General features: G+C 72.8%; 45 protein-coding genes and 1 tRNA gene (1 of these 46 cut by a window edge). 17 read left to right on the forward strand and 29 right to left on the reverse strand.

Annotated elements, in window-relative coordinates:
- Positions 1 to 91: 91 nt before the first annotated feature.
- Together ACIBIW_RS21270 and ACIBIW_RS21275 are read right to left on the reverse strand one after the other, a co-directional pair.
- Positions 92 to 424 carry a hypothetical protein gene (locus tag ACIBIW_RS21270; RefSeq protein WP_399338437.1) on the reverse strand — a complete coding sequence of 111 codons (333 nt, stop codon included), beginning with the start codon at positions 422 to 424 and terminating at the stop codon, positions 92 to 94.
- Between the two features lie 41 nt (positions 425 to 465).
- On the reverse strand, positions 466 to 1476 hold the full coding sequence (locus ACIBIW_RS21275) for a beta-ketoacyl-ACP synthase 3 (protein WP_399338439.1): 1011 nt from the start codon (positions 1474 to 1476) through the stop codon (positions 466 to 468).
- A gap of 185 nt (positions 1477 to 1661) precedes the next feature.
- Between ACIBIW_RS21275 and ACIBIW_RS21280 the strand changes: the two genes are divergently transcribed.
- Complete coding sequence (locus ACIBIW_RS21280) at positions 1662 to 1925, forward strand: acyl carrier protein (protein WP_399338441.1); 264 nt, start codon at positions 1662 to 1664, stop codon at positions 1923 to 1925.
- On the opposite strand, the gene ACIBIW_RS21285 is transcribed toward ACIBIW_RS21280, so the two are convergent.
- On the reverse strand, positions 1891 to 3021 hold the full coding sequence (locus ACIBIW_RS21285; protein WP_399338443.1) for an acyltransferase domain-containing protein: 1131 nt from the start codon (positions 3019 to 3021) through the stop codon (positions 1891 to 1893). The two genes, ACIBIW_RS21280 and ACIBIW_RS21285, sit on opposite strands and share 35 nt — an antisense overlap.
- A 180-nt stretch (positions 3022 to 3201) precedes the next feature.
- Between ACIBIW_RS21285 and ACIBIW_RS21290 the strand changes: the two genes are divergently transcribed.
- From ACIBIW_RS21290 to ACIBIW_RS21300, 3 genes are all read left to right on the forward strand, one after another.
- The gene (locus tag ACIBIW_RS21290; RefSeq protein WP_399338445.1) at positions 3202 to 4470 is read left to right on the forward strand and encodes a beta-ketoacyl-[acyl-carrier-protein] synthase family protein; all 1269 of its coding nucleotides are present in this window, start codon (positions 3202 to 3204) and stop codon (positions 4468 to 4470) included.
- Positions 4467 to 5696: a ketosynthase chain-length factor gene (locus ACIBIW_RS21295; RefSeq protein ID WP_399338447.1), complete on the forward strand. Its 1230-nt coding sequence runs from the start codon at positions 4467 to 4469 to the stop codon at positions 5694 to 5696. The genes ACIBIW_RS21290 and ACIBIW_RS21295 overlap by 4 nt, the downstream gene beginning before the upstream one ends.
- A gap of 274 nt (positions 5697 to 5970) precedes the next feature.
- Positions 5971 to 7029, forward strand: coding sequence for a hydrolase (locus ACIBIW_RS21300; RefSeq protein WP_399338449.1), 1059 nt, complete (start codon positions 5971 to 5973; stop codon positions 7027 to 7029).
- Positions 7030 to 7032: 3 nt separating this feature from the next.
- Here the strand turns inward: ACIBIW_RS21300 and ACIBIW_RS21305 are convergent, their stop codons facing one another.
- From ACIBIW_RS21305 to ACIBIW_RS21315, 3 genes are all read right to left on the reverse strand, one after another.
- Positions 7033 to 7752: a siderophore-interacting protein gene (locus tag ACIBIW_RS21305; protein WP_399338451.1), complete on the reverse strand. Its 720-nt coding sequence runs from the start codon at positions 7750 to 7752 to the stop codon at positions 7033 to 7035.
- A gap of 45 nt (positions 7753 to 7797) precedes the next feature.
- Positions 7798 to 8604, reverse strand: coding sequence for a BTAD domain-containing putative transcriptional regulator (locus tag ACIBIW_RS21310; RefSeq protein WP_399338453.1), 807 nt, complete (start codon positions 8602 to 8604; stop codon positions 7798 to 7800).
- Positions 8605 to 8864: 260 nt separating this feature from the next.
- Positions 8865 to 9578, reverse strand: a complete 714-nt coding sequence (locus ACIBIW_RS21315) for a TetR/AcrR family transcriptional regulator (RefSeq protein WP_399338455.1) — start codon at positions 9576 to 9578, stop codon at positions 8865 to 8867.
- Positions 9579 to 9685: 107 nt separating this feature from the next.
- On the opposite strand from ACIBIW_RS21315, the gene ACIBIW_RS21320 reads away from it, so the two are divergent.
- From ACIBIW_RS21320 to ACIBIW_RS21330, 3 genes are all read left to right on the forward strand, one after another.
- Positions 9686 to 11125, forward strand: coding sequence for an MFS transporter (locus ACIBIW_RS21320; protein WP_399338457.1), 1440 nt, complete (start codon positions 9686 to 9688; stop codon positions 11123 to 11125).
- Between the two features lie 110 nt (positions 11126 to 11235).
- Entirely contained in the window at positions 11236 to 11934 is a 699-nt protein-coding gene (locus tag ACIBIW_RS21325; RefSeq protein WP_399338875.1) for a FadR/GntR family transcriptional regulator, read from the forward strand.
- Positions 11935 to 12039: 105 nt separating this feature from the next.
- Positions 12040 to 13308, forward strand: a complete 1269-nt coding sequence (locus ACIBIW_RS21330) for a CynX/NimT family MFS transporter (RefSeq protein ID WP_399338458.1) — start codon at positions 12040 to 12042, stop codon at positions 13306 to 13308.
- A gap of 98 nt (positions 13309 to 13406) precedes the next feature.
- On the opposite strand, the gene ACIBIW_RS21335 is transcribed toward ACIBIW_RS21330, so the two are convergent.
- The 4 genes from ACIBIW_RS21335 to sucC form a co-directional block, all read right to left on the reverse strand.
- Positions 13407 to 13491: transfer RNA gene (locus tag ACIBIW_RS21335), tRNA-Leu, on the reverse strand.
- Positions 13492 to 13618: 127 nt separating this feature from the next.
- Complete coding sequence (locus ACIBIW_RS21340) at positions 13619 to 15178, reverse strand: aldehyde dehydrogenase family protein (RefSeq protein WP_399338460.1); 1560 nt, start codon at positions 15176 to 15178, stop codon at positions 13619 to 13621.
- Between the two features lie 145 nt (positions 15179 to 15323).
- Positions 15324 to 16211 (reverse strand): succinate--CoA ligase subunit alpha, encoded by an 888-nt coding sequence (sucD, locus tag ACIBIW_RS21345; RefSeq protein ID WP_399338462.1) that lies wholly within the window; start codon positions 16209 to 16211, stop codon positions 15324 to 15326.
- Positions 16212 to 16223: 12 nt separating this feature from the next.
- Positions 16224 to 17387, reverse strand: a complete 1164-nt coding sequence (gene sucC, locus ACIBIW_RS21350; RefSeq protein WP_399338464.1) for an ADP-forming succinate--CoA ligase subunit beta — start codon at positions 17385 to 17387, stop codon at positions 16224 to 16226.
- Positions 17388 to 17652: 265 nt separating this feature from the next.
- Between sucC and ACIBIW_RS21355 the strand changes: the two genes are divergently transcribed.
- The 4 genes from ACIBIW_RS21355 to ACIBIW_RS21370 all read left to right on the forward strand — a co-directional run bounded on the left by ACIBIW_RS21355 (position 17653) and on the right by ACIBIW_RS21370 (position 24261).
- Complete coding sequence (locus ACIBIW_RS21355) at positions 17653 to 19347, forward strand: thiamine pyrophosphate-binding protein (protein WP_399338466.1); 1695 nt, start codon at positions 17653 to 17655, stop codon at positions 19345 to 19347.
- Positions 19348 to 19359: 12 nt separating this feature from the next.
- Positions 19360 to 20589, forward strand: coding sequence for a formyl-CoA transferase (gene frc, locus ACIBIW_RS21360; protein WP_399338468.1), 1230 nt, complete (start codon positions 19360 to 19362; stop codon positions 20587 to 20589).
- Positions 20590 to 20593: 4 nt separating this feature from the next.
- Positions 20594 to 22729: an acetate--CoA ligase family protein gene (locus ACIBIW_RS21365; protein ID WP_399338470.1), complete on the forward strand. Its 2136-nt coding sequence runs from the start codon at positions 20594 to 20596 to the stop codon at positions 22727 to 22729.
- A gap of 131 nt (positions 22730 to 22860) precedes the next feature.
- A complete protein-coding gene (locus ACIBIW_RS21370) occupies positions 22861 to 24261 on the forward strand; it encodes an OFA family MFS transporter (RefSeq protein ID WP_399338472.1) in 1401 nt (466 codons plus the stop codon).
- 78 nt (positions 24262 to 24339) lie between these two features.
- Here the strand turns inward: ACIBIW_RS21370 and ACIBIW_RS21375 are convergent, their stop codons facing one another.
- The 18 genes from ACIBIW_RS21375 to ACIBIW_RS21460 all read right to left on the reverse strand — a co-directional run bounded on the left by ACIBIW_RS21375 (position 24340) and on the right by ACIBIW_RS21460 (position 48419).
- Complete coding sequence (locus ACIBIW_RS21375) at positions 24340 to 25434, reverse strand: sugar phosphate isomerase/epimerase family protein (RefSeq protein WP_399338474.1); 1095 nt, start codon at positions 25432 to 25434, stop codon at positions 24340 to 24342.
- 52 nt (positions 25435 to 25486) lie between these two features.
- A complete protein-coding gene (locus tag ACIBIW_RS21380) occupies positions 25487 to 26947 on the reverse strand; it encodes a nucleotide pyrophosphatase/phosphodiesterase family protein (protein ID WP_399338476.1) in 1461 nt (486 codons plus the stop codon).
- On the reverse strand, positions 26944 to 28113 hold the full coding sequence (gene eboE / locus ACIBIW_RS21385) for a metabolite traffic protein EboE (protein ID WP_399338478.1): 1170 nt from the start codon (positions 28111 to 28113) through the stop codon (positions 26944 to 26946). Before eboE ends, ACIBIW_RS21380 begins: the two co-directional genes overlap by 4 nt.
- A gap of 3 nt (positions 28114 to 28116) precedes the next feature.
- Positions 28117 to 29019 carry a TatD family hydrolase gene (locus ACIBIW_RS21390; RefSeq protein ID WP_399338480.1) on the reverse strand — a complete coding sequence of 301 codons (903 nt, stop codon included), beginning with the start codon at positions 29017 to 29019 and terminating at the stop codon, positions 28117 to 28119.
- Entirely contained in the window at positions 29019 to 29654 is a 636-nt protein-coding gene (locus tag ACIBIW_RS21395) for an EboA domain-containing protein (RefSeq protein ID WP_399338482.1), read from the reverse strand. The genes ACIBIW_RS21390 and ACIBIW_RS21395 overlap by 1 nt, the downstream gene beginning before the upstream one ends.
- Positions 29651 to 30574 carry a sugar phosphate isomerase/epimerase family protein gene (locus ACIBIW_RS21400; protein ID WP_399338484.1) on the reverse strand — a complete coding sequence of 308 codons (924 nt, stop codon included), beginning with the start codon at positions 30572 to 30574 and terminating at the stop codon, positions 29651 to 29653. The genes ACIBIW_RS21395 and ACIBIW_RS21400 overlap by 4 nt, the downstream gene beginning before the upstream one ends.
- A complete protein-coding gene (locus ACIBIW_RS21405) occupies positions 30571 to 31683 on the reverse strand; it encodes an SCO3242 family prenyltransferase (RefSeq protein WP_399338485.1) in 1113 nt (370 codons plus the stop codon). Before ACIBIW_RS21405 ends, ACIBIW_RS21400 begins: the two co-directional genes overlap by 4 nt.
- A complete protein-coding gene (locus ACIBIW_RS21410; protein WP_399338487.1) occupies positions 31680 to 32816 on the reverse strand; it encodes an inositol-3-phosphate synthase in 1137 nt (378 codons plus the stop codon). The genes ACIBIW_RS21405 and ACIBIW_RS21410 overlap by 4 nt, the downstream gene beginning before the upstream one ends.
- A 131-nt stretch (positions 32817 to 32947) precedes the next feature.
- Positions 32948 to 36646 (reverse strand): ThuA domain-containing protein, encoded by a 3699-nt coding sequence (locus tag ACIBIW_RS21415; RefSeq protein WP_399338489.1) that lies wholly within the window; start codon positions 36644 to 36646, stop codon positions 32948 to 32950.
- A 376-nt stretch (positions 36647 to 37022) separates the two neighbouring features.
- Entirely contained in the window at positions 37023 to 38027 is a 1005-nt protein-coding gene (locus ACIBIW_RS21420) for a sugar phosphate isomerase/epimerase family protein (RefSeq protein WP_399338491.1), read from the reverse strand.
- A gap of 25 nt (positions 38028 to 38052) precedes the next feature.
- Entirely contained in the window at positions 38053 to 39267 is a 1215-nt protein-coding gene (locus ACIBIW_RS21425; protein ID WP_399338493.1) for a Gfo/Idh/MocA family protein, read from the reverse strand.
- 227 nt (positions 39268 to 39494) lie between these two features.
- Positions 39495 to 40544 carry a substrate-binding domain-containing protein gene (locus ACIBIW_RS21430; protein ID WP_399338495.1) on the reverse strand — a complete coding sequence of 350 codons (1050 nt, stop codon included), beginning with the start codon at positions 40542 to 40544 and terminating at the stop codon, positions 39495 to 39497.
- Positions 40545 to 40585: 41 nt separating this feature from the next.
- Entirely contained in the window at positions 40586 to 41647 is a 1062-nt protein-coding gene (locus ACIBIW_RS21435) for an ABC transporter permease (protein WP_399338496.1), read from the reverse strand.
- Positions 41644 to 43161 (reverse strand): sugar ABC transporter ATP-binding protein, encoded by a 1518-nt coding sequence (locus tag ACIBIW_RS21440; protein WP_399338498.1) that lies wholly within the window; start codon positions 43159 to 43161, stop codon positions 41644 to 41646. The genes ACIBIW_RS21435 and ACIBIW_RS21440 overlap by 4 nt, the downstream gene beginning before the upstream one ends.
- A 194-nt stretch (positions 43162 to 43355) precedes the next feature.
- Positions 43356 to 44537: an ROK family protein gene (locus tag ACIBIW_RS21445; protein WP_399338500.1), complete on the reverse strand. Its 1182-nt coding sequence runs from the start codon at positions 44535 to 44537 to the stop codon at positions 43356 to 43358.
- A gap of 433 nt (positions 44538 to 44970) precedes the next feature.
- Entirely contained in the window at positions 44971 to 45660 is a 690-nt protein-coding gene (locus tag ACIBIW_RS21450) for a GntR family transcriptional regulator (RefSeq protein WP_399338502.1), read from the reverse strand.
- A 102-nt stretch (positions 45661 to 45762) separates the two neighbouring features.
- A complete protein-coding gene (locus ACIBIW_RS21455) occupies positions 45763 to 46713 on the reverse strand; it encodes a beta-ketoacyl-ACP synthase III (protein ID WP_399338504.1) in 951 nt (316 codons plus the stop codon).
- Between the two features lie 263 nt (positions 46714 to 46976).
- Positions 46977 to 48419: an OFA family MFS transporter gene (locus ACIBIW_RS21460; protein ID WP_399338506.1), complete on the reverse strand. Its 1443-nt coding sequence runs from the start codon at positions 48417 to 48419 to the stop codon at positions 46977 to 46979.
- A 455-nt stretch (positions 48420 to 48874) separates the two neighbouring features.
- Between ACIBIW_RS21460 and ACIBIW_RS21465 the strand changes: the two genes are divergently transcribed.
- Genes ACIBIW_RS21465 through fdhD form a run of 5 tightly spaced genes read left to right on the forward strand, consistent with a single transcriptional unit; the run spans position 48875 to position 55416 of the window.
- A complete protein-coding gene (locus tag ACIBIW_RS21465) occupies positions 48875 to 49858 on the forward strand; it encodes a 2-dehydropantoate 2-reductase (protein WP_399338508.1) in 984 nt (327 codons plus the stop codon).
- On the forward strand, positions 49855 to 51804 hold the full coding sequence (locus ACIBIW_RS21470) for a molybdopterin oxidoreductase family protein (protein WP_399338510.1): 1950 nt from the start codon (positions 49855 to 49857) through the stop codon (positions 51802 to 51804). The genes ACIBIW_RS21465 and ACIBIW_RS21470 overlap by 4 nt, the downstream gene beginning before the upstream one ends.
- Before the next feature lie 3 nt (positions 51805 to 51807).
- Complete coding sequence (locus tag ACIBIW_RS21475; protein WP_399338512.1) at positions 51808 to 53646, forward strand: NADH-ubiquinone oxidoreductase-F iron-sulfur binding region domain-containing protein; 1839 nt, start codon at positions 51808 to 51810, stop codon at positions 53644 to 53646.
- Positions 53643 to 54551, forward strand: a complete 909-nt coding sequence (locus ACIBIW_RS21480) for a 2Fe-2S iron-sulfur cluster-binding protein (protein WP_399338514.1) — start codon at positions 53643 to 53645, stop codon at positions 54549 to 54551. The genes ACIBIW_RS21475 and ACIBIW_RS21480 overlap by 4 nt, the downstream gene beginning before the upstream one ends.
- 4 nt (positions 54552 to 54555) lie before the next feature.
- On the forward strand, positions 54556 to 55416 hold the full coding sequence (fdhD, locus tag ACIBIW_RS21485) for a formate dehydrogenase accessory sulfurtransferase FdhD (RefSeq protein WP_399338516.1): 861 nt from the start codon (positions 54556 to 54558) through the stop codon (positions 55414 to 55416).
- 84 nt (positions 55417 to 55500) lie between these two features.
- Here the strand turns inward: fdhD and ACIBIW_RS21490 are convergent, their stop codons facing one another.
- Positions 55501 to 55947 (reverse strand): MarR family winged helix-turn-helix transcriptional regulator, encoded by a 447-nt coding sequence (locus ACIBIW_RS21490; protein WP_399338518.1) that lies wholly within the window; start codon positions 55945 to 55947, stop codon positions 55501 to 55503.
- A 122-nt stretch (positions 55948 to 56069) separates the two neighbouring features.
- Between ACIBIW_RS21490 and ACIBIW_RS21495 the strand changes: the two genes are divergently transcribed.
- On the forward strand, positions 56070 to 56893 hold the 5' portion of the coding sequence (locus ACIBIW_RS21495) for a zinc-binding alcohol dehydrogenase family protein (RefSeq protein ID WP_399338520.1). It continues 94 nt past the right edge of the window; the window shows 824 of its 918 coding nt (coding positions 1–824); the start codon lies at positions 56070 to 56072; its stop codon lies beyond the right edge, outside the window.

Genomic DNA, 56893 nt, shown 5'->3' on the forward strand with positions numbered 1-56893 from the left:
GTCCTCGTACTGGGCGTACGTGGACGTTCCGACAACGCGGCGAGGTGCCGTAGCTGGCGTCGCACCCCCGCGAAGATCCGAACGACACGACCTAGGGCGCCGGGGTCAGGTCGAGCTGTTCGTGGTTGGCGTAGGCGGCCTCGAAGCCGAGGCGGGCCTTCCAGTCGGTGATGAAGTCGTAGACCGCGGGCAGCTCGCTGAACTTCGCCAGCGCCTCCAGGTCGTCGCAGGCGAACTGCACGATGTACGCCGCCGTCATTCCCCGCGCGCGCTCGTCGGCGGGCAGCAGGATGTGCGGCTTGACGTCGAACGCGGTCATCAGGCCCGTGCTCATGACGACGCGCTGGGCCGCGGCGAGGAACGCGTCGATCTCCTCCTGCCTGGTGCCGTCGGGGAACCGGTAGATCAGCGTGTGGACGACCATGTGTCCTCAACTCCTGGGCGTACGTGGGTAGTCGTGGAAAGTCACTGGGGTGCGGGGAGCAGGACCGTCTGCCCCGCGTAGCTGAGGCCCGAGCCGAAGCCCATGACCAGGGCGGGCCCGCCCCCGGGCAGGGCGCCGGAGCGCACCAGGCGGTCGAGGGCCAGGGGCACGGAGGCGGACGACGTGTTGCCCGACTCGGCGCCGTCGCGTGCGACGACGACGTGTCCCGGCAGCCCGAGGCGGTCGGCGAGCACCTCGACCATCCGCACGTTCGCCTGGTGCGGCACGAACGCGGCCAGGTCGGCGGCCTTCAGACCCGCGCGCTCCAGCGCGAGCCGCGCCGCGGGCACGACCGTCTCGACCGCCCAGCGGAAGACGCGCCTGCCGTCCATCTCCAGGACCGGGCGGCGCACCGCGGGGTCGGCCGCGTACCGGTCCCAGGTGCTGGACATCCGCAGGGCTTCGAGTCCTGAGCCGTCGGAGCCCCGCACCACGGGGCCGATGCCGGGCCGGTCGGAGGGGCCGACGAGCACCGCTCCCGCGCCGTCCCCGAAGAGGAAGGCCAGCCTGCGGTCGGCCATGTCCACCACGTCCGTCATCCGCTCGACGGCGATGACCAGGACATGGCCCGAGGCGCCCGAGGAGACCGTCTCGTCGGCGAGCGCGAGGGCGTGGCAGAAGCCGGAGCAGCCGGCCGACAGGTCGAGGCCGCCGGCCCCGGTGGCGCCGAGGTCGTGCGCGACCTCGGCCGAGAGGGGCGGGGTGTGGGCGAAGTTGGTCATCGTCGACACCACCACGCAGTCCACCGCCCCGGGGGCGAGCCCGGCGTGGTCGAGTGCCGCGCGGGCCGCCGCGACCGCCATGGCGCGCAGCGTCTCGTCGGGCGCGGCGATCCTGCGGTGGCGGATTCCGGTGCGCGACTCGATCCACTCCTCGGTGGAGTCGATCCAGGTGCACACTTCCGCGTTGTCCACCTCGCGGCGCGGTCGGTAGGAGCCCACCCCGAGGACCCGGCTGTGGCGCCGGGCGGGGATGCTGAGCTGGTCGTCCACCGGGTTCCCTTCCTGCTCGCACTGGTCCTGTACCGGTGTCGAGCATGCGTTCCGGCCGCTTGAGGACCGCCCGAGGGCCGCTCGAAGCCGCCGCGAGGCGGCGTCGACCGCGCCTCGACCGGATCTCGACCAGGACCGGCCGACAGTGGGCGGACATGGTCGCCGACAGGCCCGGGAGGCCCGTAATGAACGCGTTCACGCTGCAAGACCTCAAGCGCGTCGTCGACGCGTGCGTCGGTGCCGACGCCGTGCCCGAGTTCGACGAGGAGGCCGCCGCGACCCCGTTCGCCGACCTCGGGCTCGACTCCCTCGCGGTGTACGAGGCGGTGACACGGATTCAGGACGAGTACGGGGTGCAGGTCCCGGACGCCGACCTCGACCTGTTGAAGACGCCCGAGCAGTTGGTCGGGTTCGTCAGCGGCCGGCTCGCCGGTACGTCGGCGCGCTAGCGGCGGTCCCGGCCGGGACCGCGTCGGCGGCGCCGAGGCGCGCGAGCGCGTCGCGCCAGTGCTCCGGGGTCCCGGCCGCGCCCGGCGGCAGCGCCGCGAACACCCCGCTGTGCCCGGAGCGCACCGCGGGGTGCCGGCGCGCCAGTACGGAGAGCTGCTGCCCGGGGCCGACCTCGGCCAGGGTGTGGGCGCCCCCGGCGAGCAGCCCGTCGAGCGCGGGCCAGAACAGCACGGGCCTGGCGAGCTGGTAGGCCCAGAACCCGGGGTCGCGTGCCTCGGTGTCGGTGACCCACCGTCCGGTCCTGGTCGAGCGGATGGGGATGCGCGGCGCCCGCAGCCGCGACGCGGGCAGAGCGCGCAGGGCGCGCAGCGCCGCGGGCACGGCGGCGGGCGCGTGGTAGGGCCGTCCGGCGGGGACCGGGCGGCAGACGAGCCCCGCCGCCACGAGCCGCGCGCCCAGCGCGGAGAGGGCGGGCTCGGGTCCGGCGAGGAGGGTCTGCCGGGGCGCGTTCACGCCGCCGACCACCACACCGTCGTCCCGGCCTGGCGGCCCCAGGTACGGGGCCAGTTCCGCGGGCGCCGCGGCGACGGCGAGCATGCCCCCGTCCGGGAGTGCGGCCAGCGCGTCGGACCGCGCGGCCATGAAGCGGGCGGCGGTCGGCAGGTCGAAGACCCCGGCGAGCGCCGCCGCGGCGAGTTCGCCGACGCTGTGCCCGAGCAGCGCCGCGGGGCGCACCCCGCGCAGGAGCAGGCTGCTGCCGAGCGCGAACTCCACGGCGAACAGCAGCGGTTGGGCCCGCAGCGGGCCGTCGAGCAGGGCGGCGGGGCGGTCCGGCCCCGCGAGCCAGTCCGCGCGCATCGCGGCGCCCTGTGCGGGGCCGAGCAGGGCGAAGAACGCGTCCATGCGGTCGGTGAACACCTCGTCGCGCCCGTACAGCGCCACCGCCATACCGGGGTGCTGCGCACCCTGTCCTGGCAGCAGCAGCGCGAGGGGGCGGTCGGGTCCCGGGCCCTCGGGAGCGGGCGCCACCGGGGGTGACGGCCGCGGTGGGCGCGGGGGCGGGGGCGGTCGGTGTGCGGGGGTGTGGTCCGGCATCGGGGGGCCGCCTCTCCTTCGGTGGGAACGGGCGGCGGCCACCGTCACACACCCCGGCTCGACTCCGGCTCGATCCCCGGTCCTGAACCGCACGATCGATCCTCAAGCGGCCCGCGAGCGCCCCCCTTGCAGGATCGGAACCGTCAGTGACGCCGGATCGCCCAGCTCTGGAGGCTTGCCATGGAACGACGGGCAGTGATCACCGGGATCGGGGTGGTGGCTCCCGGCGGTCCCGGAACCAAGGGCTTCTGGGACCTGCTCACCGCGGGCCGCACCGCCACCCGGCGGATCTCCGCGTTCGACCCCGCGCCGTTCCGCTCGCAGATCGCGGCCGAGTGCGACTTCGACGCGGTTGCCGCGGGCTTCACCCCGCGCGAGATCCGCCGCCTCGACCGCGCGGCGCTGTTCGCGGTGGCGTGCGCCCGGACCTGCGTGCAGGACAGCGGGCTCGCCTTCGCCGACGTGGACCCGGGAAGGGTGGGCACCAGCGTCGGCAGCGCGGTCGGCGCGACCACCAGCCTGGAGCGCGAGTACCTGGTGCTCTCCGACTCGGGGCGCGAGTGGCTGGTGGACCCCGCCTACGCCTCGCCGCATCTGTACGACTACTTCACCCCGGGGTCGATCGCCGCCGAGGTGGCTCGCGACGCAGGCGCGGAGGGACCCGCGACGATCGTGTCCTCCGGCTGCACCTCGGGGCTCGACTCGGTGGGGTACGCCGCGGGGCTCATCGCCGAGGGCAGCGCGGACGTGATGCTCACCGGGGCCACCGACGCCCCCATCTCACCCATCGCGGTGGCCTGCTTCGACGCCATCAAGGCGACGACGCCGCAGAACGACGAGCCGGGCTCCGCGTCGCGGCCCTTCGACCTGACGCGCGCCGGGTTCGTCATCGGCGAGGGCGCCGCCATGTTCGTACTGGAGGAGTACGCGCACGCCAGGGCGCGGGACGCGCACATCTACGCCGAGGTCACCGGCTATGCCACGCGCTGCAACGGCTACCACATGACCGGGCTCAAGGCCGACGGCCGGGAGATGGCGGAGGCCATCACCAGGGCCCTGGACGCCTCCCGGATCGCGCCGACGGCGGTGGACTACGTGAACGCGCACGGCTCGGGGACCCGGCAGAACGACCGGCACGAGACGGCCGCGTTCAAACGCGCGCTGGGGCCGCACGCCCACGCCACGCCCATCAGCTCCATCAAGTCCATGGTGGGGCACTCGCTGGGGGCGATCGGCTCGATAGAGATAGCGGCGTGCGCGCTCGCCATCGAGCACGGTGTCGTACCGCCCACGGCCAATCTGCACGTGCCCGACCCCGAGTGCGACCTGGACTACGTGCCGCTGGTCGCGCGTGAGCAGCGGGTGGACACCGTGCTGACGGTCGGCAGCGGCTTCGGCGGCTTCCAGAGCGCGATGGTGCTGCGCGGCCCCCGGGCGGTGGCGTCGTGAGCGCCGAGGCGCGCGCCGTCGTGACCGGTCTCGGCGCGCTCGCGCCCAACGGCAGCGGCACCGAGGAGTTCTGGAAGGCGACCCTCTCGGGACGCTGCGGCATCACCCCGCTGCACCGCTACGACGCCGCCCGCTACCCGGTGCGGCTCGCGGGCCAGATCCTGGACTTCGACGCCGAGGCGCATGTGCCGGGCCGGCTGCTGCCGCAGACCGACCGGGTGACGCGCCTGGCGCTGCTGGCCGCGGAGCGCGCGCTCGACGACGCGGGCGCGGAGCCCGGCGCCAGGGCCGACTACGACATGGGCGTCATCACCTCCAACACCGCGGGCGGCTTCGAGTTCACCCACCGGGAGGTGCGCAAGCTCTGGACCAAGGGCCCGCGGCACGTCAGCGTCTACGAGTCCTTCGCCTGGTTCTACGCGGTGAACACCGGCCAGATCTCCATCCGGCACGGGATGCGCGGCCCCGGCGGTGTGCTCGTCGGGGAGCAGGCGGCGGGCCTCGACGCCCTCGGGCACGCCAGGCGCACGGTGCGCGGGGGTGTGCCGCTGGTCGTCTCCGGGGGCATGGAGTCGGCGCTCGACCCCTGGGCCTGGCTGAACCACCTCAGCTCGGGGCGCGTCTCCGCGGCGCACGAACCCGAGCGTGCCTACCGGCCCTTCGACGCGGACGCGGACGGCTGTGTGCCGGGCGAGGGCGGCGCGATCCTCGTCGTCGAGGACGAGGCGGCCGCGCGGGCGCGGGGCGCGGGCACCCTCTACGGCCATGTCGCGGGCTACGCCGCCACGTTCGACCCGCCTCCCGGCTCCGCGCGGCCGAGCGGCCTCGGGCGGGCCGCCCGGCTGGCGCTCGACGACGCGGGGGTGGGTCCCGGCGATGTCGACGTGGTGTTCGCGGACGCGGCGGGTGTGCCGGGACTCGACCGGGAGGAGGCGGCGGTGCTGCGCGGGGTGTTCGGCCCCTGCGGTGTGCCGGTGACGGCGCCCAAGAGCCTCATCGGGCGGCTGGCCTCCGGCGGGCCGCCGCTGGACGTCGTCGCCGCGCTGCTCTCGATCCGCGACAGTGTCATCCCGCCGACCGCGCACACCCGCGCGGTGCCGCCCGAGTACGGCCTCGACCTCGTGCTGGACGCGCCGCGCGGCGCCGACGTCCGCACGGCGCTGGTCCTGGCCAGGGGCTTCGGCGGGTTCAATGCGGCGGTCGTGCTGCGAAAGGTCACCCCCTAGGACGACTGCCGCCGCGCCCCGTGGCCGCGGGGCGCACCCCGGTGCGGTGGGCGCGGGCCACCCCCGCGGCCCACCGCACCGGTCCCCCGTGACTGGAACGACAGACAGAGGAACCGAACGGACGGGGTGTGGACAGATGAGCCAGCAGAACCCGGCAGCGTGGAGGGGCCCCGAGGGGCCGGCGCGCCACGAGGACGGAAAGGACCCGGGGGCGCGGGCCCGCGCGGGCGGTCCGGCGAAGCCGGCGACGGCCTCCGCGGATCTCGTGGCCCTGGTGGCCAAGCACGCGCCGGCCGCCGACGGCGACCGGCAGCTCTCGCCGGAGGTGGTGGCGGCGCTGCGGGAGGCCGGGTTCGCGCGGCACTTCGTGCCGGGCCGCAGGTCGGGCGCGGCGGGGCGGTTCGTGCCGCTCGGCAGGGCCCTTGAGCGGGTGGCCGAGGGCTGCCTCAGCGCCGCCTGGTGCGCGATGATCTACGCGACGTCGGGGCGGATGGCGGCGTACCTGCCCGAGGAGGGCCGCGCGGAGCTGTGGGACGACGGGCCCGACACGCTGATCGCGGCGGGGCTCGTCCCGGCCCGCGGCACCCGGGCGGCGCCCGGCGGCTGGCGGCTGACCGGCGAGTGGCGCCCGGTCAGCGGGGTGCGGGGCGCCGAGTGGCTGCTGCTGTGCGCCGTGGCACCGGCGGCGGACGAGAGCCCGAAGCTGCGGTTCTTCGCCGTTCCCGCGGACCGGGCCCGGGTCGTCGACACCTGGGACACGGTCGGCATGCGGGGCACCGGCAGCCACACCGTCGTCCTGGACGACGAGTTCGTGCCGCGGCACAGGACCTTCTCGCACGCGGCGCTGTTCGCGGGGGCCGTCGGCCATGACGAGGCCGACCCGTGCCACGGGGTGCCGATGCTCGGTGCCGCGCCGCCGCTGTTCGCCGCCCCGGCCGTGGGCGCCGCGCGCGGGGCGCTGCGCGAGTGGTCGCGTGGGCGGCGTGGCGGCCCCGACGCGTATGCGCGGACCGCGGAGGCGCTGACGTTCGCCCGCGCCGCGGGGGACACGGACGCCGCGGCGCTGCTGCTCGCGCGCGGGCTCGGGGCGCTGGACCGGGCCCCGGTCGCCGAGCCGGTCGCGGCGCGTACGGCGCGGGACGCGACCCTGGCAGCCGAGGGCGCGGTACGCGTCGTCGACCTGCTCTTCGGGGCGTCGGGCAGCGGGGCCAGGGACACGGCGGCCCCGCTGCAACGGATCTGGCGCGACGTGCACTGCGCGACGACCCACGCCGCCCTGCGCTTCGAACGCACCGGGGCGGCGTGGGCACGGCTCACTGCCGAGTCCGGGTGAACCTCAGTCCATGCCGCGCTTGCCGGGTGTCCAGAACGGCTTGGTGAGGACGGAGCGCCTCGGCCAGCCCCGTTCGCGTACCAGGTGGTCGCGTACGGCCTGTACGGTCAGGGCCTCCCCGGCGACATAGGCGGCGCGGTCGCCTTCGCCGGGGAGGTCGAGGCGGCGTACCGCCTCGACCAGCGAGGTGGAGCGGGCGGCGGAGGCGCCGTCCCGATGGCACCAGGTGACCCCCTCGGGCAGGGGGATCTGGTCGTCGGGGGTGTCGACCTCGACGACGGCGTCGAAGCCGGCCCCCTCCGGCAGTGCGCGCAGCATGGGCCCGAACGGCACGGCCGCGGTCTCGTCGCCGACGAACAGGTGGTGGCCCGCGTCCGGCCGCAGCACGAAGGAGCCCTCCGGCTTGGTCAGCCACACCTCCTGCCCGGCTTTGGCCTCTCTGGCCCACTGCTCCCCCGGGCCGTCGCCGCCGTGGGTGAGGACGCAGAGGTCGAGCGCCTCGCCGTCGTAGGCCCACACCGAGTACGTGCGCAGCAGGCCCTTGCGCCAGGTGAGCGGCGCGAAGAGGTCGTTGACGTGCAGGCGGATGTGCTGGCCCGGGATGTAGTCGAGCCCCTTCAGGGCAGGTCCTGTCAGCCGGATGCGGCGCATCCGTTTCGCCAGTGGCTGTATGAACTCGACTTCACCGCGCTCGAAGATCAGGTTGAGTACACGGCCCTTCACGGCAACACTCCTTGTCTCCCGGTGTCCGCGGCCTGTCCGGCCGCGTCAGTGGCTGACGAGCCGGTAGTCCCCGTTATCCAGTGCGGGGTCGGTGTCGAGGATCATCTGCTGGAGGCGGTGCAGCCACGGCGAGGGCTCCAGGCCGAGTTCGTCGAGGAGCGACGACCGCAGCCGCTGGAAGACCTGGAGCGCGTGGGTCCTGCGGCCGCAACGGTACAGCGCCAGCATGAGCTGTCCGTGCAGTCCCTCGTGGGTGCGGTCGCGTACGGCGAGCGCCGACAGCTCGTCCACGACCGAGTTGTGCCTGCCGAGGGAGAGATCGATCTCCACCCGGCTCTCGACGACTATCCTGCGGCGCTCCTTGAGGCGCAGTATTTCCGTTTCCAGTACGGGTCCCGCCTGGACGTCCACTAATACCTCGCCGTGCCACACGTCCGCCGCGCGCCGCAGCAGCTCCGAGGCGAAAAGGCGATCACCCTTCTCGGCCGTCCGCATTCCCTCGCTGGCCAACCGATCGAATTCCGCCACATCGCACTCGCCGCCCTCGCTGTCCAGGAGGTAGCCGTTGCCGCATGTGGCCAGAACGCGCTTGGCCCTTCCGATGTCGGGTGCGTGGGCCGGCGTCTCCCGCGCGATGCCGCGCCTGAGTTGGAGTACGTATGTCTGGAGCGTGGTGGACGCGCTCTTCGGTGGGGTCGCGCCCCAGAGTTCGTCGGTGATGGTGTGTGAGGTGACGACGCGGTCCGCGTTGAGCGCCAGCAGTGCGAGCAGGGCGCGCGGCTTGGGCGCGGTCGGCACTATCGACAGGCCGTTAATACTGATCTGTAGCGATCCCAGAACCCCGATTTTCAACTAATCCCCCTATTCCCCCTGTGTGTCGAACGCATATTCGCAGGGTCCCCGTCAGACCGCGTGCGTCCGGCGTCTGGCATATTACTAGATCGCTAATGCGATTCAACTTCAACACCTTAAAGAGTAGGTAAATACAAGAGTGGCAAATTTCGATCTTGGCGAAATTGATCGCCCGGTCGGCACGCCGAATCAGAAATCCCTGAATCCCTGAATACTTGAATCCTTGAATTTCCTTTTCCGGGAAACCGGGGCTCCGGCCGTCAGGTGCGCTTCAAGAGACCGTCCGTCAGTACGTCGAGGGCGAAGCCGAACCGCTCCTGTGCCGTCCCCCTGGCCAGGTACCCGGACAGGATCGTCAGGGCGGGGAAGCGGTCGGCGGGCAGGTCGCGCAGGACACCGACGACCCCGGAGGTCCTGCGGCGCTCGGCCTGGGCGTCTTCGAGGGCGCCAGAGGAGCGGCCGCCGCCCGCCTCCTCGTCCGCCTGCCGCTGGCTCACTTCGAGCGCGACCGCGGAGACGTAGAGGCCGAGCAGGTCGCACGCCCAGGCGGCCGCCTGCTTGGGTATGCCGGCCGCGAGCAGCAGGGCGGCGATGTGCTCGTTGAGCGCCAGGGCCGCGGGTCCCGTGGGGATGCGCCCGATGGAGACCTGGGCGATGCCCGGGTACTCGTTCATCGCGTCGAGCGTCGCCCGCAGCAGGGTCTCCAACTGGGCGCGCCACCGCGCCGGGTCGACAGGTTCGAGCGGCACCGTGCCGAGGACGGCGTCGAGGGCCTGGCGGAGCAGTTCGTCACGGTTGCGGACGTAGGCGTACAGCGACGCCGGGCCGGTGTCGAGCTGTGAGGCGACCCCGCGCATGGTCACCGCGTGCAGCCCTTCGGCCTGGAGGAGGTGCAGCGCGGCCCCCACGACGGCGTCCTGGCTCAGCGGAGCCTTGGCGGGGCGGGAGCGAGTGCTACGGGTTTCGGTGGCCATGGGGGGATTGTAGCAGTTGACGCGAACGCCGTTCGTAACAGACTATGTTCGCGAACAATGTTCGTGACGAACTATGTTCCAGGCCGCTCTAGTGGAAGGCGTACTCCATGAAGTCCGAGATCGTGGGCGTGCCGCCCGACGAGGAGGCCGTCCCGGCGCCGTACGCGGCGCGCTGGATGGTCCTCGCCGTGGTGCTCGTCGCCGAGGTGATGGACCTGCTCGACGCGACGGTCACCAGCGTCGCCGCCCCGTCGGTGCGTGCGGACATCGGGGGCGGCGAGACCACGTTGCAGTGGCTGGGCGCCGCCTACACGCTGCCGTTCGCGGTACTGCTGATCACCGCGGGGCGCCTCGGCGACCTCTGGGGCAGGCGGCGGCTGTTCCTGATCGGCGCCGCGGGCTTCACCGTGGCGTCCGTGGCCTGCGCGGCGGCGACCTCGCCGGGGATGCTGCTGACCACCAGGGCCCTCCAGGGCGCCCTCGGGGCGCTGCTGATCCCGCAGGGCTTCGGTCTGCTCAAGGAGGTCTTCCCGGCGAAGGAACTCGGCAAGGCGTTCGGCCTGTTCGGGCCGGTGATGGGCCTGTCCGCGGTCGGCGGGCCGATCATCGGGGGCGCGCTGGTGGACGGCGACCTGTTCGGCACCGGCTGGCGGATGATCTTCCTGATCAACCTGCCGCTCGGCATCCTCGCGATCATCGGCGCGCTGCGCTACATGCCCAAGGGCGCCTGGCTGCCGGGCGTCAAGCTGGACATCGGCGGGATGGTCCTGGTCAGCCTGTCGTCCGTCGCGGTGGTCTACCCGCTCGTGCAGGGGCGCGAACTGGACTGGCCGCTGTGGACGTTCGGGCTGCTGGCGCTCGGCGTGGCTGGCTTCGTCCTCTTCGTCGTCCACCAGCGGCGGCACCGGGGGCAGCCGCTGGTCGAGCCGAGCCTGCTGTCGAACCGCGCCTACCGGGGCGGCATCCTGGTGGCGCTCACCTTCTTCGCCGCCTTCACCGGGCTGCTCCTCGTACTGTCGCTCTTCTTCCAGGCGGGCCTCGGCTTCTCGCCGATGCGCGCGGGGCTGACGCTGGCGCCGCTGGCGCTGGGTGTCGCGGCCACCTCCCCCCTGTCGACCTCGCTCGCGCCCCGCTTCGGGCGGACCGTGATCCAGGCCGGTGTCGCGGCCACCGCGGCGGGGCTCGGCGTGCTCGCCGCCATCGTCTCCGCGGTCGGGGACGACGCGACCAGTTGGAAGCTGGCCCCCGGCATCTTCCTGGTCGGCCTCGGCATGGGCTTCGTCTTCGCCCCGCTGTTCGACGTCATCCTCGCGGGCGTGAGCGACCAGGAGGTGGGTTCCGCGTCCGGGGTGCTCAACGCCGTACAGCAGTTGGCCAACGCGGTCGGGGTGGCCGTCGTCGCCACGTTCTTCTTCTCGTTCACGGACCACGGGTACTCGCCGTCCGAGGCGATGACCCGCACCGCGGTCGCCACGGTCGGCCTGCTGCTGCTGGCCTTCCTGTCCGGCTTCGCACTCCCCCGCACGGCACGGACGGAGGGCCACTGAGACGAGGGGCAGACGCCCCCGGCCGCCTTGCGCGGCCGGGGGCGATCGCGTGCGGTCAAACATGGGATGTTAGGATGACCGCACCGTTGATCGAGGCCGCCGAGGACGCCATGCCGCTGCACAGCACCCCGCGTACGAATCTCGTGGACACCGTGATCGAGCAGATCGAGGAGCTGATCAGGCAGGGCGAGTGGCCGGTCGGCTCGAAGATCCCGGCGGAACCGGTCCTGGTGGAACAGCTCGGGGTGGGACGCAACACCGTCAGGGAGGCGGTGCGCGCCCTCGCCCACACCGGGCTCCTCGGCCCCCGGCCGGGCGACGGCACCTATGTGCTGGCCCGCGACGGCCTGGGGGCCGCCGTCCGGCGCCGGCTGCGCTACAGCGACGCCCTGGAGGCGTACGAGGTCCGCGCCAGCCTGGAGCGCGACGCCGCGCGGTACGCGGCGCTGCGCCGCACGGACGAGGACGTCGCGCGCATCCGCAGGGCGCTGGCCGGGCGGGAGGACGCGTGGGGGCGGGGCGACGACGCGTCCGCGTTCGTGGAGGCCGACCTCGCCTTCCACCGCGCGGTGGCCGCCGCGGCGGGCAACTCGGTGCTGGCCGAGCTGTACGACCAGTTCGGCGACTCCCTGCGGCTGACGCTCCACTCGGTCGTGGGGGCGCCGCTGCCCGAGGCGGTACGCCGCCAGGTGGCCGAGCACACCGCCATCACCGACGCCATCGAACGGGGCGACCCCCGGGCCGCGGAGGAGGCGGCGCTGCACCATCTCGCGGCCGCCGCGGACGCGCTCCGGGGCCTCTCCCACTGACAGAGACCGGCCACCGTGAGGAAACGGTCCTCCCCCGCACACCCCGCGCACGCCCTACGCGTACGCCCCTGAGCACGCCCCCTGAGAGCAAGGACAGATCACACCATGACACCGAAGACGACGGCGGACGGCGCGGCGAGCGCGCGGGCCGTCGGCCTGCCGGGAGCGCGCGGCGCCGGCCCGGGGCGCGCCCTGTGGACGACGGTCGCGGGCATCGTGCTCCTCGCCCTCAACCTGCGCCCTGCGCTCGTCGCGGTCTCGCCGCTGACTCCGGTCATCGGGCGGGACGCGGGCCTCAGTTCCGCCGCCATCAGCCTGCTGACCTCGCTGCCCCTGCTCTGCTTCGGCCTGCTCGCCCCGGTGTCGCCGCGGCTCGGGCGCCGCCTCGGCATGGAGCGCGCGCTGCTGGTCGCCATGGTGCTGGTCGTCGCGGGGACCCTGGTGCGGCTGCTGCCGAACATGGTGGCCCTCTTCGGCGGCACCGTGGTCATCGGCGCGGGCATCGCCATCGGCAACGTACTGCTGCCGGGGCTCATCAAGCGGGACTTCCCGCACCGGGTGGGCCCGATGATGGGCGTGTACTCGATGACGCTGTTCGCGGGGGCGGCGGCCGCGGCGGGATTCACCGTGCCGCTCCAGCACCTCTCCGGCCTCGGCTGGCGGGCGATACTGACCTGCTGGGGGGCGCTCGCCGTGCTGGCGCTCGTCGTCTGGCTGCCGCAGTTGCGCACCCGCCACCGCGTTCCCTCCGGCGCGGCGGCGAGGGCCGCCCACCCGGTCAGGGGCCTGTGGCGGCAGCCCCTCGCCTGGCACGTGGCCGCCTTCATGGGCGTGCAGTCCCTCACCTACTACGCGGCGACGGCGTGGATTCCGACCCTGCTGGAGAACGCGGGCCTCGGCCAGGGCGCCGCCGGATGGATGCTGTCGTTCTCCTCGCTGCTGGGCATCGCGGGCTCCTTCCTGGCCCCGGTGATCGCCGAGCGCCGGATACCGGCGGGGGCGGTCGCGGTCGTCTCCGTCCTGCTGGGCGCGGCCGGGATCACGGGGCTGCTCGCGGCGCCCACCGGCGCCACGTACGTGTGGATGACCCTGCTCGGCTTCGGCCAGGGCGGCGCGATCAGCCTCGCCATGCTCTTCATCGTGCAGCGCGCCCCCGACACCCGGCACGTCGCCCAACTCTCCAGCATGGCGCAGTGCTTCGGCTACATCCTGGCCGCCTGCGGCCCGCTGGCCCTGGGCGCCCTGCACGACGCCACGGGCGACTGGACCACTCCCCTGCTGGCCCTCCTTGTCCTGCTCGCCGCACAGGCCGTGTTCGGCGCCCTGGCCGGCCGCAACCGCCACGTACGGGAGGACGGACCGGCACAGGCGTGAGGCCCGCGGTGCCGGTCGCACACGAGGGAGTCGGCCGCACACACGAGAATGCCGACCGGGACGACTCCCGGTCGGCATTCTCGTGTGCTCTTCTGCTGTGTCCGAGGGGGGACTTGAACCCCCACGCCCGTTAAAGGGCACTAGCACCTCAAGCTAGCGCGTCTGCCATTCCGCCACCCGGACCTGCGGGCCCCGGGGGCGTGCCCCGGGCCGTTGGCTCAACGATACCAAGGTTCCGGGGGCGGTTTCACCCGCGTTTGCCGTCGCCGCGTGCGGTCGGCACGGTGGGGACGCGGGTGGTCACGTGGTGTTACGGCATGAGGTGGTAGTCGGGGAAGTTGCCGGGGAGGCGTTCGTCCTCGGGGCCCTGGGTGACCGCCTTGACCAGCAGGTTGCCACCGACGAACGCGCCGCGCCAGGAGTGGCCGAAGCCGCCGAACAGCTCGTCGCGGTCGCCGCGGGAGCGCGGTACGCCCCGGCCGACCTTGAAGGCGCGGATCTGCGGTGCGAGCCGGTCGTGGAGGGCCGGGTCGTCGGTGGAGAGGGTGGCGACCAGGGCGCCGTTGGAGGCGTTCATGGCGGCGAGCAGTTCCGCCTCCGTGTCGACGAGGACGACGGTGTCGACCGGGCCGAAGGGCTCCGCGTGGTGCAGGGGCGAGGAGGGCGGCGGGTTGAGGAGGGTCACCGGCTGGACGTACGCGGAGGTGTCCTGGCCCGGCAGGAAGCGTCCCGTGGTGTCGGCGGCGCGGTGCAGCGGGACGGCGCCGCGGTCGACGGCCTCGGCCACCTGGTCGGTCAGCTCCTTCGCCTTGGCCGCGTTGATGACGGGGCCGAAGTCGAGTTCGGGGAAAGGGTCGGAGGGGTCGGCCACCGCCAGCGGGTGGCCGACCCTGAGGGTGCGCACCGCGGGCAGGTAGGCGTCGAGGAAGGCGTCGAACAGGCGCCGTTGGACGACGAAGCGCGGATAGGCGGTGCAGCGCTGCTTGCCGTAGTCGAAGAGCTTGGGGACGACGGCGGAGAAGCGGTCCCAGTCGGAGTACTCCCACAGGCCCCAGGTGTTGAGGCCCTCCTGTTCGAGGATGTGCCGCTTGCCGAGGTCGGCGACGGCGGTGGCGACGGCCGCCCCGGTGTCCCGGCCGCCGACGAAGGACACACAGCCGATCTCGGGGGCCCGCACCAACTGCTCGGAGAGGCGGCCGCCGCTGCCGCTGAGCAGGGTGAGCGGCACGCCCTCGCGGGCGGCGAGCGCGCAGGCCAGGGTGAGGCAGGCGGTGCCGCCGTCGGTGGGGGTCTTGGCGATGACGGCGTTGCCCGCGAGCGCCTGTACCAGGGTGGCGTGGACGAGGACGGACATGGGGTAGTTCCAGCTCGCGATGTTGGAGACGGGGCCCGCGAGCGGGGCGCGGCCCTCCAGCATGGTGTCGATGCCGTCGGCGTACCAGCGCACCCCGTCGACGGCGCGGTCCACGTCGGCGGTGGCGAGCCGCCAGGGTTTGCCGATCTCCCAGACGAGCAGCAGCGCGAGCAGGTCGCGGTGGGCCGTGAGGGCGTCGAGGGTGGCGGCGATCCTGGCGCGGCGCTCGCCGAGGGGGACGTGGCGCCAGGCGCGGTGCTGGTCGAGTGCGGCGCGCACGGCGCGTGCGGCGGCCGGGGCGTCGAGGCGGGGCGGTCCCGCGATGGGGCGCTGGTCGACGGGGCTCGTGGCGGGCAGCGGGGTGCCGTCGAGGTGCCAGCCGCCGCCCCAGAGGTTGCCGACGCGGTCGTCGTGGAACGCCTCGGGAGCGGCGTCCCGGCAGCGCCGCCAGGCGTCGCTCCAGGCGGTGCCTGCCTTGAGGGTGAGGGGCGGGGTGGTGCGGGTGGTTGGTGCCATCGGTGTCTCCGCTCACGGTGCACGGTCGGGGCGGGGTCGGATGGGTCGCACGGACGGGTGCCGCGGCACGGGGGCGCGGGTGGTGCGGCGGGCCGTGGGCGGTGCCGGGCCCGCCGCGGGTGGCGCGGACGTACGGGGTGGGTGTTCAGGCGGCGTGGTCGAGGACGAGCCTGGCGGTTTCCGTGGGGGTGGTGCCGACGGCGACACCGGCCGCTTCGAGCGCGGTGCGCTTGGCGGCGGCGGTGCCCGACGAGCCGGAGACGATGGCGCCCGCGTGGCCCATGGTCCTGCCCTCGGGGGCGGTGAACCCGGCGACGTAGCCGACGACGGGCTTGGTGACGTGGTCGGCGATGTAGGCGGCGGCGCGCTCCTCCGCGTCGCCGCCGATCTCCCCGATGAGCACGATGAGTTCGGTGTCCTCGTCGTGCTGGAAGGCTTCGAGGCAGTCGATGTGGGTGGTGCCGACGACGGGGTCGCCGCCGATGCCGACGCAGGTGGAGAAGCCGGTGCCGCGCAGCTCGTACATCAACTGGTAGGTGAGGGTGCCGGACTTGGAGACGAGGCCGATGCGCCCCGGGCCCGCGATGTCGGTGGGGATGATCCCGGCGTTGGACTGTCCCGGGGTGATGAGCCCCGGGCAGTTGGGTCCGATGACGCGGGTGCCGCGTGCCTTCGCGTGGGCCTGGAAGGCGACGGCGTCGTGGACGGGGATGCCCTCGGTGATGACGACGGCGAGTCCGATGCCCGCGTCGGCGGCTTCGAGCACGGCGGCCTTGGCGAAGGCGGGCGGCACGAACACCACGGTGACGTCGGCGCCCGTGGCGTCCATGCCCTCGTGCACGGTGCCGAAGACGGGGATCTCGGCGGGTCCCGCGGGGGTGTCGAAGGCGACGGTGCGGCCCGCCTTGCGGGGGTTGACTCCGCCGACGACGTGGGTGCCTGCGGCGAGCATGCGGCGGGTGTGCTTCATGCCCTCGCCGCCGGTCATGCCCTGGACGAGGACCCGGCTGCGGCCGGTCAGATAGATCGCCATGTGCGGTCTCCTTCAGTGTCCGTGGGCGAGTTGGCCGCCCAGGGGGGCGCCGCCCCGGGCGAGTTGGGCGGCGCGCCGGGCCGCCTCGTCCATCGTGGGGGCCTGTTCGACGAGGGGGTGGGGGTGGGCTTCGAGGAGGGCGCGGCCGCGGGCGGCGTTGTTGCCGTCGAGCCGCACCACGAGGGGTTTGGTGAGGCGCACGGTGGCGAGGGCCCTGACGATGCCGTCGGCGACGGCGTCGCAGGCGGTGATGCCGCCGAAGACGTTGACGAAGACGGACTTCACCCCGGGGTCGGAGAGGATCACCGCGAGCCCGTCGGCCATGACCTCAGCCGAGGCGCCGCCGCCGATGTCGAGGAAGTTGGCGGGGCGGGCGCCGCAGCCGGCGACGACGTCGAGCGTCGACATGACGAGCCCGGCGCCGTTGCCGATGATGCCGACCTCGCCGTCCAACTTGACGTAGTTCAGGCCGCGTTCCGCCGCCAGTGCCTCAAGCGGGTCCTCCTGCGGATCGGCGGTGTCACCCCAGCGGGCCTGCCGGAAGCGGGCGTTGTCGTCGAGGGTGACCTTGCCGTCGAGGGCGACGATGCGGCCCTGGGCGGTGCGTACCAGCGGGTTGACCTCGACGAGGGTGGCGTCCTCGCGTACGAGCACGTCCCAGAGCCTGACGAGGACGTCCACGGTCTGCGGGGGCAGCCCGGCGGCGGCGGCGATCTCGGCGGCCTTCGCGGAGGTGACGCCCTGCGCGGGGTCGACGGGGACCCGGGCGACGGCCTCAGGGCTGGTGGCGGCGATCTCCTCGATCTCCATGCCGCCCTCGGCCGAGGCGATGGCGAGGAAGCGTCCTGCGGCCCGGTCGAGGACGTAGGAGACGTAGAACTCGGCGTCGATGTCGACGGGTTCCGCCACCATCACGGTGCGCACGGTGTGGCCCTTGATGTCCATGCCGAGGATCTGGCGCGCGGTGATCTCGGCGGCGGCGGGGTCGGCGGCGAGCTTGACGCCGCCCGCCTTGCCGCGGCCCCCGGTCTTCACCTGTGCCTTGACGACGACCCGGCCGCCGAGGGCGCGGGCGGCGGCACGCGCCTCCTTGGGGTCGTCGGTGACCCTGGCCCTGGGGACCACGATGCCGTGTTCTTCGAAGAGTTCCCTTGCCTGGTGTTCGTACAGGTCCATCTCGGCTCCTGACTGCCGTGTCGGGCGGGATGGGAATCTTCCGGCCCGGAAAATGCTGCACGCCCCCTGGACACCACCCACCGTGATGCGGGATAACAAGCTTCATACAGTATTCGTCGACTGTATGCAATCTACCGGACGCCGCTCACCCACCCCCACACCGTCCAGCGCGCCCACCCCCACGAGCAGCGACAAGCAGCGCCGAGCAGCGCGGGGGCGCACCCGCCCCCGCACCCAAGGCCGTACGAAGGGACAGGACTTCGCCATGCCCGACGACAGCACCGACACCCCGCAGGAACTCGTCTCCGGCGGGCACCTGGTCGCCAAGGCACTCAAGGCGGAGGGTGTCGAGGTCATCTACACCCTCTGCGGCGGCCACATCATCGACATCTACGACGGATGCGTCGACGAAGGCATCGAGGTCGTCGACGTACGCCACGAGCAGGTCGCCGCGCACGCGGCCGACGGGCACGCCCGCATCACGGGCAAACCGGGCTGCGCGGTCGTCACCGCGGGCCCCGGCACCACCGACGCCGTCACCGGGGTCGCCAACGCCTTCCGCGCCGAGTCGCCGATGCTGCTCATCGGCGGCCAGGGAGCGCACAGCCAGCACAAGATGGGCTCGCTCCAAGACCTGCCGCACGTCGACATGATGACCCCGATCACCAAGTTCGCCGCGAGCGTGCCGGACACCGCGCGCGCCGCCGACATGGTGTCGATGGCCTTCCGCGAGTGCTACCACGGCGCCCCGGGCCCCTCCTTCCTGGAGATCCCCCGCGACGTGCTGGACGCCAAGGTGCCCGTGGACAGGGCCCGGGTGCCGAAGGCCGGCCAGTACCGCGCCTCCACCCGCAGCGCGGGCGACCCCGAGGCGATCGAGAGGCTCGCCGACCTCCTCACCCACGCTGAGAAGCCCGCCATCCTGCTGGGCAGCCAGGTGTGGACCACCCGCGGCACCGACGCCGCCGTCGAACTCGTCCGCACCCTCGACATCCCCGCCTACATGAACGGCGCGGGACGCGGCACCCTGCCGCCCGGCGACCCGCACCACTTCCAGCTCTCCCGCCGCTACGCCTTCTCGAACGCGGACGTCATCGTCATCGTCGGCACCCCCTTCGACTTCCGTATGGGGTACGGCAAGCGGCTCTCGCCCGACGCCACCGTCGTCCAGATCGACCTGGACTACCGCACCGTCGGCAAGAACCGCGACGTCGACCTCGGCATCGTCGGCGACGCGGGCCTGGTGCTGAAGTCCGTCACCGAGGCCGCGTCGGGGCGCCTGGGCGGTGGCGGCGCCCAGCGCAAGGCATGGCTTGAGGAGCTGCGCTCCGCCGAACAGGCCGCGATCGGGAAGCGGTTGCCGAGCCTGCGCTCCGACGCCTCCCCCATCCACCCCTACCGGCTCGTCAGCGAGATCAACGACTTCCTCACCGAGGACTCCCTCTACATCGGCGACGGCGGCGACATCGTCACCTTCTCCGGGCAGGTGGTGCAGCCCAAGTCCCCAGGACACTGGATGGACCCGGGCCCGCTCGGCACCCTCGGCGTCGGCATCCCCTTCGTCCTCGCGGCGAAGCGGGCGCGGCCCGACAAGGAGGTCGTCGCGCTCTTCGGCGACGGCGCGTTCAGCCTCACCGGCTGGGACTTCGAGACGCTGGTCCGCTACGACCTGCCGTTCGTCGGCATCGTCGGCAACAACTCCTCGATGAACCAGATCCGTTACGGCCAGAAGGCCAAGTACGGCGTGGAGCGCGAACGGGTCGGCAACACCCTCGGCGACGTCCACTACGACAAGTTCGCCCAGATGCTGGGCGGTTACGGCGAGGAGGTGCGCGACCCCGCCGACATCGGACCCGCGCTGCGCCGCGCCCGCGAGTCCGGCAAGCCCTCGCTGATCAACGTGTGGGTCGATCCGGACGCGTACGCCCCCGGGACCATGAACCAGACCATGTACAAGTGAGGTGAACCCGCCATGACCAAGGCCCTCGAAGGTGTCCGGGTCCTCGACATGACGCACGTTCAGTCCGGGCCCTCGGCGACCCAACTGCTCGCCTGGCTCGGCGCCGACGTCGTCAAACTCGAAGCGCCGGCCGGCGACATCACCCGCAGGCAGCTCAGGGACCTGCCGGACGTCGACTCGCTGTACTTCACGATGCTCAACTGCAACAAGCGCAGCATCACCCTCAACACCAAGACCGAGCGCGGCAAGGAGCTGCTGACCGAGCTGATCCGCCGCTCCGACGTGCTGGTGGAGAACTTCGGGCCGGGCGCCGTCGACCGGATGGGCTTCACCTGGGACCGCATCAAGGAGATCAACCCACGGCTGGTCTACGCGTCCATCAAGGGCTTCGGCGAAGGACCGTACACGGCCTTCAAGGCGTACGAGGTGGTGGCGCAGGCGATGGGCGGCTCGATGTCCACCACAGGGTTCGAGGACGGGCCGCCGCTCGCCACCGGGGCGCAGATCGGGGACTCCGGGACCGGGGTGCACTGCGTGGCCGGCATCCTCGCCGCGCTCTACCAGCGCGAGCGCACCGGGCGCGGCCAGCGGGTGAACGTCGCCATGCAGCACGCGGTGCTCAACCTGTGCCGGGTCAAGCTGCGCGACCAGCAGCGCCTCACCCACGGACCGCTCGCCGAGTACCCCAACGAGGACTTCGGCTCCGAGGTGCCGCGCTCCGGCAACGCCTCGGGCGGCGGGCAGCCCGGCTGGGCCGTGAAGTGCGCGCCCGGCGGGCCCAACGACTATGTGTACGTCATCGTGCAGCCGGTGGGCTGGAAGCCCCTCACCGAGCTGATCGGCCGCCCGGAGCTGGCCGAGGACCCGGACTGGGCCTCCCCCGAGGTGCGGCTGCCGAAGCTCGGCAAGATGTTCCAGCTCATCGAGGAGTGGTCGGTCACCCTGCCCAAGTGGGAGGTGCTGGGGCTGCTCAACGCCCACAACATCCCCTGCGGCCCGATCCTCTCCACCAAGGAGATCATCGAGGACCCCTCCCTCGCGGCCAACGAGATGGTCGTCGAGGTGCCGCACCCCGAGCGTGGTTCCTTCACCACGGTCGGCTCCCCCCTGAAACTCTCCGACTCCCCCGTGGACGTGCGCAGTTCGCCGCTGCTCGGCGAGCACAACGCCGAGGTGTACGTCGGTGAACTCGGCCTCGGGGACGAGGAACTGGGCCTGCTCAAGTCGAACGGAGTGATCTGACGTGATGGCCGAGGACCGGGCGGCGGCCGTGCGCCGCCTGCTGGACGCCGTACGGGCCGAGGGGCGCACCGCGCTCACCGCCCCCGAGGGCAAGGTGGTCGCGGACGCCTACGGCATCGCCGTGCCCGGCGAGGCGCTGGCGGCGGACGTGGACGCGGCGGTGGCACACGCCGCCCGCTTCGGCGGGCCCGTCGTGCTGAAGATCGTGTCGCCCGACATCCTGCACAAGACCGACGCCGGCGGTGTGGTGGTGGGGGTCGAGGGCGCCGACGCGGTACGGGACGCCTTCCACCGCATCGTCGCCAACGCGCGCGCCTACGACGCCGACGCCCGTATCGAGGGTGTGCAGGTGCAGGAGCTGCTGCCGAAGGGCCAGGAGGTCATCATCGGCGCGGTCACCGACCCCACCTTCGGGAAGGTGGTCGCCTTCGGGCTCGGCGGTGTGCTGGTGGAGGTGCTGAAGGACGTCACCTTCCGGCTCGCCCCGCTCGACACCGACGAAGCGGCCGGGATGCTGGACTCCATCAGGGCAGCGGAGGTCCTGCGCGGGGTGCGCGGCGCCGAGCCGGTGGACCGCGGGGCGCTGGCGGAGCAGATCAGCCGCGTCTCCCGGCTCGTCACCGACTTCCCCGAGATCGCCGAGGTGGACCTCAACCCGGTGATCGCCACCCCCGAGGGGGCGCTCGCCGCCGACATCCGGGTCATCCTCGCCGAGAGCGTCCCAAAGCCGCGCCCCACCTACGGCAGGGAGCAGATACTCGCGTCCATGCGCCGGCTGATGCAGCCGCGCTCGATCGCCGTCATCGGCGCCTCCAACGAGCCGGGCAAGATCGGCAACTCGGTGATGCGCAACCTCGTCGACGGCGGCTTCTCCGGGCAGATCCACCCGGTGAACCCGAAGGCCGACGACATCCTGGGCATCAAGGCGTACCGGAGCGTCGCGGATGTGCCGGGCGAGGTGGACGTGGCGGTGTTCGCGATCCCCGCGAAGTTCGTCGCCCCCGCGCTCGAGGAGGTGGGCCGCAAGGGCATCCCCAACGCGGTGCTGATCCCCTCCGGGTTCGCGGAGACCGGGGAGCACGCGTTGCAGGCGGAGATCGTCGCCATCGGGGAGCGGTACGGGGTGCGGCTGCTCGGTCCTAACATCTACGGCTACTACTCGACCTGGCAGGACCTGTGCGCCACCTTCTGCACGCCCTACGACGTCAAGGGCGGGGTGGCGCTGACCTCGCAGTCCGGCGGCATCGGCATGGCCATCCTCGGCTTCGCCAGGACCACGAGGACGGGTGTGTCGGCGATCGTGGGGCTCGGCAACAAGTCCGACCTGGACGAGGACGACCTGCTGACGTGGTTCGGCGAGGACCCGCACACCGAGTGCATCGCGATGCACCTGGAGGACCTGAAGGACGGCAGGGCGTTCGTGGCGGCGGCGCGGGAGACCGTGCCGAAGAAGCCGGTGGTGGTGCTCAAGGCGGGCCGCACCGCCGCTGGCGCGAGGGCGGCGGGCTCGCACACCGGGGCGCTCGCCGGCGACGACGCCGTCTACGACGACATCCTGCGGCAGGCCGGGGTCATCAGGGCGCCGGGCCTGAACGACATGCTGGAGTACGCGCGTGCGCTGCCGGTGCTCCCCGCCCCGAAGGGCGACAACGTCGTCATCATCACGGGCGCGGGCGGCAGCGGGGTACTGCTGTCGGACGCGGTCACCGACAACGGCCTGTCCCTGATGGAGATCCCGCAGGACCTGGACGAGGCGTTCCGCCGCTTCATCCCCCCGTTCGGGGCCGCGGGCAACCCGGTGGACATCACCGGGGGCGAGCCGCCCGCCACCTACGAGGCCACCATCAGGCTCGGCCTTGAGGACCCGCGCATCCACGCGCTGATCCTCGGTTACTGGCACACCATCGTCACCCCCCCGATGGTGTTCGCCGAGGTCACCGCGCGCGTGGTGGCCGAGTTCAGGGAGCGCGGGATCGAGAAGCCCGTGGTCGCGTCGCTCGCGGGTGACACCGAGGTCGAGGAGGCGTGCGCGTACCTCTTCGCGCGCGGGGTCGTCGCCTACCCGTACACCACGGAGAAGCCGGTGGCGGTGCTCGGTGCCAAGTACCGGTGGGCGCGGGCCGCGGGCGTGCTCACGTAGCGGGGACCCGGGGAGTGCTCCCGGGGCGTGCGGCCGCGGGCCGCGGTCGCACCGTCCGGGGGCACCCCCTGGCGCACGAAGGGTTTGGACAGGGGGCGCTGGCCAGGTTCTTTCGAAGCCAAGGGGATCAGATGACCGTACAGGAGCCAATCGAGTCGCCGTACGGCGGCTATCACGAGGTCACGGACGAGAAGGGCCGTGTCTACCGTTTGGGCGAGAGCGACCGGGCGATCCTCGGCCACTCCCGCAAGATCATGATGTGGCTGCCCTGGGTGGCCATGTTCTCCATCAGTGTCTTCGAGTACGCGTACGGGTCGGCCGAGGACGTGCTCAGCGACGCGCACGGCTGGACGCAGAGCAACACCTTCTGGATTCTGAGCGTCTGGACGTTCTTCCAGGCCGGTGTGTCCTTCCCGACGGGGTGGCTGCGGGAGAAGGGGTACCTCAAACCGCGCGCCGCCATCGCGCTCGGCTCCGGCCTGTCGCTGCTGGGGTTCCTCGCGATATCGCACTTCCACAACGTCTGGATGGCGATACTCGGGTTCGGTGTGCTGGGCGGTGTCGGCTCCGGCTTCGTCTACTCCACCTGCATCAACATGACCGGCAAGTGGTTCCCGGAGAAGCGCGGTTTCACCACCGGGTTCGTCAACGGCGGCTTCGCGTACGGCGCCGTGCCGTTCATCTTCGTGTTCAACTTCGCCTTCGACACCAGCAACTACCGTACGGTGCTCGACCTGGTCGGTGTGTACGTGATGCTGGTGCTCGCGGCGTGCGCCTGGTTCTTCAAGGACCCGCCGAAGAACTGGTGGCCCTCCGAGGTGGACCCGCTGCGCCGCTCGCAGGCCGACGCCAAGACGGCCCGCGCGCTGGCGAAGAACCCGCCCGCGGACCGGCAGTACACCCCGATGGAGGCCATCAGGACCGGTCAACTCCCGCTCATCTGGGTGCTGTTGGTCATCACCGCGGGGGTGTCCATCTTCGGGGTGTCCTTCCAGGTGCCGTTCGCCAAGGACGTCGGCTTCGGACCGCTCGTCGCCGCGAACTCGGCGGGCATCCTGTCCGTCATCAACGGGGTGGGCCGCGCCGTGGTGGGCTGGCTCTCGGACCGCTGGGGCCGCAAGACGTCGCTGATCTTCGTGATCCTGGTGCTGGGGTTCTCGCAGTTCGGCGTGATGTGGGCGGGCAACATCCACAGCGAGTGGCTGTTCCTGGTGTTCGCCTTCTTCTCCGGCTTCGGCGGCGGCGCGTTCTACCCGATGTTCGCCTCGCTGGTGCCCGACTACTTCGGCGAGAACAACAACGCCACCAACTACGGCATCGCCTACAGCGGCAAGGTCGTCAGCGGCCTGTTCGGCAGCGGCCTCGGCTCCATGGTGATCGACGCCTGGGGCTACAACGGGGCCTACACCACCGCGGGCGTGATCTCGCTGGTGGCGGCGGGGCTCGCACTGTTCCTGAGGCATCCGGGGCTGCCACGGAAGAAGCGGCGGATCGAGCCGAATCCACAGCCGATCAGCAGGGAAGTCGTCTGAGCCTCCCGCGCCCCACCCGGGCCGAACGGCTGCCGCCCGCCGCGGACGCGGCGGGCGGCAGCCGGTGCGTGCGGTGTCTCAGCAGTCCCGCTCGCGCAGGGAGTGCAGGTAGTCGGCCGACACCTGGGCGAACTCGAAGGAGTCCGTGGGCTGATCGTGCTCGACCTGCCACTGGTGGCTGCCGCGGCCGCCCCTGGTCTTGTTGACGGCCGAGATGAACGTCTTGTAGTCGATGTCGCCGTCGCCGACGTTGGTCATGTCGTAGCCGTCGCTCGCCTGGTCGTCGTGGACACCGTCCTTGACGTGGAAGAGCGGGTAGCGGTGCGGCTGCTTGAGCACGTAGTCGAGCGGCTCGAAGGGCCGCGGCTTGCCCTCCGGGGTGACGCTGAAGCGGAACTGCCCGGTGTAGGCCCAGTAGATGTCCATCTCCAGGTAGACCAGGTCCGGGTCGGTCTCCGCGAGCAGGACGTCGTACAGGCGCACGTCGGGCTGGTCGGCGGCGAAGCCGAACTCGTCGCCGTGGTTGTGCTGGTAGAACTTCATGCCCCGCTTCCTCGCCGCGGCGCCGTAGGTGTTGAACTCCTCGGCGGCGCGCTTCCAGGCGTCCACGGTGGTGCCGTAGCGGCTGGGGTTGGACGCGGTGCCGATGTGTTCGAGACCGAGCACCTGGGCGTCGTCGAGCACCTGCTCCAGGTTCTGCGCGAAGCTGTAGGCGTCGGGGTTGGAGTCGTCGGCGTAGTTGACGTGGCTGCCTATGCCGTCGAGGCCGTGCTCCCTGGCGAGGCGCGCGAGCTGCGGCAGGGTGATGTCGCCCGTGCCCTGGGTGTAGCCCGCGTACTCGACCTGGTCGTAGCCGAAGCGCTCCAGCTCGTCGAAGACGGTGGCGAAGCCGACGGAGGCGACCTTGTCGCGCAGCGAGTAGAGCTGCACCCCGAGGTGGCCGGGCGTCAGCACGGGGCTCGAATGGCCGTGACCGTGGCCGTGGCCATGGTCATGACCGTGGCCGTGCCCCCTGCCCTGGGCCGCGGCGGGCACGGCGGACAGGCCGAGCGCGGCGGCGGCGCCCGCACCCGCGGCGACGCCCAGCATGCCTCTTCGGCTCAGCCGGTGGGCCAGCTCTGTGTCCTTGGCGTTCTTCAGAGCACGTTTGCCTGACGGGGTGTTGCGGCTCATGCGGTTTCTCCTCGGTTGGGTGGCGTGGGGGGAGGGTTCTGGGGTGGGTGTCTCAGGGGGATGCGGTGCGGCCGGGCGGGATCTCCTCAAGGCCCGCGAGGCCGAGCAGCAGCGACTTGACCTCGGTGGCGGCCAGCCGGCCGGCGACCGCGCCGGGGGCGGAGCAGAGGATGACGGGCCCCTCGTCGTCGTCGGCGGGGAGCCGGCCGTGGCTGCCGCGGATCGGCGAGGCGTCGAGCGGCACGACCGCCATGCGGTAGCGCATGCCGAGCTTCTTGCGGGCCAGCGCGCCCGCCGCCTTCAGCCGTACGTAGGGGTCCTCGGGGTCCATGAACAGCTCGACGGGGTCGTAGCCCGGCTTGCGGTGGATCTCCACGAGCTGCGCGAAGTCGGGCGCGCGGGCGTCGTCGAGCCAGTAGTAGTACGTGAACCAGGCGTCCGGCTCGGCCACCGCCACCAGCTCGCCCGCGCGCGGGTGGTCGAGCTGGTGCGCCTTCTTGCCCTCGTCGTCCAGCAGCTCCGCGATCCCGGCCACGCCCGCCAGCGCCTCCCGCACCGCGGGCAGGTCCTCGGGGCGGCGCACGTAGACGTGTGCGATCTGGTGGTCGGCCACCGCGAAGGCCCGCGACGCCATCGGGTCCAGGTACTCCATGCCGTCCTGGGTGTGCACGTCGAGCAGGCCCGCCTCGCGCAGCGCCCTGTTGAGGTGCACCGGGCGGCTGACCCGGGTGATGCCGTACTCGGACAGCGCGACGACGGTACGGCCCTGGGCGCGCGCGTCCGCGAGCAGCGGGGCGACGGTGGCGTCCAGGTCCCGGGCGGCCTTCAGGGAGCGTGGGTCGTCGGGCCCGTAGCGCTGGAGGTCGTAGTCCAGGTGCGGCAGGTAGCACAGTGCCAGGTCGGGGTCGCGGGTGCGCAGGATGTGCCGGGTGGCGTCGGTGATCCAGCGGCTGGAGACGATGTCGGCGCCCGGGCCCCAGAAGCGGAAGAGCGGGAAGGTCCCGAGCTGTGCGTGCAGCTCGTCGTGGAGGGTGGGCGGCCTGGTGTAGCAGTCGGGCTCCTTGCGGCCGTCGGCGTAGTAGACGGGGCGTGGGGTGACGGTGATGTCGGTGTCCGCGCCCATCGCGTACCACCAGCAGATGTTGGCGACCGAGTAGCCGGGGTGGGCGCGGCGCGCCGCGTCCCACAGCTTGTCGCCGGAGACGAGGCCGTTGTGCTGGCGCCACAGCAGTACGTCGCCCAGCTCGCGGAAGTACCAGCCGTTGCCGACGATGCCGTGCTCGGCGGGCATGGCGCCGGTGAGGAAGGTGGACTGCGCCGCGCAGGTCACCGCGGGCAGCACGGTGCCGAGGGCGGCGCGCGAGCCCTCGTCGGCGAGGGCCTTCAGGCGCGGCATGTGGTCGAGCAGCCGGGGGGTGAGGCCGACGACGTCCAGGACGAGCAGCGGGGTGGGGCGGGCACCGCCCGCGCTCCGGCGGGCCCCGGCGGCGGGCGGCGGGGGGCTTGCTGTCATGGCAGTTCCTTCAGGCCGAGGTCCGTCAGCAGGTCGCGGGCGAGGACGAGTTCGGCGGCGATGCCGTCGGCGAGCTGGGTCCTGGCCCGCGGGCGCAGCCGCTCGGGCAGCGCCTGCCAGGTGTAGGTCTCGACTTCCAGATGGCGGGTGACGGGACCCGCGGGACCGACGAGGCGGGTCAGGGTTGCCTTGAGGACGTCGAGGGTGGAGGTGAGGGGCGCGTCGGGGGACGCGTGCAGCGGGACGTGGAAGTGGGAGCGCCAGGGCCCGGCGGCGGGCAGTGCGCCGCCCGCGACGGCGGGGCCGAGGTCGTCGGTGCCGGCGAGGCCGTGCGGGGTGCGGGTGCGGGTCTGGTGCAGGAAGCGGGGCTCGTCGAAGGCGGCGAGCGCGGCGCGCACCTCGGCGCGTGCCGGGTCCTCGGCGTGCAGGGCCGCGGACAACTGGGACTTGACGACCGGGACGCCCGCGGCGGCGAGGGCGTCGAGCGCGGTGCCCGGGTCCTCGAAGGAGGTGGCGAGGTGGCAGGTGTCGACGCAGATCCCGATCCTGGGGTGGCCGATGGCGGCGAGGGGCGCGAGGGCGTCCCCGGTGGTCTCCACGACGCAGCCGGGCTCGGGTTCGAGCCCGATGCGCACGGAGCGCCCGGTCAGTTCCGCGAGCGCGTCGAGGCGTTCGCCGAGGTGGGCGAGGGCGGCCAGGGCGGCGCTCGCGCGGGTGTCGTCGTAGGCGGTGCGCCAGGCCAGCGGCAGGGTGGAGATGGTGCCCTCGGTGATGTCGTCGGGCAGCAGTTGGGCGAGGAGCCTGGCGAGGTCGCTGGTGTGGGTGAGCCGTTCGGGGTCGGCCCAGTCGGGGCGGTAGACCCGGTACTTGACCTCACCCGCGCCGAAGCCCTCGTAGGGGAAGCCGTTGAGGGTGACGACTTCGAGGCCGCGGCGGTCCAGCTCGGTGCGCAGCCCGCGCAGCGCGGCCGGGTCGGTGACGAGGGCGCGTGCGGCGTCCCTGGCGAGCCAGAGCCCGATGCCGAGCCGGTCCCTGCCGAGGCGCTTGCGCACCGGCTCGCAGTGGTCGCGCAGTTGGGCGAGGACGCCGTCCAGGGTCTCGGCGGGGTGGACGTTGGTGCAGTAGGCGAGGTGGACGGTGGAGCCGTCGGGGTGCCGGAAGCGCATGTGTCACTCCCCTGCGGGCCCTGCGGGCGCCGCGGCGCCCGCTCCGTCGGCGGGTTCCCTGGGCGCGCCGCGCAGGATGGAGTTGCCCTCGTGGGTGGCGGCGGGCGCGGCGACGTCGAGGGCGAGGCGGCCGCCGATGCCGTAGAAGGCGACGGGGTTGCGCCAGAACACCTGGTCGACGTCGTCGTCGGAGAAGCCTGCGGCGAGCATGGCGTCGGCGACCTTGCGGGTCTTGAGCGGGTCGCTTCTGCCCCAGTCGGCGGCGGAGTTCACCAGGACCCGTTCGGTGCCGTAGGAGCGCAGCACGGCGACCATGCGGTCCTCGTCCATCTTGGTGTCGGGGTAGACGGAGAAACCGAGCCAGCAGCCGCTGTCCTTGGCGTCCTTGACGGTGGTCTCGTTGAGGTGGTCGAGCAGGACGTGGCCGGGCGCGAGCGCGGACTCGCGTACGACGTCGACGGTGCGGTGCAGACCTGCCAGCTTGTCGCGGTGCGGGGTGTGCACCAGGGCGGGCAGCTCGTGGTCCGCGGCGAGCTGGAGCTGCGCGGCGAGCGCGGTGTCCTCGGCCGGGGTCATGGAGTCGTAGCCGATCTCCCCGACGGCGACGACGCCGTCCTTGACGAGGTAGCGCGGCAGTTCGTCGAGGACGGGGCGGCAGCGCGGGTCGTTCGCCTCCTTGGGGTTGAGGGCGAGGGTGCAGTGGTGGGCGATGCCGTACTGGGCGGCGCGGAAGGGCTCCCAGCCGAGGAGGGAGTCGAAGTAGTCGTAGAAGGACTCGGGGGAGGTGCGGGGCTGGCCGAGCCAGAAGGAGGGCTCCACCAGGGCGCGCACCCCGGCCGCGTACATGGCCTCGTAGTCGTCGGTGGTGCGGGAGGTCATGTGGATGTGGGGGTCGAAGATGCGCATCAGGACTCCTCGCTGGTCGCCGGGGCGGTCATGGCCAGGACGTGGTGCAGGTCGGCGGGGACGGTGCGGCCCGCGGCGAGCCGCTCCTCGGCGTAGTCGCCGAGCATGCGGGCGAGTTCGGTGTCCCCGTGGGCGCGGCGCGCGAGGTCGGCGACGGCGGCCACGGGCACCCCGGTGAACAGGCATTTCAGTACGGCGTGCCGCCAGTTGTGGGTGTCGAGGTGGCGGGCGGCGTAGGGGCCGACGGCGGCGGCGACGATGCTGGTGTCGTTGGTGCGCAGCGCGTCCTCGACGAGCGGCACCGCCTCGGGTCCGGGGACGAGCGCGGGCAGCGCGGTCAGGACGGCGCGGCGCTCGGCGGCGCTGCCGCGCCGGTAGAGGCGGGTGAGTCCTTCGGAGTCCGGGTGTGCGGTGGCGAGCAGCAGCAGCCGGGCGTCGTCGCAGGCGGCGGGGCCGCAGCGGCGTCCTGCCTCGGCGAAGCGCAGCTCCCAGGCGGGCGGCCGGGTGCCGTCCGCGGGGGCCTCCCCCGCCTGTTCGATGGCGCGTTCCAGCCAGCCGCGCGCGGTGTCGTCGAGGGCGGTGGCGAGGCGGGCGCGGGCGCCCTCGGCGGTGGGGTCCGCCGCCGGCCGGTTCACGGGGTGCCTCCTTCGGGGGTGGCGCTCGCGAGGGGCGCCCGCGCGGCGGCCGCGGCGGCGGCGCGCAGGAAGCCGAGGGAGTCCTCGGCGCAGCGGGGTCCCGCGTGGGAGTGGCGGGGCAGTTCGACCACGGTCAGGCCGCGGTAGCCGGTGGCGGCGAGCGCGGCGAGCACCGGCGGGAAGTCGATCTCGCCCTCGCCGAAGGGGAGGTGTTCGTGGACGCCGCGGCGCATGTCCTCGATCTGGACGTGCCGCAGCCAGGGCCCCGCGGCGGTGACGCAGTCGGCGGGCGGCTGGGGTTCGAGGCACTGGCAGTGCCCGATGTCGAGGGTGAGGCCGAGGTGGGGCGGGTCGCCGAGGGCGGTGCGCAGCCGGTGGAAGTCGGCGAGGGTCTCGACGAGGTGTCCAGGCTCCGGTTCGAGGGCGAGCGGGACGCCCTCGCGGGCCGCGGTGTCGAGGACGGGCGCGAGCGCCTCGGTCAGCCGCCGCCAGGCGTCCTCGTCCGAGGTGCCCTCGGGGGTGACTCCGCTGAAGCAGTGCACGGCGTGGGCGCCGAGTTCCGCGCCGGTGCGCACGGCGGCGGTCAGCAGGCCGATGCGGGCGCCGCGGTCCGCCGGGTCGGGGTCGAGGAGAGTGGGCCCGTGCTTGCGGCGGGCGCTGAGGACATAGCGGGCGCCGGTCTCGACGGTGACGCCGAGCCCGCGGCGGCGCAGGGTGCGGGCGGTGCGGCGGGCCCTGGTGGCGAGGTCGGGCGCGAGCGGGTCGAGGTGCATGTGGTCGAGGGTGAGGCCGACGCCGTCGTATCCGAGGTCGGCGAGGAGCCCGAGGGCGTCGTCGAGGCGGAGGTCGGTGAGGCCGTTGGTGCCGTAGCCGAGCCGCAGCGCGGTGGCGTCCTTCGGTGCGGGCGCGGTGTCGGTCATGTGACGCTCACCTTCCTCGCGAAGGTGCGGGCGGCGGGGGCGAGGGCCGCGGTGAGCAGCGCGGTGCCCGGCCGTCCCGCGCGGGCGGCGAGGGCGGCCTGGAGCGGGATGGTGGCCCTGATGCCGCCGCCGACGGCGCGCTGGGTGAGCTGGGGCGAGGGGTTGAGCGCGGCGTGCAGCAGGGGCCGGGCGGCGGTGGCCGCGTATCCGGCGGCGAGCAGCGCGGACAGCGGGGGCGGGCCGCCGCTCGGTCCCGGCAGGCCGGGGGCGGCTGCTGCCCGCCGGCCTGCCGGGAGTGTGGGGGGTGGCGCGGCGAGGGCACGGGCGAGCGCGGCGGTGAGGGCGAGCGCGGCGAGCGGTGTGCCGGTCGAGCCGCCCTGTGTCTCGTGGCGGGAGACGGCGGTGACGGCGAGGGTGTGGGCGGTGAGGGCGGCGGCGGAGGGCAGTGCCTTCCTGGCGCCCTCGCCGCCGCGCCCCGCGGCGGCGCCGAGGAGGAGGTCGAGGCCGCGGGCCGCGCCCATCGCGGCGGGGCCCGCGGGGGTGTGCTTGAGACGGAGGTCGTACGCCCACACGGTGGCGGCCAGCGCGGTGGCGACGGTGAGCGCGGGGCGTCCGGCGGCGGCGGCGAGGCCGAGCCCGGCGGCGGTGAGGGCGCCCGCGGCGAGCAGTGCCGAGCGTGCGGCGATCCGGCCGGAGGGCAGCGGGCGGTGCGGGCGCTCGGCGGCGTCCTCGGCCCGGTCGGCCCAGTCGTTGAGCGCCATGCCCGCCTCGTAGAGGCACAGCGACGAGCAGGCGGCGAGCAGGGTGCGCCCGCCTGGCCTCGCGCCTGCGGCACTGGCGCCCGCGAGTGCGTCGCCTGGGACGGTGAACAGGGCGGGCAGCCGCAGCAGTTCCGCCCAGGCGCGGGGGGCGCCGCCGGGCGCGGGCGGCTTCCGGGGGGCCGACGCCGGCGGCTGCGGGGCGTGCCGTGGGGTGGCCGCCGAGGGCTCCGCGTAGGGCGGGCCGCCGCGGCGGGGGCGGCGGCCCGCGCCGAGGAGCACGGTGGCGGCGGCGCCCACGGCGGTGGCGGCGCCCGCCGCGGCGGCGGCGAGGGGCCACAGGCGCCTCATCGGGTCGCCAGTTCGCGGGCGAGGGCGAGCAGTGCGGCGTACTGCTCGTCGAGGGCGGAGGAGGCGCCCTCGTCGGGGTCCTTGAAGTAGAAACCGAGCGCGGGCATGGGGCCGGTGTGCCCCGCCTCGTGGGCGCGGGCGACGAGCCTGGCCAGGTCGAGGACGAGGGGCGCGGCGAGCGCGGAGTCGCAGCCCTGCCAGGTGGTGGTGAGGATCATCCGGGAGCCGAGGAAGCCGTCGAAGGCGATGTGGTCCCAGGCGGTCTTCCAGTCGCCGAGCGCGGGCACGTCGTCGATGTGGACCTCGCCCTCGGGGGCGGCGCCGAGGGTATCGGCGAGTACCCGCTCCTTGCCCGCGTTCTTGGCGGCGGCGGCAGCGGGGTCGGCGAGGGCGGCGCCGTCGCCGCCGCCGAGCAGGTTGGTGCCCGACCAGGCGCGGACGTCGAGGGCGCGGCGGGCGAACATCGGGCCGAGGACGGAGCGCAGCAGGGTCTGCCCGGTCTTGCCGTCGCGGCCCGCGTACGGGAGCGCCCCGGCGCGGGCGGCGTCCTGGAGCGCGGGGTGGTGCAGCCCGGTGGAGGGGGTGAAGTTGACGTAGGGGCAGCCCGCGCGCAGGGCGGCCGCGGCGTAGAGAGAGCTGGGCGGGAGGGTGTCGCCCTCGGGGGCGGGCTCGGTGGAGGAGACGTTGACGACGACGGTGCGGGCGAGGCCGTGGCGCCCGGTGAAGTCGCGCAGGTCGGCGGCGAAGGCGTCGATCAGCTCCTGGGCGCTCCTGGTGTCGCCCGGCAGCGGGCCTCCGGCCCTGATCTCCCGGTCGGCGGCGGTGAGTTCGGCGGTGACGGCGGCGGGCAGCCCGTGCGGCAGCACCCCTCCGGCGGCCAGCGCCTCGGCGCGCTTGGGCAGCGGGCAGTCGACGGTGTCGTGGCCGCCGAAGACCAGGTTGGCGAGCGGCGGCAGGCCGCATCCCGCGAACGGGGCGGTCTCGGTGAGCATGCCGGTGGGCGGGTTGAGTCCGGCGGCGACGGCGGCGCAGCCGGCGACGGCGGTGGTGGCCACCGAGCCTCGCGCGCCGATGAGCCAGACGCCGGTGCGGGAGGGGGCGGTGGTCGGGGATGCGGCGGGTTCGGCGGACATGGGCAGCCTCCTTGTCGTACGCGAACCGGTACACCGGAAGGGGCCGGGGCGGGGCGCGGCTGCGCCGTGCGCCCCGGCCTGGTGTGGGGACGGCGGGCGGGAGTCCGGCGTCTCCCGCCCGCCGCCGTCTGTCAGCCCTCTGCGGGCAGTTTCTTGAGCTGTATGTTGCGGAAGGCGACCTGGTCGTCGGCGCTGTGGTTCTGGATGCCCACGTAGCCGTCGGTCAGGCTGCGCGCCGGGTCCTCGTTGGTGAAGTCGTTGATCTTCGTGCCGTTGAGGAAGACCTGGAGGTGCTCGCCCTCCACCCGGATCTCGTAGCTGTTCCACTCCCCCGGCGGCTTGAGCGCCGCGTCGCGGGCCTCGATGTCCGCCGACTGGAAGGAGTAGACCGAGCCCGTGGTCTTCTCCGGCACGTCGGTGGCGTCGATCTGGATCTCATAGCCGTTGTCGACCGCGGAGTTCGGGTCGTCGGAGGCGGGGAAGCCCACGAACACCCCGGAGTTGTCGTCCCCGGCCATCTTCCAGTCGGCCTTCAGGGAGTACGCGTGGAACTCCTCGGCCTGGTACCACAGCAGCCCCATGCCGCCCTCGGAGCCCAGGGTGCCGTCGTCCGCGACGGTGAACTGCCCGGGCCCTGCCTGCTTCCAGCCCTCCAGGGTCTGGCCGTTGTAAAGGTCGCGGTAGCCGGTGTCGGGCTTGCAGTTCGCGTCCTTCTGCCCGGTGACGTAGGCGAGGCCGCCGAGGAGATGGGTGCGGAAGGCGTCCTCGGTGTAGGACTCCTTGGTGTGGCCGAGGCCGGTGTAGAAGGACCGGCCGCCCTGGTACTCCTGGCACCAGGCGATCGGGTGGTCGCCCTTCATGGTGCCGCCCTCGTACGTGGTCTCGTCCAGGGTCGCGAGGACGTGCACGTGGTCGCGGGGGTTGGTGCGGTAGTTGTACAGCTCGTCGGTGCGCTTCCAGGTGTCGTCCAGGTGGGCGGTGGCCGGGTTGTCGTGGTCCTCGACCCGGACGGTGGCCTCCTGGATGGCGGGGTGGCTGTCGAACCAGGCGCCAACGAGGTCGCCGTAGAACGGCCAGTCGTACTCGGTGTCGGCCGCGGCGTGCACGCCCATGTAGCCGCCGCCGTCCTTGATGTACTGCTCGAAGGCGGCCTGCTGGGTGTCGTCGAGGACGTCGCCCGTGGTGGAGAGGAAGACCACCGCGTCGTACTTGTCGAGGTTGTCGCCGGTGAACTGGGCGGCGTCCTCGGTGGCGTCGACGGTGATGTCGTGGTCGGCGCCGAGTTCCTTCAGGGCGGCGATGCCGTCGGGGATGGCGTCGTGCCGGAACCCTGCGGTCTTGGAGAACACCAGGATGCTCTTGGCGTCCTTCACCGGCGGCGGGTCGCCGGCGATGGTGAAGTCGTCCAGTTCGTACAGCTCGTCGGTGTCGCCGCCCTTGAAGACGAGGAAGAGGTCGGTGGTCTCCTGCGGCGGGTCCTTCAGCGCGATGTCGACGTCCTGGTACGTCTCCCAGCCTCCGGTCGCGGGGATGTCCCCGGTGCCGAGGAGTGTGCCGTCGGCCGCGCCCGCGCGCACCTCCAGGGTGCCGCCCGCGCCGTCCGAGGCCACGTGGGCGGTGAGCTTGGTGGCGCCCGCCAGGTTGTAGGGCGTGAAGGAGATCCAGTCGCCGTCGTTGACGTCGCCGACGGTCCTGCCGCCCCTGGCGGACGCGCGGTCCTTGGCGGTGACGCCCTGCTGGTCGCTGAAGTGCTCGGCCTGCCGCTCGCGGGGCTGGAGCTTGACCTGGGCGTGGGTGGTCAGCGGTGCGCCCGCGCTGCCGCCGCCGTCGGTGTAGGTGGCGTCCAGGACGCCGAAGATGTTGGCGTTCGGGTCGTGGTCGGAGTCGGCGGGCGCGGTGATGGTGCCCTCGCAGCCGTGTGCCGAGGTGATCGGGTGGCCGTGGGTGTCGTGGCCGAGGATGTAGTTGACGGTGACCTTGGAGCAGTCGATGTCGCCGTCCTCGGCGTCGGTCACCTTGACCTTGAAGGGCACGGTGTCGCCGAACTTGAACAGGGTGCCGTCCGCGGGTGTCTCGAAGGTCACCTTGGGCGCGGTGTTGCCGACCACCACGTAGACGCTGGCGCTGCCGGTGCGTCCCGTGCTGTCGGTGGCGGTGACGGTGGCCGCGTAGCTGCCGTCCTTGGTGTAGGTGTGCTGGGCGTCGGCGCCGTCGGCGGTGCTGCCGTCACCGAAGTCCCAGGAGTAGGTGAGGTCGTCGCCGTCCTCGTCGCTGCCGGTGGCGGTCAGGCCCACCGCGAGCGGTGCGTTGCCCTCGGTCTTGTCGGCCTTGGCCTCGACGACGGGGGTGTGTCCCTTGCTCGCGTCCTGGATGCGGTACAGGGCGGAGTTCTCGTCGCCGTTGAAGTAGCCGGTGCCGTAGTCGAGGACATACAGGGCGCCGTCGGGGCCGAAGGCCATGTCCATGACCTGGGTGCCCGACCAGGGGAAGTCGTTGATCGACTGGACGGTGCCGTCCGCGTCCTGCTTGATGTCCTTGATCCACTGGCGGCCGAACTCTCCGGCGAAGAAGTCACCGTCGAAGGACTCGGGCAGCTTGACGTCCGAGTCGAGGTCGGCGTCGTAGTGGTAGACGGGGCCCGCCATCGGCGACTCGGAGCCGGACCCGAACTCGGGTACGGAGTCGTTGTCGTAGGGAATCCACGCGGGCTGCGCGGGCGGCAGGTCGGTGATGCCGGTGTTGTTCGGCGAGTCGTTCTTCGGTGCGTCGCAGTCGAAGGTGTCGCCGGACTTCTCGGTGGCGAAGTCGTAGTCCACGAACGGGTCGTTGTCGCCCGTGCAGTACGGCCAGCCGAAGTTGCCTGCCTTGGTGACCCGGGCGAACTCGACCTGGCCGCCGGGGCCGCGGGCCGGGTCTGCGGCGCCCGCGTCGGGGCCGTAGTCGCCGACGTAGACGATGCCGGTGGTCTTGTCGACGCTGAGCCGGTACGGGTTGCGGAAGCCCATGGCGTAGATCTCGGGCCTGGTCTTCTCGGTGCCGGGCGCGAAGAGGTTGCCGTCCGGGATGTCGTACGAGCCGTCGTCCTTGACCTTGATCCGCAGGATCTTGCCGCGCAGGTCGTTGCTGTTGCCCGCGCTGCGCTGGGCGTCGAAGGCGGGGTTGCGGTCGGAGCGCTCGTCGATCGGCGTGAAGCCGTCGGAGGCGAAGGGGTTGGAGTCGTCGCCCGTCGACAGGTAGAGGTTGCCGTCCGCGTCGAAGTCGATGTCGCCGCCGACGTGGCAGCAGATGCCGCGGGAGGTCTTGACCTCAAGGATGGTCTTCTCGCTCGCCGTGTCGAGGGTGCCGTTCTCGGCGAGCTTGAAGCGGGAGAGCCGGTTGACGCCGTCGAAGGGCTTGAAGTCGTCGGCGGTGCCGGTCTCGGGGGCGTCGCCCTCGGGGGTGTCGAGCTGGGGCGCGTAGTAGAGGTAGACGAAGCGGTTGTCCTTGAAGCCGGGGTCGACCCCGACGCCCTGGAGGCCCTCCTCGTCGTGGTTGTAGACGTCGAGCTTGCCCGCGACCCGGGTGGTGCCCGCGGCGTCCGTGAGCCGGAGCGTGCCGTCCCGTGCCGTGTGCAGCACGCTGCGGTCGGGCAGTACGGCGAGCGACATCGGCTCCCCGGTCTCCTCCACGCCCTTGGCGAGGGTGACCTGCTGGAATGGGCTGTCGGCCGCCGCCTTGGCCGGGGTCGCGGCGCCGGCCTGCGGGGCGGCCAGCGCGAGGGTCGCGCCGGCCAGCAGGGAGCTGGTCAGCAGCGCGAGGGCCTTGCGGAATCTGTGGGGTTTGCTGTGCACGAATTCCCTCCGGGAGGGTGGGTCGTACGAGCAGTGCGGGTACGCCGGGGTGCGCCGTCACCCCGGAAGTGTGTGTGTTCTGTACACCTCAAGGACGGTATCCGGCTTTGTTCGTGGCGGGAAAGCCTTGTGCAGTCATGTCTTTCGACTTTTTCCCCTCCGAAGACAAAGCCGTACCGGCGGAGAGCCGGGAGGGGGTCGTTTTCAGGGGTGCGGGGTGTGTTGTGGTTGCGGTTGGAGAGGCGTGCCCACCCGCCCACCCGGCACCGGGGGATGGGGCACCGGGCGGGGGTGGCGCCGCCGGGGGTACACCCGGAGCCGGGTGACACCCTTGCCGGGCCCGAAGGGCGTACCCGGTGTCGGGGCGGGCGGGTGGCTACTCCTTGCCGCCGAAAGCCGAGTCGAAGGAGGCCGACGGGGGGTCGAAGTCGAAGGACTTCATCCGGGTGAGGGCCTCGGGGGCGCCCTGGACGCGGTCCATGCCCGCGTCCTCCCATTCGACCGAGATCGGCCCCGTGTAGTCGATGGAGCGCAGCATCCGGAACACGTCCTCCCAGGGGACGTCCCCGTGGCCGCCGGAGACGAAGTCCCAGCCGCGGCGCGGGTCGCCCCACGGCAGATGGGAGCCGAGGCGCCCGTTGCGGCCGTCGAGGCGCCTGCGGGCCTCCTTGCAGTCGACGTGGTAGATGCGGTCCCTGAAGTCCCAGAGGAAGCCCACCGGGTCGAGGTCCTGCCACACGAAGTGGCTCGGGTCGAAGTTGAGGCCGAACGCCGAGCGGTGGTCCACCGCGTCGAGCGCGCGGTGCGTGGTCCAGTAGTCGTACGCGATCTCGCTCGGGTGCACCTCGTGGGCGAAGCGCACACCCTCCTGGTCGAACACGTCGAGGATGGGGTTCCAGCGGGTGGCGAAGTCCTCGTAGCCGCGCTCGATCATCCCGTCGGGCACCGGCGGGAACATGGCGACGAGGTGCCAGATCGCGGAGCCGGTGAACCCGATCACGGTGTCCACGCCGAAGGCCGCCGCGGCGCGCGCGGTGTCCTTGATCTCCTCGGCGGCGCGCTGCCTGACCCCCTCGCCCTCACCGTCGCCCCAGATCCTGGCGGGCAGGATGTTCTGGTGGCGCTCGTCGATGATGGCGTCGCAGACCGCCTGGCCGACGAGGTGGTTGGAGATGGCCCAGCACTTCAGGCCGTACTTGTCGAGGAGCGCGTGCCGCGAGGCGACGTACGACGGGTCGGCGAGGGCCTTGTCGACCTCGAAGTGGTCTCCCCAGCAGGCCAGTTCGAGGCCGTCGTAGCCGAAGTCGCGGGCCAGCCGGCAGACCTCCTCCAGCGGGAGGTCCGCCCACTGCCCGGTGAACAGGGTGAAGGAACGTGGCATGTCCTGATCTCCTTGGAAGGCCGTTTCATCCCGGGACGACGGTGTAGACGCTGTTCTTGGCGGCGCTCTCCTCCACCGCCGCGAGCACCCGCTGCACCTGGAGCCCGTCCGCGAAGGAGGGGGCGGGCGCCCGACCGGCGGCGATGGCGTGCACCAGGTCGCGGGCCTGGTGCACGAAGGTGTGCTCGTAGCCGAGCCCGTGCCCCGGCGGCCACCAGGCGTCGAGGTAGGGGTGTTCGGGCTCGGTGACCAGGATGCGGCGGAACCCGGCGCTGGTGGCGGGCTCGGTGTGGTCGTGGAACGACAGCTCGTTGAGGCGTTCCAGGTCGAAGGCGAGCGAGCCGCGCTCGCCGTTCAGCTCGATCCTGAGCGCGTTCTTGCGGCCCGCGGCGAACCGGGTGGCCTCGAAGGAGGCGAGCGCGCCCGAGGCGAAGCGGCCGGTGAACACGGCGGCGTCGTCCACGGTGACCTGGCCGAGGTCGGTGCCGCCCCCGCCGCCGCTCAGGCCCTCGGAGGCGCCGTCGAGGACGGGCCGCTCCTTGACGAAGGTCTCGGTGAGCGCGGAGACACCGGCGATGCGGTCGCCCGCGATGAACTGGGCGAGGTCGATGATGTGGGCGCCGAGGTCGCCGAGCGCGCCCGAGCCCGCCTTCTGCCTGTCGAGGCGCCAGGTCAGCGGGAAGTCCCGCTCGACAAGCCAGTCCTGGAGGTAGCTGACCCGCACGTGGCGCAGCGTGCCGAGCCTGCCCTCGGCCACCAGGGCGCGCGCGTACGCGGTGGCGGGCAGCCGGCGGTAGTTGAAGCCCGCCATGACGATCTGCCCGCCGCCCGCGGCGCGTCGGGCGGCCTCGGTCATCGCCTCGGCCTCTTCCACCGTGTTGGCGAGGGGCTTCTCGCACAGCACGTGCTTGCCCGCCGCAAGCGCGGCGAGCGCGATCTCCGCATGGCTGTCGCCCGGGGTGCAGATGTCCACCAGGTCGACGTCGTCCCGGGCGATCAGGGCCCGCCAGTCGGTCTCGGCGGCGGCCCAGCCGAGCCGGTCCGCGGCCTGCCTGACGGCGGGTCCGCTCCGGCCGCAGATCGCGGCGAGCACCGGCGTCATCGGCAGGTCGAAGACATGGCCCGCGGTGCGCCAGCCCTGTGAGTGGGCCGCCCCCATGAACGCGTAGCCGACCATGCCCACGCCGAGCCGCGGTGTGGCCTCTTCGGCCCCCTCGGCCGGCGAGTTGGGCTCTCCCATACGGATTTCCTCCTTCGTGTGGGCGCCGTAAGGCGTACTCCGGCGTGCTCTCGGGGGTCCCTGCGCGACGAGCGCCCGATGGGGTCGCGTGGCCCGGGCGGGCACATGGCAAGGACTCCCTCGCACCGAAGGACGCCGCACGGCGCCGTGCGGTGCCACGGGCGCCGCCGCTCGGCGCCCCCGGCACACGGGCCGTGGTCATCGTGGTGTGCGGGCCTTCTTCGGGCTCACTTGAAGCCCTGGGGCAGGTACTTGTCGACGTTCTTCTTGTCGACGACCGCCGAGTAGAGGGTGATGGAGGTCGGGATCTCGGTCTCGGCGAGCCCCGATATGCCCTTGCCCTGCGCGAAGGCGCGGGCGAGGTCGATGGCGGACGCGGCCATGGACGGCGGGTAGAGCACGGTCGCCTTGAGCACACCGTCGTCCTTCTGGATGTGCTGCATGGCCGAGAGCGCCCCCGCGCCGCCGACCATGAAGAACTCGTCGCGGCCCGCCTGGTCGATGGCGCGCAGCGCGCCCACGCCCTGGTCGTCGTCGTGGTTCCAGACGGCGTCGATCTTCGACTGGGCCTGGAGGAGCTGGGCCATCTTGGACTGTCCCGACTCGACGGTGAACTCGGCGGCCTGACGGGCGACCTTCTTGATGTCGGGGTAGTTCTTCAGCGCCTCGTCGAAGCCCTTGGTGCGCTGCTGGGTGAGTTCCAGCGCGTCGATCCCGGCCAGCTCCACCACCCGGGCGTTCTTCTTGCCCTTGAGCTGCTCGCCGATGTACGTGCCCGCGTTGAAGCCCATGCCGTAGTTGTCGCCGCCGACCCAGCAGCGGTACGCCTGCGGGGTGTCGAAGATCCGGTCGAGATTGACGACGGGGATGCCGGCGCGCATGGCCTTGAGCCCGGCCTGGGTGAGGGCCTTGCCGTCGCCGGGGAGGACGACGATGACATCGACCTTCTTGTTGATCAGGGTGTCGATCTGGCCGATCTGGGCGGCGGTGTCGTTGGAGCCCTCGGTGATCTCCATCGTCACGTCGGAGTACTTCTTGGCGCGCTCCTTGGCCTGCTCGTCGATCGCGTTGAGCCAGCCGTGGTCGGCCTGGGGCCCCGCCCAGCCGATGGTGACGTGCTTGCCGGGCTTGTCCTCGGCCGCGGGCTGCGCGTCGCTGCTGCTCTTGTCGTCGTCGGCGTCATCGGGGTCGTTGCTGGTGCAGCCGGTGAGGAGGGCTCCCGCGGACACGGCTGCGGTTCCGAAGAGCAGCCCTCTGCGGCTGGTGAAGTCTGGCATGGGTCGTGGCCCTTCCGTTCTGTGTGGGTGGGCGGAGCGGCTCAGGGCGTGGTCGCCGAGCGGCGCTGGACGAGGACGGCGGCCACGATGATCGCGCCCTTGGCGATCTGCTGGACGTCGGTCTGGAGGTTGTTCAGCGCGAAGATGTTGGTGATGGTGGTGAAGATCAGCACACCGAGCACGGAGCCGACGATGGTGCCGCGGCCACCGCTGAGGAGGGTGCCGCCGATGATGGCGGCGGCGATGGAGTCGAGTTCGTACAGGTTGCCGTTGGTGCTCTGGCCCGAGCCCGACAGGATGATCAGCAGGAACGCGGCGATGCCGCAGCACAGACCCGACAGCAGGTAGAGGTAGAGGCGCTGGCGGCGGATGTCGATGCCGGCGAGCCGCGCGGCCTCGGGGTTGCCGCCCGCGGCGACGGTGCGGCGGCCGAAGGTGGTGCGGTTGAGGACGAGCCAGCCGATGACGGCGACCGCGGCGAAGACGATCACCAGCGGGGGTATGCCGAGGACGTAGGAGTCGCGCTCGCCGAGGCTGAGGATGCCGTCGACGTCGACGATCTGCGTCTTGCCGTCGCTGATCTGGAGGGCGAGGCCGCGCGCCGAGGCCATCATGGCCAGGGTCACGATGAACGGCACCATCCGCCCGTACGCGACCAGCACCCCGTTGACGAGGCCGCAGCCGAGGCCGACGAGGACGGAGGTGACGAGCACTCCGGCGAAGCCGTAGTCCTGGGTGGCGACGGTGGTGGCCCAGACGGAGGCGAGCGCGACGATGGCGCCGACGGAGAGGTCGATGCCACCGCTCATGATGACGAACGTGGCGCCGACGGTGACGACACCGATGACCGAGGACTGGGTGAGGACCAGTTGGAGGTTCTTGGTGTCGAGGAACTGGTCGGGCTTGGTGATACCGCCGATGACGACCAGCACGGCGAGCACGCCGAGCAGGCTGACGATGCGCACGTCCAGGCGCCTGGTCAGCGAGCGCAGCGTGCTGCCGCCGTCGTCGTGCTGCTTGCCCGTGGGGTCCTTCGGTCGCGGCGCGGGGTGCGGTCCGGCATCGGGCCCGCCCTGCTGGGCCGCCGAGGCAGGCTGCGTCATGATGTCGGGCTCCCTTCCATGACTAGGTCGAGTACGCGGGGTTCGTCGAGTTCTCGGGCGGGTGCGGTGTGGACGACCAGGCCCTCCTTGAGGACCAGCACCCGGTCGGCGAGGCCGAGGACCTCGGGGACCTCGCTGGAGACGAGGAGGACGGCGAGTCCCTCGTCGGCGAGGCGGCGGATGACGGCGTACAGCTCGGCGCGGGCGCCGACGTCGACTCCGCGGGTGGGCTCGTCGAGCAGCAGGACCCGGCAGCCGCGCAGCAGCCAGCGGGCGAGCACGGCCTTCTGCTGGTTGCCGCCCGAGAGGGTGCGGATGTGCGCGTCGGGGTTGTCGGGGCGCAGCGACAGGTCGCGGGTGGCCTCGCGCGCGGCCCTGCGCTCGGCGCGCCGGTCGAGCCAGCCGCCGCGGGAGAAGCGGGACATGGAGGAGACGGAGACGTTGCGGGTGACGGACTCCAGCATCAGCAGCGCCTGCGCCTTGCGCTCCTCCGGCGCGAGTCCGAGCCCCGCGCGCACGGCGGACCGCACGCTGCCGGGGCGCAGTGCCGTGCCGTCGACGCGCACCTCGCCCGCGGTGGGCTTGCGGGCGCCGTAGACGGTCTCCAGGATCTCGGAGCGGCCGGAGCCGACGAGCCCGGCGAGTCCGACGATCTCGCCGGGGTGCAGGTCGAGGTCGAGCGGCGCGAACTCCCCCGCCCTGGCGAGGCCCCTGACGGTGAGGACGGGCTTGCCCGGGGTGTCGGCCGCGGGGCGGTCGGGGAAGACGTACTCGACGTTGCGGCCCGTCATCAGGGCGACGACCTCGCGGGTGGGGGTGGTCTTGGCGGGCAGTCCGACGGAGACGGCGCGGCCGTCCTTGAGGACGGTGACCCGGTCGCCGATGCGGCGGATCTCCTCCAGGCGGTGGGAGATGTAGACGACGGCGACGCCGTCGGCGGTGAGCGAGGCGACGATGCGGAAGAGGTTGTCGACCTCGTCGGGGTCGAGCGCGGCGGAGGGCTCGTCCATGACGATGAGCCGTACGTCGTGCGAGAGGGCGCGGGCCATGGAGACGATCTGCTGCTGGGCGGCGGAGAGTTCGCCGACGAGGGTGGCGGGGTCGATCTCGCGGTGCCCGAGCCGGTCGAGGATGCGCCAGGACTCGGTGCGCGCGTGGCGCCCGCGTACGACGAAGCCGGCGGCGGTGGGCTCGTGGCCGAGGAAGACGTTCTCGGCGACGGAGAGGTGTTCCACCAGGTCGAGTTCCTGGTAGATGGTGGCGATGCCGAGGCGCATGGCCGCGATGGGCGACTTGAGCGCGACGTTCTCGCCGCGCCAGTTGATCTCGCCGCCGTCGGGCTGGTGGGCTCCGGCGAGCACCTTGATGAGGGTGGACTTGCCGGCACCGTTCTGGCCGAGCAGGCAGTGCACCTCGCCGGCGAGTACGTCGAGGTCGACGCCGTCGAGGGCCCTGACGCCGGGGAATGTTTTGGTGATGCCTGACATGCGGAGCAGGGGTGGTTCTGGTGCCATGGTGGTCCCCTCGGCGGTGCGGCCGGTGCGGCGGGCCTCGCTGACTGACGGCTGACTGGCAAGGTGGTGCTGTGCCCCGGGCCCCGTGGTCGCGGGGGCCGGGGTTGCCGGTGGTGCGGTGGCGCTCGTGCGGTCGGTGCCCGGTGCGGTGGGGCGCCTCGGGGCGGGTGGTGCCGGGCGGTGCGCGGCGGTGGTTACGCGGGTGAGAACAGGTGGTCGCTGATGAGCCTGGCGCCGCCGATGACCCCCGCGGTGGGGCCCAGCTCGCCGAGCACGATGGGGAGGTTGCCGGTCGCGAGCGGCAGCGACTGGCGGTAGACCTGGGTGCGTATGGCGGCGAGCAGGGTGTGTCCGAGGCCGGTCACCCCACCGCCGATCACGACGAGTCCCGGGTTGAAGAAGCTGACGAGTCCCGCGATGACCTGGCCGACGCGGTTGCCGCCCTCGCGGATGAGGTCGAGCGCGGCGGCGTCTCCCGCGGCGGCGGCAGCGGCGACGTCGACGGAGCTGAGAGGGCCCGACTCGGCGCGGCGCGCGGCGAGTTCGGGCGAGGCGCCGGTCTCGGCGGCCTCCTCGGCGTCGCGGGCGAGCGCGGCGCCGCTGAAGTGGGCTTCGAGGCAGCCCTTGTTGCCGCAGGCGCAGGGGCGGCCCTCGGGCTCCACCTGGATGTGGCCGATGTCGCCCGCGCTGCCCGTGGTGCCGCGGTGCACGTCGCCGCCGACGATGATGCCGCAGCCGATGCCGGTGCCGATCTTGACGCAGAGGAAGTCGGCGACGGAGCGCGCGACTCCGGCGTGCTGCTCGCCCATGGCCATGAGGTTCACGTCGTTGTCGACCATGACGGGGCAGCCCAGTTCCTGGCTGAGCGCCTCGCGGACCGGGAAGCCGTCCCAGCCGGGCATGATCGGGGGTGCCACGGGCACGCCCTCGGGGAACCTGACGGGGCCCGGGACACCGATCCCGGCGCCGTCGAAGCCCTCGGCGAGCCCCGAGGCGCGCAGCTTGGCGGTCATGGCGAGGACGTGCTCGAAGACGACGACGGGGCCCTCGCGCACGTCGAGGGGCTGGGTGATGTGCCCGAGCACCTCAAGCTCCGCGTTGGTGACGGCGACGTCCACGGAGGTGGCGCCGATGTCCACGCCGAGGAAGCGGAGTGCGGGGGCGAGCCTGATGTTGTGCGAGCGGCGTCCGCCGCGGGAGGCGGCGAGGCCGTCGGCGACGACGAGCCCGGTCTCCAGCAGCCGGTCGACCTCCACGGCGAGCTTGGAGCGCGAGAGGTCGACCTGGTCGCCGAGCTGGGCCCGGGAGTTGGGGCCTGAGTCGCGCAGCAGCCGCAGCAGCCGGGCCTGGTGCGCGTTCGCGGGTCGAGCCGTCATGCGTCTCACATGCCCCTCCCCGCCTCATCGGCTGTCTCCGTCGGGCTTTCGAGTGGAAAGTAGCAGTGCATGATCTGAGTGGGAAGGACTTGGGCGGGATTTAGTGCTTACTTTCTCCAGTCACAGGACAAAGACGCTGGGGTCACCGGCAGATCACGGGCACGGAGAGGAGCCCGGGGGGCGCGCACGGGGGCGTGTGAGCGCGGGGAGTACGGGCAGTTGGGCGGGGCTGCGGGGACGCTGCCGCGAGGGGTGGGGAGTTGGTCGCGGGAGGCCGTGTGCGGCGCGGCACGGAAGAGGGCACGTGGGGCGCGGGAGCCGCCTGTGGCGCGGCACAGAAGCGGGCACACGAGGGCACAGGAAGCCGCGTAGGCGCGGCACAGGAGAGGGCGCGCGGGGCGCAGGAAGCCGCATATGGCGCGGCCCAAGGGGCTCAGCCGGTGGTGGTGTCCCTGTTGCGGCCGTGGTACGTGCGACGGGTGTGCTCGGTGTGGGCGCGCATGACCCGGGTGGCCTCGGCCTCGTCACGGGCGGCGATGGCGGCGATCAACTGGCGGTGCTCGATCCAGGACTGCTTGCCGCGCTGCCGCGCCACCGGCGTGTAGTACCAGCGGACCCTGCGGTCGACCTGGGCGGCCAGTTCGCTCAGGACCACGTTCCCGGCCAGCTCCATGACCTTGGCGTGGAAGGCGGCGTTGGTGGCGACGACGAGTTCCACATCGCCGTCGGCCACGGCGCTCTCCCCCCTGGCGCACAGCTCCTCAAGCGCGGTGACGCCCGCGCTGCCCGCGGCGGCGGCCGCGAGCCTGGCGGCCTCGGCCTCCAGGAGGGTGCGCACGGTGAGCAGTTGGTCGGCCTCCTCCTCGGTGGGCTCGTGGACGAAGGCGCCCTGGGCGGGGCGCAGATCGACCCAGCCCTCGGTGTTGAGCCGCTGCAACGCCTCGCGCACGGGCTGCCGTGACACCCCGAGGTGGCCCGCCAGCTCGCTCTCGACGAGGTGCTGCCCGGGGCGCAGGGAGCGGGTGGTGATCAGTTCGAGCAGGGCCTCGTACACGCGCTCGCGCAGCGGTCCCGGACGCTCCAGCTTGGGCACCGCGCCCTGCGGCAGTCCTGTCGACAGCATCGGGGTCCCCCTCGGTCGATTGGCTATCGTCTACAGTCTACCGATCGACGGCGGCAACCTCGGAAGCTTCCCCCCGAAGTCTCATCACACCCGGCACACCCGTCACGGGCAGCGCACCACCTGCCCCGCGTACGACAGGTTCCCGCCGAAGCCGAAGAGCAGCACCGGGTCGCCCGAGGCGATCTCCCCGCGCTCCAGCAGCTTGGAGAAGGCGAGCGGCACGCTGGCCGCCGAGGTGTTGCCCGAGTCGACCACGTCGCGGGCGACCACGGCCCTGGTGGCGCCGATGCGCTCGGCGAGCGGCTCCACGATCCGCAGGTTCGCCTGGTGCAGCACCACGGCGGCGAGGTCGGACGGGTCGATGCCGGCCCGCTCGCAGGTCTGCCTGGCGAGCGCGGGCAGCCGGTGCGTGGCCCAGCGGTAGACGCTCTGCCCCTCCTGGGAGAAGCGCGGCGGCGTGCCCTCGATGCGTACCGCTGCGGCCATCTCGGGCACCGAGCCCCAGAGCACGGGGCCGACGCCCGCTGTCCCCGCCGGATTCTCGTCGGGGACCACGACCGCCGCGCCCGCGCCGTCGCCGACGAGGACGGCGGTGCCGCGGTCGGTCCAGTCGGCGACCTCGGACATCTTGTCGGCGCCGATCACCAGGGCCCGGCTGGCGGCCCCGGCCCGCAGGGTGTGGTCGGCGGTGGCGAGCGCGTGGGTGAACCCGGCGCAGACGACGTTCACGTCGAGCACCGCGGGCGAGGCCATGCCGAGCCTTGCGGCGACCCTGGCCGCCATGTTGGGGGACCTGTCGACGGCCGTGGACGTGGCGACGAGCACCAGGTCGATGTCGGCGGGCGCGAGGCCGGCGGCGGCGAGCGCCTTCGACGCCGCCTGCGCCGCGAGGTGGTCGACGGGCTGCTCCGGGCCGGCGATGTGCCGGGTCCTGATCCCCACCCTGGCCCTGATCCACTCGTCGCTGGTCTCCACCATGCGTGCCAGGTCCTCGTTGGTGAGGACCTCGGCAGGCTGGTAGTGGCCGAGCGCGGCGATGCGTGAGCCCTGCATGGACGAGTCCCCCCAGTGGCCGGTGAGCACGGACTGCCAGTCTGCGCAGCCCGCCGACGTCCCGGGGGGCGGCAAGGCAACAGAATTCGAGCGCGCTCCTTGTCGTGTCCGGCAACATCGCAGGCCACATCGGCCGGTTCCGGAGGGGACTCGCCCGGTTTCAGCCAGTGAACAGTTGAGCAGCCTTTCGTACCAGCTCATAGACACCGTAGCCGAGCGGGACCAGTACCCAGAGCCAGGCGACCGCGATCAGCAGCCGGTGGTCACGGGGACGGCCGGGTGCGTCCGGGAGCGGGGCCGTCGGCGGCGGGGGCGTTCCCGGGGGTGTCGGCGTCGTCGGCATCGGATACGGCCTTTCGCTCTGCGGTCAGGTGGTGGCGCGGGTGGACGGGGCGGATGAGTTCGTTCGCGGCGAAGCCGACGGCGAGCAGGCAGATCATGATGACGAGGGAGACGCCGTAGAGGGCGGGGCCGTTCTTGCCCGCGTCCTCCTGACTGTCCGCCACCCAGTTGACGATGAGCGGGCCGAGCACCCCGGCGAGCGACCAGGCGGTCAGCAGCCTTCCGTGGATGGCGCCGACCTGGTAGGTGCCGAAGAGGTCCTTCAGATAGGCGGGCGCGGTCGCGAAGCCGCCGCCGTAGAACGAGAGGATCACCGCGGCGCAGACCACGAACAGCGGCTTGGAGCCGTCGCCGACCTGCCAGATGAGGACGTACATGAGGATGCCGACGGCGAGGTAGAGCCGGTAGACGTTCTTGCGTCCGATCAGGTCGGAGACCGTGGACCAGCCGATGCGGCCGAGCATGTTCGCGGCGGACAGCAGGGCCACGAACCCGGCGGAAGCGGAGGCGGAGACCGGTGCGCTGCTGTCCGCGAAGAAGTCCGTGATCATCGGGGCGGCCTTCTCCAGGATGCCGATGCCCGCGGTCACGTTCATGCACAGCACGACCCACAGGCACCAGAACTGGGGGGTGCGCACCGCGCTGCGCGCGGACACCTGTGCGCCCGCCGCGCCCGCGGTGGCGGTGGCCGCGGCCCCGGCCTGGGCGGGTCCGCCGCGCGGCGGCAGCCGGATCAGCAGCACGCCGAGCGTCATGAAGACGCCGTACGCGAGGCCGTGCACCAGGAACGCGAGGGCGATCCCCGAGGAGTCGGAGCCGAAGGACTCCAGCATCTGGGCGGACCACGGGGAGGCGATGAGGGCGCCGCCGCCGAAGCCCATGATGGCGATGCCCGTGGCCATGCCGGGACGGTCCGGGAACCACTTGATGAGGGTGGAGACCGGGGAGATGTAGCCGATGCCGAGCCCGATGCCGCCGACGAAGCCGTAGCCGAGGACGATCAGCCAGTACTGGCGGGTCGCGGCGCCGAGCGCGGCGATGAGGAAGCCGGTGGCGAAGCAGGTGGCGGCGACCGCCATCGCCCAGCGCGGGCCCCGGCGTTCGACGAGGGTGCCGCCGAACGCCGCGGACAGGCCGAGCATCACGATCGCGAGTTGGAAGGGCAGTGCGCTGAGGGTGCCGCTGAGGTCGAGGGCGGATTCCAGGGGCGGCTTGAAAACGCTCCAGGAGTACGCCTGGCCGATGGCGAGGTGCACCGAGAGGGCGGCCGGGGGGACGAGCCAGCGGCTCCAGCCGGCGGACGCGACGGGGCCGCCGGGAGCGGACTCCCGGGGTGTCCCGGGAGGGGGTGACGTGGAGGTCATCGTTCGGACGATAGAAACCGCGTGGGCGGTTGGGAAGACGTCGGCGGCAAAAATCGTCGACGGTATGCAGCATCGTTTCCGGCCGGTGCCCTCCCGGCAACGCGCGGTTTCCGCTTGACTGTTCGAGGCAGGGTATCGGCAGGGGCCGCGGGGCTCCCCACGCGGGCGCGCGCGGTTCCGTTTCCCGCGGGGTCCGCTGCGGGGCGCGGGAGGACGGGCGTTCGGCAATGACTGCCCCAAGTCCCGGACCGCGCCCGTCCCGAGCCTTGCCGGAGCCCCTTCCATACTGTAGACAATATTCCGTAGACGCTATGGTCGGAGGCTCCGGCCCGGCCGTGAGGCGCCGGGCAGGCCCACCGGTCCCGGCCGACGCGGGCGCGGTGGGCGCGCCGCGGCGGCCGTCCGATCTTCGAGGCACCTTCCCTCGGTCCCCTCAACCGAACGGAGCGCCCCACGTGAAAGTCGCAGTCCTCGGCGCCGGAGCGATCGGCGCCTATGTCGGCGCCGCACTGCACCGCGCGGGCGCCGACGTCCACCTCATCGCCCGTGGACCGCACCTGGCGGCCATGAGGCGGCACGGCGTACGCGTGCTCAGCCCCCGCGGCGACTTCGCCGCCCGGGCGCACGCCACCGACGACCCGGCCGAAGTCGGCCCGGTCGACTACGTGTTCCTCGGCCTCAAGGCCCACTCGTACGCGGCGTGCGGGCCGCTGATCGAGCCGCTGCTCGGCCGGGACACCGCGGTCGTCGCCGCCCAGAACGGCATCCCCTGGTGGTACTTCCACCGGCACGGCGGCCCGTACGACGGCACCCGTATCCAGAGCGTCGACCCGGGCGGCGCGGTCAGCGCGGTGCTCGCGCCGCGGCGCGCCGTCGGCTGCGTGGTGTACGCGGCCACCGAGATCGAGAGCCCCGGGGTGGTGCGGCACCTCGAAGGCACCCGGTTCTCCGTCGGCGAGCCCGACCGCTCGCTCTCCCCGCGCTGCCTCGCCTTCAGCGAGGCGATGCGGGAGGGCGGGCTCAAGTGCCCGGTGGAGCCCGAGCTGCGCTCCGACATCTGGATCAAGCTGCTCGGGAACATCTCGTTCAACCCGATCAGCGCGCTGTCCCGGGCGACGATGCGTCAGATGTGCCTGCACGGCGGCACCCGGCGGGTGATCGAGATCATGATGAACGAGACCCTGGCGGTCGCCGAGGCGCTCGGCTGCCGCCCCGACATCTCCGTGCAGCGGCGTCTCGCCGGGGCGGAGCGGGTGGGCGACCACCGCACCTCCACCCTCCAGGACCTGGAGCGCGGCAAACCACTCGAACTCGACGTGCTGCTCGCGGCGGTCGTGGAACTCGCGGAGATCACCGACGTGCCGGTGCCCACGCTCCGCACCGTCCACGCCCTCTGCGACCTGCTCGCGGACCGCACCAAGGAAGGAAGGGCGGCATGACAGGACGGGACACCGGGCGCCGCGGCCGCGGGCGCGACCGCGCGCCGAAGACGTACACCCGGCTCACACACCCGCTGGTGAGGGACTCGCGCGACGAGCCGTTCCGCGTGGCCACCTGGGAGGAGGCGCTGACCCGCGCGGCCGAGGGGCTCGGCGCGGCCCGCGGCAGCTTCGGGATGTTCTCCTGCTCCCGCGCCACCAACGAGATGAACTACGTGGCGCAGAAGTTCGCCCGCGTGGTGATGGGCACCCACAACGTCGACTCGTGCAACCGCACCTGCCACGCCCCGAGCGTGGCCGGGCTCTCCGCGGCGTTCGGCTCCGGCGGCGGCACCTCGTCGTACGAGGAGATCGAGCACACCGACCTGATCGTGATGTGGGGCTCCAACGCCCGCTTCGCGCACCCCATCTTCTTCCAGCACGTCCTCAAGGGCATACACAACGGGGCCCGGATGTACGCGGTCGACCCGCGCCGCACCTCCACCGCCGAGTGGGCGGAGAGCTGGCTCGGGCTCAACGTCGGCACCGACATCGCGCTCGCGCACGCCGTCGGCCGCGAGATCATCCACGCCGGGCTCGTCAACCGCTCCTTCGTGGAGCGTGCCACCAGCGGCTTCGAGGAGTACGCGGCGCTGGTCGAGCCCTGGACGCCGTCGCTCGCGGAGAAGGTCACCGGGGTGCCGGCCGCGGCGGTCGCGGATCTCGCACACGCCTATGCGCGGGCCGAACGGGCCCAGCTCTGCTGGACGCTGGGCATCACCGAGCACCACAACGGCACCGACAACGTCCGCGCGCTGATCAACCTCTCCCTGCTGACCGGGCACGTGGGCCGCTACGGCTCCGGGCTCCAGCCGCTGCGCGGCCAGAACAACGTGCAGGGCGGCGGCGACATGGGCGCGATCCCCAACCGGCTGCCGGGCTTCCAGGACGTCCTCGACCCCGCGGTGCGGCGGAAGTTCGAGACGGCGTGGGGCGTCGGCCTCGAACCCCGCTACGGGCTCAACCTCACCGAGATGTTCGAGGCGATGGAGTCGGGCGAGCTGAAGGCCGTGTACTGCGTCGGCGAGAACCCCGCGCAGTCCGAGGCCGACAGCGAACAGGCCGTCAGGCGGCTGACGGCGCTCGACTTCCTCGTGGTGCAGGACATCTTCCTGACGAAGACCGCGGAGCTGGCCCACGTGGTGCTGCCCGCCACCGCGGGCTGGGCCGAGACCGAGGGCACCACCACCAACAGCGAGCGGCGGGTGCAGCGGGTGCGCAGGGCCGTCACCCCGCCGGGCGAGGCGCGCGAGGACATCGACATCATCTGCGACCTCGCCGGGCGCCTCGGGCACGAGTGGAAGTACGCGACGTCGGAGGCCGTCTGGGACGAGCTGCGCTCGGTCTCCCCCGACCACTACGGCATGACCTACGCACGCCTCGACGAGCACCAGGGCATCCAGTGGCCGTGCCCCGACACCGACGGGATCGAACCGAGCTACCTGCACGGCCGGTTGTGGCAGGAGCGGCCCGAACTGCGGGGCACGCCCGCCCCGTTCGGCCTCGTCCAGCACGATCCGCCGGTCGACCTCACCGACGAGGAGTACCCGATCAGGCTGACCACGGGGCGGCGGCTCGACTCGTACAACACCGGTGTGCAGAGCGGGGGTTTCGCCTCACCGCTGCGCCGCGGCGAGTACGTCGAGCTGTGCCCCGAGGACGCGGAGCGCTACGGGGTCACCGTCGGCGAGGAGGTGCGGGTGGCGTCGCGGCGCGGGTCCGTCAACGCCCCGGTGTGGATCGATCCGGGCCTGCGCCCCGGGCTCGCGTTCATGACGATGCACTTCCCCGACGAGGTCGACACCAACCTGCTCACCATCGAGGCCAACTGCCCCATCGCGGGCACCGCCGAGTTCAAGGCGTCGGCGATCCGCATCGACAAGCTGCCCGTCGCTACCGTGAGGTGAGAAATGGATCTGCGCTTCGGCGACAGCAAGCCCACCGACGAGGAGCGCGCCGCCGTCGACGCCCTCCTCGGCCCGCCCAGATCGTCCTGGGAGGCGCCGTCGGGCGAGTGGGTGGAGCGCTCGGACGGCGATCTGCGCTGGGCCCGCGGCGGCCGCGAGGACCGCGAGCGGCGCGATCTGCTGCTGCCGGGGCTGCACGCCCTCAACGACCGGGTCGGCTGGATCAGCGAGGGCGGCCTCGCCTACCTCTGCCGCCGTCTGACGGTGCCGCCCGCGGAGGGCTACGGGGTGGCGACGTTCTACGCGATGTTCGCGCTGCGGCCACGGCCGCGGACGGTGCTGCACGTGTGCACGGACCTGGCGTGCCAGGCCCGCGGCGCCGACGCGCTCCACGCCGGGGCCGAGGCGCGGCTCGGTCCCGGCAGCGGGGTGCACGTCGAGCGCAGCCCCTGCCTCGGCCTGTGCGAGCGCGCCCCCGCCGCGCTCGCCGTCACCTCGGGCGAGACGGTGCGCACCGCCGTGGCCGCGCCCGCCACGGCCGACGCGGCGGTGCACGCCGCGGTGTCGCCCGACTCCGCGCCCGAGGAGCCGCCCGCGGCGCTCGCGGTGCCGCAGGCGGGCGACCCGGGTCTCACGCTGCTCGCCAGGGTGGGCGCCGTCGACCCCGCCTCCCTCGACGACTACCGGGCGCACGGCGGCTACGCGGCGCTGCGCCGCGCCTTCGGCCTGGGCCCGGCCGGTGTGATCCGCGAGGTCACCGACGCGGGCCTGGTCGGCAGGGGCGGCGCCGCGTTCCCCACCGGGCGCAAGTGGTCCGCCACCGCGGGCCAGCCCGACCACCCGCACTACCTCGTCTGCAACGCGGACGAGTCGGAGCCAGGCACCTTCAAGGACCGGGTGCTCATGGAGGGCGACCCGTACTCCCTGGTCGAGGCCATGACGATCGCCGGGTACGCGGTCGGCGCGCACCGCGGCTACCTGTATCTGCGCGGCGAGTACCCGCGCGCCCTGGCCAGGCTCGACCACGCCCTGGCGCAGGCACGCGCGCGCGGGCTGCTCGGGGACGACGTGATGGGGCAGGGCTACGCGTTCGACATCGAGATACGGCGCGGCGCGGGGGCGTACATCTGCGGCGAGGAGACGGCGCTGTTCAACTCCATCGAGGGCTACCGGGGCGAGCCGCGCTCCAAGCCGCCGTTCCCCGTGGAGAAGGGCCTGTTCGGCAAGCCGACCGCGGAGAACAACGTCGAGACGCTGGTCAACGTGCTGCCGATCCTCACCGGGGGCGCCGCGGCCTACGCGTCCCTCGGCACGGCGAAGTCCACGGGGCCCAAGCTCTTCTGCGTCTCGGGGAGCGTGGCGCGCCCCGGGGTCTACGAGCTGCCGTTCGGCGCCACGCTGCGGGAGCTGCTCGCGCTCGCGGGGCCGCCTGAGCGGCTGCGCGCGGTGCTGCTCGGCGGCGCGGCGGGCGGCTTCGTCGGCCCTGGGGAACTCGACGTGCCGCTGACCTTTGAGGGCACCCGCGAGGCCGGTACGACCCTGGGCTCCGGGGTGGTCCTCGTCATGGACGACACCGTGCCGCTGCCGCGCGTCCTGCTGCGGATCGCCGAGTTCTTCCGGGACGAGTCCTGCGGCCAGTGCGTGCCCTGCCGGGTCGGCACCGTACGCCAGCAGGAGGCGCTCGGGCGGCTGCTCGACCGCAGGGGCGCGGCGGCGGCCGACGACGTCGCCCTGCTGCGCGAGGTGGGCCGCGCCATGCGGGACGCCTCGATCTGCGGTCTCGGGCAGACCGCGTGGAACGCCGTGGAGTCGGCCATCGACCGGTTGGGAGCCTACGCATGACACCGCACGTGACCAGTCAGGGCGCCCGCGGCGAGACGTCACGCCGCACCGCGGTGCCGCTCGCGCCGCCGCGCCGGCTGCTGGAGTTCACCATCGACGGGGAGCCGGTCAGGGCCCCGGAGGGCGCGACCGTCCTGGACGCGTGCCGGGCGGCGGGCAGGGACGTGCCGACCCTCTGCCAGGGCGACACCCTCGCCCCGAAGAACGCGTGCCGGGTCTGCGTCGTCGAGGTCGAGGGCTCCCGCACCCTGGTCCCGGCCTGCTCACGGCGCGCCGAGGCGGGCATGGTGGTCAGCACAGGCACCGAGCGGGTCAACCACAGCCGCAAGATCGTCCTGGAGCTGCTGGCGTCCTCGGTCGACCTCTCCACCACGCCGCGGGCCGCCGAGTGGATCGAGGAGTACGGGGCCGAGCCCGACCGCTTCGGCCCCGACGCGGCGCGCCTCGGCGAGGAGCCCCGGGTGGACAACGACCTGTACGTTCGCGACTACGACAAGTGCATCCTCTGCTACAAGTGCGTGGACGCCTGCGGGGAGCAGTGGCAGAACTCGTTCGCGATCTCCGTCGCGGGCCGCGGCTTCGACGCCAGGATCGCCGTGGAGCACGACGCCCCGCTCACCGACTCGGCGTGCGTGTACTGCGGCAACTGCGTCGAGGTGTGCCCCACGGGGGCGCTCAGCTTCAAGTCGGAGTTCGACATGCGCGCGGCGGGTACCTGGGACGAGGAGCGGCAGACCGAGACGACCACGGTCTGCGCCTACTGCGGCGTGGGCTGCAACCTCACGCTCCATGTGCAGGACAATGAGATCGTCAAGGTCACCTCGCCGCACGACAACCCGGTGACCCACGGCAACCTCTGCATCAAGGGCCGCTTCGGCTACCAACACGTACAGAACCGGGACTGAGCACATGGGACGTGTCACCGAGCGACGCCGCGTGATCCGGGTACGGGACGGACAGGTCTCCCGGCGGCCCGACACCCTGGTCGCCGAGGAGCCGCTGGAGATCCGGCTGAACGGCAAGCCGCTCGCGATCACGATGCGCACCCCGGGCGACGACTTCGCGCTCGCGGCGGGCTTCCTGGTCAGCGAGGGCGTCCTCGGCTCCGCCGACGAGCTGCGCAACATCGTGTACTGCGCGGGGGCCACGGTGGAGGGGAGCAACACGTACAACGTGGTGGACGTGGTGACCGCCCCCGGTGTGCAGATGCCCGACATCAACCTCGAACGGAACGTGTACACCAGCTCCTCGTGCGGCCTGTGCGGCAAGGCGAGCCTCGACGCCGTGCGCACCACGACCCGCCACCCGATCGACGACACGGCGGGCGGCGCTCCCCCGGTCCTGCTCGCTCCCGAACTGCTCGCGCGGCTCCCCGACCGGCTGCGCGCCGCACAGCGGGTCTTCGAGCGGACCGGGGGCCTGCACGCGGCGGCGCTCTTCACCCCCGAGGGGGAGCTGGTCGACGTCCGGGAGGACGTCGGGCGGCACAACGCCGTCGACAAGCTGGTCGGGCGCGCCCTCCAGGACGGGCGGCTGCCGCTGGCGCGCAGTGTGCTGCTGGTGTCGGGGCGCGCCTCCTTCGAGCTGGCGCAGAAGGCCGTGATGGCGGGGATTCCGGTGCTGGCTGCGGTCTCCGCGCCCTCGTCGCTCGCGGTGGACCTGGCCGAGGAGAGCGGGCTCACCCTCGTGGGCTTCCTGCGGGGCTCCTCCATGAACGTGTACGCGGGCGAGCAGCGGATCGCCCTGCGGGAAGTGGCCGCGCAGCGCTGAGCTGTCCGCCCGCGGCACGGGCCGGGGTCGGTCGGCGGGGTGCGCCCCCTGCGCCGGCCGACCCCGTCGGCCATGTGCGGCCCCTCAGCGCGTCCGCACGCCCGACACCCTGTGCAGCATGTCGAGGAAGAGGGCGCGCTCCGCGGGAGTCAGCGGGGCCAGCAGCGCCTCATTGGCCGCCTCCGCCCTGGCCGTGCACGCCTCGGTCATGGCGCGGCCCCCGGGGGTGAGGGACACCGCGTTCTTGCGGCGGTCCTTCGGGTCGGGGGCGCGGGTCAGGAGGCCGTCGCGCTCCAGGTCGTTGAGGATGCCGACCACGTCCTTCGGGTCGAGGGCGATCGCCCGGCCGAGATCCGCCTGGCCCACGGGGCCGTAATCCGCCACCGCCGCGAGGACCGCGTGGTGCCACATCCGCATGCCCTCCTCGGCGAGCGCGGCGGCCACCAGGCCGCGGCCGCGCGCGCCCGCGCGGCCCAGCAGCCAGCTCGGCAGGTTGCGAATGCTGGCGGGGGCGGGGAGCACCTGAGGCATGGCCCCAGGTTATCGAAAAAATGTTGGACTCCCCCACGGTTCTTCGCCTACCGTTGCCACCGCGACACCGTTGGTATCCCCCATGGTTTCGTCCGGTCAGTCGACGGCAAGCGGAGGTGACGGTGCGCCGGGTTCGGTACGACCATCAGGGCGGGCCCCTGTTCACGGAGGAGGTGCCCGCCCCAGCGCCGGGCCCCGGCGAGCTGCTGGTGCGGGCGGAGGCCGTCGGGGTCACGCTGCCCGTGGTGCGCAAGGTGCGGGAGGCCGCGGAGCCGGTGCCGCTGGGCGGCGAGGTCGCGGGCGAGGTCGTCGCGCTGGGCGCGGGCGTCGGCGGCTTCGCCGTGGGCGACCGGGTCACGGGGCTCTGCTTCGGCCACGGGTACGCGGAGGTCGTCCCCCTGCTCGCGCCGATGGCGGGGCCCATACCGCGGGGTGCCTCGGCGGTCGACGCGGTGGCCCTGGTGCGCAGCGGCCTCGTGGCGCTCGGGGTGCTGGACGCGGCGGGGGCGCGGCGCGGCGAGCGCGCGCTCGTCACCGCGGCGGCCGGTGGCGTGGGGCACCTTGCGGTACAGCTCGCCCGGGTGCGCGGCGCCTCCCGGGTGGTGGCCGCCGTGTCCGACCCGGCGAAGGCGGCGCTCCCCCTCGCCCTCGGGGCCGACTCCGCGGTGGCGTACGCGGACGCGTCCTGGGGAGAGCCTGTCGACTACGCGCTCGACGCCGTCGGCGGCGACCTCCTCGGGCGCGTCGTCGGCGCGGTCGCGCCCGGCGGCCGTCTGGTGGCATACAGCTCGGGCGGCGGCAGCATCTCCGCGTACGACCTGCTGGCGGGGGCGAAGACCGCCATCGGCTTCCAGATGGCGCGCATCGCCCGCGAGCAGCCCGCGTGGTACGAGCGCCGGCGGCGCGAGCTGTGGGAGCTGTTCGCCGCGGGCACCGTGCGCCCCGC

This window comes from Streptomyces sp. NPDC050560 (assembly GCF_044457285.1).
In the GTDB taxonomy this organism is placed as follows: Bacteria; Actinomycetota; Actinomycetes; order Streptomycetales; family Streptomycetaceae; genus Streptomyces.

Coding starts and splice junctions, on each gene's coding strand:
- ACIBIW_RS21270 (WP_399338437.1), bottom strand. CDS start 424: ATGGTCGTCCACACGCTGATCTACCGGTTCCCCGACGGCACCAGGCAG.
- ACIBIW_RS21280 (WP_399338441.1), top strand. CDS start 1,662: ATGAACGCGTTCACGCTGCAAGACCTCAAGCGCGTCGTCGACGCGTGC.
- ACIBIW_RS21285 (WP_399338443.1), bottom strand. CDS start 3,021: ATGCCGGACCACACCCCCGCACACCGACCGCCCCCGCCCCCGCGCCCA.
- ACIBIW_RS21290 (WP_399338445.1), top strand. CDS start 3,202: ATGGAACGACGGGCAGTGATCACCGGGATCGGGGTGGTGGCTCCCGGC.
- ACIBIW_RS21315 (WP_399338455.1), bottom strand. CDS start 9,578: ATGGCCACCGAAACCCGTAGCACTCGCTCCCGCCCCGCCAAGGCTCCG.
- ACIBIW_RS21320 (WP_399338457.1), top strand. CDS start 9,686: ATGAAGTCCGAGATCGTGGGCGTGCCGCCCGACGAGGAGGCCGTCCCG.
- ACIBIW_RS21325 (WP_399338875.1), top strand. CDS start 11,236: ATGCCGCTGCACAGCACCCCGCGTACGAATCTCGTGGACACCGTGATC.
- ACIBIW_RS21330 (WP_399338458.1), top strand. CDS start 12,040: ATGACACCGAAGACGACGGCGGACGGCGCGGCGAGCGCGCGGGCCGTC.
- ACIBIW_RS21340 (WP_399338460.1), bottom strand. CDS start 15,178: ATGGCACCAACCACCCGCACCACCCCGCCCCTCACCCTCAAGGCAGGC.
- sucD (WP_399338462.1), bottom strand. CDS start 16,211: ATGGCGATCTATCTGACCGGCCGCAGCCGGGTCCTCGTCCAGGGCATG.
- sucC (WP_399338464.1), bottom strand. CDS start 17,387: ATGGACCTGTACGAACACCAGGCAAGGGAACTCTTCGAAGAACACGGC.
- ACIBIW_RS21355 (WP_399338466.1), top strand. CDS start 17,653: ATGCCCGACGACAGCACCGACACCCCGCAGGAACTCGTCTCCGGCGGG.
- frc (WP_399338468.1), top strand. CDS start 19,360: ATGACCAAGGCCCTCGAAGGTGTCCGGGTCCTCGACATGACGCACGTT.
- ACIBIW_RS21365 (WP_399338470.1), top strand. CDS start 20,594: ATGGCCGAGGACCGGGCGGCGGCCGTGCGCCGCCTGCTGGACGCCGTA.
- ACIBIW_RS21370 (WP_399338472.1), top strand. CDS start 22,861: ATGACCGTACAGGAGCCAATCGAGTCGCCGTACGGCGGCTATCACGAG.
- ACIBIW_RS21375 (WP_399338474.1), bottom strand. CDS start 25,434: ATGAGCCGCAACACCCCGTCAGGCAAACGTGCTCTGAAGAACGCCAAG.
- ACIBIW_RS21380 (WP_399338476.1), bottom strand. CDS start 26,947: ATGACAGCAAGCCCCCCGCCGCCCGCCGCCGGGGCCCGCCGGAGCGCG.
- eboE (WP_399338478.1), bottom strand. CDS start 28,113: ATGCGCTTCCGGCACCCCGACGGCTCCACCGTCCACCTCGCCTACTGC.
- ACIBIW_RS21390 (WP_399338480.1), bottom strand. CDS start 29,019: ATGCGCATCTTCGACCCCCACATCCACATGACCTCCCGCACCACCGAC.
- ACIBIW_RS21400 (WP_399338484.1), bottom strand. CDS start 30,574: ATGACCGACACCGCGCCCGCACCGAAGGACGCCACCGCGCTGCGGCTC.
- ACIBIW_RS21405 (WP_399338485.1), bottom strand. CDS start 31,683: ATGAGGCGCCTGTGGCCCCTCGCCGCCGCCGCGGCGGGCGCCGCCACC.
- ACIBIW_RS21410 (WP_399338487.1), bottom strand. CDS start 32,816: ATGTCCGCCGAACCCGCCGCATCCCCGACCACCGCCCCCTCCCGCACC.
- ACIBIW_RS21420 (WP_399338491.1), bottom strand. CDS start 38,027: ATGCCACGTTCCTTCACCCTGTTCACCGGGCAGTGGGCGGACCTCCCG.
- ACIBIW_RS21425 (WP_399338493.1), bottom strand. CDS start 39,267: ATGGGAGAGCCCAACTCGCCGGCCGAGGGGGCCGAAGAGGCCACACCG.
- ACIBIW_RS21430 (WP_399338495.1), bottom strand. CDS start 40,544: ATGCCAGACTTCACCAGCCGCAGAGGGCTGCTCTTCGGAACCGCAGCC.
- ACIBIW_RS21435 (WP_399338496.1), bottom strand. CDS start 41,647: ATGACGCAGCCTGCCTCGGCGGCCCAGCAGGGCGGGCCCGATGCCGGA.
- ACIBIW_RS21440 (WP_399338498.1), bottom strand. CDS start 43,161: ATGGCACCAGAACCACCCCTGCTCCGCATGTCAGGCATCACCAAAACA.
- ACIBIW_RS21445 (WP_399338500.1), bottom strand. CDS start 44,537: ATGACGGCTCGACCCGCGAACGCGCACCAGGCCCGGCTGCTGCGGCTG.
- ACIBIW_RS21450 (WP_399338502.1), bottom strand. CDS start 45,660: ATGCTGTCGACAGGACTGCCGCAGGGCGCGGTGCCCAAGCTGGAGCGT.
- ACIBIW_RS21455 (WP_399338504.1), bottom strand. CDS start 46,713: ATGCAGGGCTCACGCATCGCCGCGCTCGGCCACTACCAGCCTGCCGAG.
- ACIBIW_RS21460 (WP_399338506.1), bottom strand. CDS start 48,419: ATGACCTCCACGTCACCCCCTCCCGGGACACCCCGGGAGTCCGCTCCC.
- ACIBIW_RS21470 (WP_399338510.1), top strand. CDS start 49,855: ATGACAGGACGGGACACCGGGCGCCGCGGCCGCGGGCGCGACCGCGCG.
- ACIBIW_RS21475 (WP_399338512.1), top strand. CDS start 51,808: ATGGATCTGCGCTTCGGCGACAGCAAGCCCACCGACGAGGAGCGCGCC.
- ACIBIW_RS21480 (WP_399338514.1), top strand. CDS start 53,643: ATGACACCGCACGTGACCAGTCAGGGCGCCCGCGGCGAGACGTCACGC.
- fdhD (WP_399338516.1), top strand. CDS start 54,556: ATGGGACGTGTCACCGAGCGACGCCGCGTGATCCGGGTACGGGACGGA.
- ACIBIW_RS21490 (WP_399338518.1), bottom strand. CDS start 55,947: ATGCCTCAGGTGCTCCCCGCCCCCGCCAGCATTCGCAACCTGCCGAGC.